This is a genomic window from Brevibacillus choshinensis (assembly GCF_001420695.1).
Classification (GTDB): Bacteria; Bacillota; Bacilli; order Brevibacillales; family Brevibacillaceae; genus Brevibacillus; species Brevibacillus choshinensis.
Genome location: NZ_LJJB01000007.1, coordinates 1,396,358 through 1,447,630, shown reverse-complemented (window position 1 = coordinate 1,447,630; position 51,273 = coordinate 1,396,358). Strand labels below are relative to the sequence as shown.

Below are 51,273 nucleotides of genomic sequence, written 5' to 3'. Positions count from 1 at the left end.
TCGACCTCTCTGATCCAATAAGCCGAATTCACCCAACTGCTTGAACTTCTTTGTCCATGTAGTGACTCGGCCTCTGTCTGGGATCCCTAGATGTTCCATTATCTTTCGATTAGACCATCCTTCCTCCATGTACAAGCGAATTGCTTCCATCTTGATTTCATGACTATAATTCGTAAACTTTTGCCCCATTTTTGCCATAACGAAAAACACCCCCTATAGGAATCATCGGTTTAAAACACTCGTGTTTTTTCCAATGTCCACTATAAGGGGTGCACTTCACCGCCACGCTCGTTGGTTTTTATTCCTTTTCCGCAATTCCTTGATCTTTTCCTGCTGGAAATGGGAAGATCATCTGCTCAAAGCGTACTTCCACCATCTACGCTTAATATTTGTCCCGTCACAAAATCACTGGCAGGTGAGCTGAGATAGACGGCTGCGCCTTTTAGCATCGTTTCATCACCGATTTTTCCGAGCGGTATTCTAGCTGCAATGGCATCTCCCCGTTTTTCGAGCAAGGCCTTCGTCATTTTGGTAGCAAAAAATCCGGGTGCGATTGCATTGACATAGATCCCGTGCCGCGCCCATTTTCGTGCCAGATCCTTGGTGAAGTGAATGACTGCTGCTTTGCTCGTACTGTACCCAATGGCATTCAAGCCCTCTGGTGGATCTGCGCGAAGCCCAGCTGAAGAAGCGATGTTGATGATTTTTCCGTAGCCTCTTTCAATCATATGTCTTCCTGCAGCCTGACTCATGAGAAACGTCCCTGTTACGTTGACATCCATCACTTTATTCCAGGCTTCCAATGGCATATCGACGACCGGTGCCCCCCAAGTTGCTCCACTATTGTTCACTAGGATGTCGATGGCACCAAACTGTTCGATCACTTCCGCCACCGTCCTGTTGATGTCTTCCTGCTTGGTCACATCACATTCCAGTGCCAAGCTCCTGACTCCCATTTCCTCTAGCTCCGTGGCGATCTGTTGGCAGTTATCCAGCTTGCGTGAACAGACGACGACATCGGCACCTGCTTCGGCCAATGCTTTTGCGATCTGCTCGCCTAGCCCTCTTCCCCCGCCCGTAACCAACGCTACCTTTCCTTTCAGGTCAAACAATTGATGGATATGCATCGTGAAACCTCCTCATGAAACAATGATTTGGGTAAAGGTTTTACATGCGATTCCAGACTTGTTGTCCATTCCTTTTTATTCTATTATCATTGGCTGAATTTTTGCACTACAAACCAGAAGAATATACTCTAGAAGAGGCATATTCTATAAATCTGTTTGGTCCTCATCGCTCTTTTTCAACAAGACTTTGACACACAAGCCTTGTTGCGAAGAAGGAATGATTGTGATGCTTCCGTCGTGGTCTTCAACAATCGCTTGTGCAATCGCTAAACCGATTCCATTTCCTCCCCTTTTTCGAGTACGCGATTTGTCTACTCGATAAAATCGTTTGAATAGATGGGGAATCTCCTTTTCTGAGATACCAATCCCTGTATCCTCTACATGAATGTGAACCCATTCTCCATCGCGGTAGGCACGGACCCTTACTTGCCCTTCATCTGTGTATTTACGTGCATTGTCCAATAATATGTCTAATAGCTGCCGAATGCGCTCTCGATCCATGAACAAGGAAAGGGATTCTTCCCACTCAAAAGACAGCTTAATTTGATCAGGAAAGATCGGGAGCCAGGCTTGTTTTACTTCGAGAAGGAGTGGCGTTAGTGGCTGCACTACTTTCACTGAACCAAGATACGAGGCGTCCTGCAATTTGGCAAGAGACAGCAGGTCATCAATTAGTTTAAAAAGTCGTTTACACTCCTGCCTTAAAGCAACAAGCGCTTCTTCTCTTACCTCAGGCTTGTTCTTCCCCCACCTCTGCAGAAGACTCACATATCCTTCGATGATAGACAGCGGGGTACGCAACTCGTGGGAGGCATCTGTCACGAACCGCTGCTGGGATACTAAAGCTTCTTCCATGCGATCCAACAACAGATTAAAAGCGTTGATTAACTCATAGATCTCGGTCTCCACATGTTGATGATGAATTCTCTGTGTTAATTGCTTCGGGAAAATGGTATGGATTTGTTGGATCAGTTGATCGAGAGGCTTCAGTCCCCACTTGCTTAACAGATAACCACCAATCCCTGATAGGAGCAGCGTAAAAAAGGAAGAGAGAAGAATGATCGTAAGCAAAATAGAAAAATACCACTCAAGCGCTTCAGTCGTTGTGGTAATTTGTACAAACAAAAGCTCGGACGAGAAAGGTAACTGAACGGGTTCTTTGGCAATCAGAGTTCTTTCATAAAAATCTTGGGGTTCTTTATTCCAATTGGCCCCTTGTATGGAAGCGAGCTGCTTACCATTTTGATCGATAAGGATAATGGATTGATTGATATCAGCGTAATTGGTCAATAAACGAGTCAAATAAGTAACCCTGAGTGATGCTTCCTCGTTTATTTCCGTTTTTAAATCGGATGCGATTGCAGTGGCTTTTTGATTTAGTAATTTCTGCTCATGTTGGTAAACCAGATTGGAAGTGCTAAAAAATATAAAAATGGACAAAAAGAGAAGCAATATCAGCATAGCGGCGCTAAATAACAACGTGAGTCTCCACTTGAGCGAGTGTCTGCGATGTTTGAGCACTGCGATCACCTAACTATCAGATTTTTTATTCTCGTAGCGTATATCCAATTCCCCGAACGGTATGAATCAGTTTGATCGATGCATCGCTTTCAATTTTATTGCGCAAATACCGAATATACACGTCCACTATGTTTGTGTTCCCCATAAAGTCAAATCCCCAAACGGAGGTTAAGATTTGTTCCCGTGAAAGGGCCTGCTCCTTGTGCTGCACCAGGTAATCAAGCAAATCAAATTCGCGTGGTGTTAACATGATTTCCTCTTCTGCGAGGAACACGCGCCGAGCGTTTGGCTGGATGCGCAAATTGCCAACCAGAATCTCTTGATTCGCTTTTGATTCCCGATGTCTCAATAATACCCTGATACGGGCAAACAGCTCTTCGATAGCAAAGGGCTTTGCGAGATAATCGTTAGCACCACTATCTAATCCCGTAACAATGTCAGGAACCTCGCCACGAGCGGTGATCATAATAATGGGCACATCCTTGACTTCCCGGAGCCGTCGGCATAACTCTATCCCCGATAATTCGGGCAGCATGACATCCAAGAGGATTAGGTCATATTCATTCGCTAGGGCTTTTTCTAGTCCCGACGGCCCATCATACTCCACATCCATAGAAAACCCTTCGTTCTCTAGCTCCAGCTGTAAGTATCTTGCCAAGTTCCTCTCATCTTCGACTAGTAACAAGTAGCCTTTGCTAGCCTGTAGCGACATGTGAATCATCTCCGTCAGAATATCTTACCAACAGTCTTCTCATGAAACTCTCATGAAATTCTACTGGGACTCTTAGTTTTCTTCTATACGATAAAAAACGTGGATGAGGTACACACACAACTAGACCACACATAAGAAGGAGGAACAACATGACAAAGCGAAACTGGAAAGGTAAAACTGGCACGGTAGTAGCCCTGCTAATGGGTACTTCTCTTCTAATGGGCGGACAAGCCTATGCGGCTTCCGAGAAAAGTTACACTTCCGCTACGCATCACAGTCAGCATAAACATTACAAAAAGCATCAGAAGAACCACGTTAAGAAGGACGTCAAACAATCAAATAACCAAGCTGATCAGAACGTGGATGAAGGTCAAGAAAACGACCAGGTTAACAATCAGGCAAGTGATATCAACCATATCGAGAATAGTCAGAATGACAAGCCTACAAACGATATCAGCAATACCGAGATTGGTCAGAATGACAATCCAACAAACAATATCAGCAATACCGAGAATAGTCAGAATGACAAGCCTACAAACGATATCAGCAATACCGAGATTGGTCAGAATGACAATCCAACAAACAATATCAGCAATACCGAGAATAGTCAGAATGACAAGCCTACAAACGATATCAGCAATACCGAGATTGGTCAGAATGACAATCCAACAAACAATATCAGCAATACCGAGAATAGTCAGAATGACAAGCCTACAAACGACAACAAAAATACACAGAATAATCAGAGCAAAAAAGATGCAGCTCCTTTGAATCTGAACACCAGCATCGCAAAAAATGCAGATCAAGCGACAGGTGCAATCGCAGAAACTTCGATTCCACAGACTACAAAGAGCCTTGCTACGACTACTTCCGGCTCCTCTTCCAAAACCGCCGATCAGGTGATCGCGGACGGACTGAAATATAAGGGCGTTCCGTATAAGTTTGGTTCTAGCAAAAACACAACGAATACATTCGATTGCTCTTCCTTTACACAACGTGTGTTTAAACAGGCTGGAGTGAATCTGCCACGAGATTCACGCCAACAGTCCAAAGTAGGCAAGCAAGTATCGAAGAATCAGCTGCAAAAGGGAGATCTTATTTTCTTCCGCAGCTATGGCAGTTCTTCTTCCCGAATTACTCACGTTGCGATCTACGCAGGAAATAATACATTGCTTCACACTTACGGCAAAGGGGGGGTCACTACCTCGAAATTCGCGGGTACTTCCTGGGAGAAACGATTTGAGATTGCAAGACGCGTCATTTAATGATCATGACATATACATGCAAAAAGGACAGCTGCGACGGCTGTCCTTTTGCGTATTTCGCTTCCTCACTCTTTCTTTTCGTCCGATACTTTTGCAATGGCTTTCGCCAGGAAGTCCGCGTAATACTCAGAGCCCTCTGGATTGAGATGAACTCCGTCTTTATAAAAGAATGAATCCTTGCCAGCGCTTGCCGCATACCAGTCCAGTAAAATGGTTTGCGGGTAAGTGGCAGCCACCTGTGCCAACGTCGTATTGACGACACTTTCCCAAGGCTTCGGAACTCTCGTATTCACCAGAATAATGTGATCAGCACTGTCCAGGGATTTCAACAGTTTCAGCAATTGCTTTTCACTGAAGGATCCGTTTGTTCCCAGCTCGATGACGACAATTTTACCGAGATGGCCTTTTGCCTTGAGGTTGGCAATGACATCTGGCGCTTGGGACATTTGTCTCCCGATCTTGGCATCGATCATGATCCCGGGCAACAGCTTCTCCAGATAGGGAGCTACATCCAGCATGACGGAGTCCCCTAGGGCTGTAATTCCTTTTCCGGATTGCACGGGCTGATCCTGCTTATCATTTGCAGCATCCTGTTGCCCTGCCTGATCTTTCGCAGTCGTCTCAGATGGATTCGTATTATCGTTTTCAGGTTCTGTAGACGTAGTCGGTACAGTCGCTGGAGTCGTCTCTTTTGGAGGAGCCGGTTTTTTTCCTGGTTTTGTTTGACTGGCCGAGTCCGTCTTTTTCGTCGCTTCGCTCGGCTTTGTTGTCGGTTTTCCTTGTTCACTCACCGAGCCAGCTGGGAGTGTCGCTCCTACCTGTTTCGGTAGTACAACGGTATGTGGAGCAACCGGTTTAGGGACCTCTGTTTTCTTTTCTTCTACGGATGTTTGGCTAGCTGTCGCGTCCGAAGTCAACGAAGCTACCCCATAGTAAGTAACGCAGAGAACAAGTGCGCATGTGGAAGCAACTAGACGCGTATACCGTTTTTTCTGTCCGTTTCGTTGCAGACGAAGGCTGGACCAGATCCGCCCCAACGCTCCATGTCTGATCGGTTCCTCGATGTATTTCCACGAGAGTGCTGCGAGTACGATGCAAGCTGTCACTTGAAGAATGGCACGCGGAATCGAAAATGCATCGGCTTGTTCCGCACCCACAGGATTTGTTAACACAATAACCGGATAATGCCAGAGATATATCCCGTACGATCTGACACCTAGCCATTTCAGTGGCTTGCAGCCCATCCATCTGGCAAATCTGCTCGCCGGGTGAGCCAAGGTCGCTACGACCACTGCACTCACAACGGACAACAAGACCAGACCACCACGATATAAAAAGTCATCGTACTGATTCGTTTTCCATATCGCAAAAAGCAAGATAGAGAGACCTGCTACTCCAGCCAGATCAAGCGAGAGTCGGGCTGAACGAGAGATGTTGGCAGACAGTTTACGACTCGGCCAGACCATCGCAAGTGCCGCACCGATCAACAAGGCAAATACACGTGTATCGGTTCCATAGTAAACTCGGCTGGGATCTAGACCTGGCTCATACATCCACGCCATAGAAATTGCAGACAGAGCAGCCGCCGCTAATGTCATGCATACGAGAGGGCCACGTCGTTTTACGAAACGAAGACCGATAGCGAGTAAAAGTGGCCAGAACAAGTAAAACTGTTCTTCTACAGCCAACGACCATAAGTGACCGAATGGCGAGGCAGGGCCAAACTTCTCGAAATAGGAGACATCCTGAAAAATGAGCCACCAGTTACTGACGTACAGGATCGCTGCCGGTACGTCACCTTTCATGCTAGGGAGATGAGCTGGCTTGAAAAGCATGACCCAAGCCACAACGAGCACGAGAAGAATCAGGAGAGCTGGTAACAGTCGTCTTGCACGACGTAACCAAAAATCTTTCATATCGAGGCGTTCATGTTTGCTCCATTGGGCGATGAGCAAATCCGTAATCAGGTAACCCGAGAGGACGAAAAAGATGCCGACACCCAACAATCCTCCGGGTGCCCAGTTGTAATTCAGGTGGTACAAAATGACAGCAAGTACAGCCAAGGCTCTTAGCCCGTCGATTCCAGCCATGTATCGGCTGGTGCCTTTTAATGGTTCAGGCATGTTGACGGCCTCCCTTGCTTGCTGATTGGAATGACGATTTTCCGTCTACTCGACCGTTTGTTTGCTTTACAAACAAACGATCTTTTGGAAGAGTCTTTTTCTCGTTCGTACTCGACATGCAGCTCATCTGCATTCTCCCCTTTTTGGTTCCATTCTGTTTGTTGACTAAAGTTGACGGGGTCAGCCATTTCACATCGGGAAATAAGTGCTGTATGAATGCAAAACCCCCTGTTTTTCTAAGTGACTAATGGAAAACGGGGGTTGGTATCCTATTCATGGTTCCAATCATATTTGCCCGTATTCAGGATGTGTGTAGCGACTCACTGTGGTGAGAAGTCCTCTCCTCTTATTTATGTATGCTTCATCGCCTCTTTCCTGTATCCATTACAGGAAATTACCTTCCATTCGCTATTAGCCAGCTGTAGTGCAAGCCGGCTATTTCCTTATGTATGCTCCTAGCAGAGGTAACCTCGTGTACTTCGATTATAAGACGGTCCGGACGGGGAACGCGTTACAAAATGTTAACAATGTTCAGGAGGAAATATTCCCGGAAATTCAATCAAACAAAAAGAAGCTGCTGGCGTCATAACCTGCCAACAGCTTCCATATGTAAGCGTTGCTCCGTCCCGGAAATGATCAAACAATCTATGATCATTTTCCACCATTAAATGTGATGTGTAAACAAGTAATTCAAGAAAAGTCCGCCGCTAATCACTGCAATGACCATGTAAATAATTCCACTTCGAATTCGTTGCGAAAGCAGTCGCATAAAACCTAGACAGAAAAACACACCCGTCACCAAAAAATACGCAATCCCGACCCAAAACAAACTCCAAGGCAAACTCGCCAAATCTACATTACCCAACTTTTACACCTACCCCATTCCATTCTACTTTCCATTTTTTCATCGTTGATATTCCATTATAACAGGGAAGCACCCTATCATTTGATATTTCAATCACACCGTAACAGAAGTGTCATACATCGCCATCTTCATGCTTTCTCCACAATGTTTTGTTACCTTCGACTCACCCACAGAAAAGGAGTAAACTCTAGGGCAAGGCACGGTTTTCGAAGTAAAATACGAAGGCTTTCAACCAGATTTCGTACCCGATCCTACAGTTCGGAACATGCCAGAGAATCTCATCGAAATCGAAATCGAACAGGAAAAGGCAGGAACGCATCAGTTCCTGCCTCTTTTCTATCCTCAGTTCTACAAGGACTCCTTCCACTCCACACCGGAAGGGAAGACATCCTGCACGTGTTTTCTTAGTTTTTCGTTCTGATAAAGCTCTGCATGGAAGACTGCAACGATCCCGCTATCCTCTCTCGAACGAATTAATCGGCCGATCCCTTGGCGCAACCGCAGTAGCATGTAAGGGAGATCCACCTCATCATACGGCGATGCGGCCCCTTTTCTTTTCGCAGCAAATACAGGGTCATTCGGCGGGAACGGTAAAGACCAGATCACCACGTTTGACAAGGACGCGCCAGGTACATCTAGCCCCTCCCACAAAGACACTGCGCAAAGGCAGCTATATACATCCTCTTGAAAACAGGAAATGAGATGAGTGATTTCCTGATCGCCCTCGTAGTAAAAGCGCATATCATTGCATTCCTGGTACTGGGAAATAGCATGCTTGAACTGTTTCATCTCCTCCATAGACGAGAACAACAGTAACGCTCTGCCTTCCGTACGTTTCAAGAGCTGGACAGCCGCAGCAATTTTCTCGGTAAAGGCATCCTCCGAAGTGAACCTCGGAACGACCACTTCCATTTGCTCGGGGTAATCGTAGGGAGAAGGTACGGAAAAGGACAAATACTGGCTAATACCCAGACTATCTGCCACAAACTGGAACGAACTATCTACGGACAATGTTGCCGAGGAAAAGATGATCGGCATCTGTTCGGAGAAGACGCGTTCCTTCAACACTTCCTGCACCATTTTCGGCATCACGATCAACGTAGGGCCTGTCCCTTCTTCCGTCATCCACGAAATGACATGGTCCGGTTGTCGGAACAAGCTCAGTGCCAACTGCATCATTTCCAAATGTTCTTCGACGATGCGCAATTGAAACTCATCGAGCGTGTAGAGACCGCTTTCCAATGCCAGCTCTTCTTCAATCCAACTAATGAGCTCAGTAAATTTCTTGATCGACTGCAGCAGTTGGGCGTCAAACTGAATTTCCTTCCGTTTTGAGCCAACGACTGCATGACTATGCTTGTCGAGCTGATAGAACATCTCTTCACTCTGGGTAATCGCATCTTCTACCGCCACGGCAAGAGATTCACGGATTTCCCCTTTGAGCAGACGTGTAATGATTTCTTCAAAGACGCTATGGTTCAGCTTGTACGTCAACGCTTTTTGCGCAGCAGGTTCCAGCAGGTGACCTTCATCAAAGATCACCGAGCTATGGCTAGGCAGCAGTGGCAGTTGACCACCACGTTTTCTGGCCTCATACGTCCATACGTGCTCCATGTAAAAGTCGTGGGAGCAAATAATCAGGTCCGCTGACTTGCGATAATGGTTTCTGGACAGTGTCTGTCCGCAGCGATGCTGCTTCTCACAGGCAAAGCAATCCTGAAACGAATCCCAATTGATCATTCCCCACTTCTCATCATCGAGATCGGGATAATCACTGCGATCTCCGTACGGATAAAACGATTGCAACGCTTCATACGCATTGACAAACGGAGGCAGCTCTTGATAGATCCACTGGAAGCTTTCGCCGTGCTCTGGTTGATATCTCGCTTCGTCCAGCTTGCGCAAGCACAAGTATTGATCGGGGGATTTCCCCAGTCTCGCATCTATGGTCAATTCGAGATGCTTTGCCAGCTTGGCGATATCACCCTGAGGTTTGACCAGCTGTTCGATCAACGATTCATTTGCACAGGCGATGATCGCCGGTTTTCTCGTATAGCGAGCGTAACAGATGGCATAGAGCAAATAAGCCAGCGTCTTACCCGTCCCTACTCCTGCCTCCGCAAAGATCGTCTGCTTTTCTGCAAAAGCACGTTCAAGCTGAAAAGCCATGTAAATCTGTTCGTCTCGAACTTCAAAGCCTGCATCCGGCAATATTTCATAAAAAACATCAGCAACCCAATCGCTGACCTGTGAGATAAACGAATGGGTTGGATCGTATGCAAAAGGATACCGTTCCACTTCTGTCTTGCCTCCATTAATGAAAAAGTCCATCGAGCGTAATTGTACCAAAATGTAATCATGACACGACTTGACCATAAAAACAATAAGCTTGGCACAAAAAGATCAGATCGGAGGCAAAAGCTGATAGCTTCGAAATTTCATCCTTTATTCCAATGGAAAATGACAGGCGACAGAACGATCATCGATCTGCTGGATTTGTGGTTCCTGACTCTTGCAAATGTCCTGCACATACGGACATCTCGTATGAAAACGGCAGCCGGATGGCGGACGCAAGGGACTCGGGATATCTCCCTCCAAAATGAGCTTCTCCTGATTACGGGCATGCGGGTCAGGAACGGGTGCTGCAGCGATCAAAAACTTCGTGTATGGATGCAAGGGACGACGGTACACTTCCTCCGTTGGCCCCAGTTCCATCATCTTCCCGAGGAACATCACGCCAATACGATCTGAAAAATAACGGACGACACTCAAGTCATGGGAGATAAACAGGTACGTCAGATTGTTTTGCTCTTGAAGCTTTTGCAGTAAATTAATAATCTGCGATTGGATGGATACATCCAGTGCCGAAACGGGCTCATCACACACAATGAACTTGGGATGCAGGGCAAGGGCACGAGCAATTCCTATGCGCTGCCTCTGTCCTCCGCTGAACATATGAGGATAACGGGAGCTGTATGCTTTTCTCAGCCCGACCAGTTCCATCAGCTCTGCGACGCGGTCTTCCCTCTCTTTTCGTCCAATCGTCTCATGGGTAACCAGTGGCTCCGCAATGATATCCGACACTTTCATGCGAGGGTTCAGGGAAGCAAAAGGGTCCTGGAAAATGATTTGCATTTGTTTTCTCAGCTGGCGTAGCTCGGATTGGGACATGGCGAAAATGTCCTGACCTTCAAAGTGTGCCGATCCTTCTGTCGCGTCGAGCAGCCGAATCAATGTTCTTCCCAACGTACTTTTCCCACATCCTGATTCCCCTACGATTGCCAATGTCTCTTTTTCATAGATATCAAAGCTGACATTATCCACCGCATGTACCGTACCTGTTTTTTTCCCAAAGAGTCCCTTCTCCACCGGGAAGTATTTCTTTATATTCCTCACTTGCATAAGTGGTTGATCCATACCTTCACCTCCCCCCTACTTGTTGTATTTGATACATCTAACCAGATGATCGTTGCCCAGGTCCACCAGTTCTGGCTCTCCTTCGCGGCATGCGTCTACGGCGTACTCGCAGCGCGGATGGAAACGGCAGCCACGTGGCAATTGCAGCATGTTGGGCACCATTCCTTCAATGCTATACAGTCCCTTCGACTTGTTTTGCTGAACGTCCCTTCTCGGGATGGACTTTAACAAGCCTTCTGTGTACGGGTGCTTGGGATTGTCAAACAGTTCAAAGACATCCGCTTGTTCCATGATTTTGCCTGCATACATGACATACACGTAATCGCACATCTCGGCTACAATCCCCAGATTATGCGTAATCATGATAATGGACGTATCGATCTCAGCTTGAAGGTTTTTCATCAGCTTCAAGATTTGGGCTTCAATCGTCACATCGAGTGCGGTCGTAGGCTCATCGGCAATCAGCAGCTTGGAACGGCAGATGAGAGCCATGGCGATCATTACCCTTTGCCGCAAGCCTCCAGACAATTGGTGCGGGAAGACGTTGTATCTTTTCTCAGGCTCGGGTATCCCGACCATTGCAAACATCTCGATCACTTTTTGCTTTGCTTCCGCTTTGGACATCTTTTCGTTGTGCAGGAGTAATGTTTCCGCGACTTGCTTTCCTACGGTATATACGGGATTGAGGGAAGTCATCGGCTCCTGGAAAATCATCGAGATTTCATTCCCGCGGATCGAGCGCATTTCTTGTTTGGAGATTCCTACTAAATTTCTTTGATCAAAATGGATCTCCCCACCCGCTATCTTTCCGGGAGGTGCGATTAATTGCATGATCGACAAGGACGTCATGCTCTTTCCACACCCTGACTCTCCTACGATACCGACGATCTGTCCTTTTTTTACCTTCAGGCTGACATCATCAACCGCCGGCACGACTCCTTTATCTGTGTAGAAATAGGTCTTCAGATTGTTGATTTCCAATATGGTATTTGCCTCACTCATGCCGCTCTCCCCCTTATTGCTTCAAGTATGGATCCAGTGCATCGCGCAGACCGTCTCCCAAGAAATTGAACGCCAAGACGATCACTAAAATGGCGATCCCTGGTGCAATCGCTACCCAAGGGGCGTTAAATAAAAACTCTTTTCCATTTGATACCATGAGTCCCCAGCTGGATGCAGGTGGCTGTGCCCCTACTCCCAAAAAGCTAAGGCTCGCTTCAGACAGGATGGAGCCTGGGATTTCCAACGTAAACAGGACGAGAAGCTGAGGAATACAGTTCGGTAAAATATGTCGCAGCATGATGATACGCGGCTTGACCCCCACTGCTCTCGCTGCTTCCACAAACTCTTTGTTTTTCAAGGATAAAGTCTGGGCACGTACGACCCTGGCTGTCCCTGCCCAGCCAACGATGCTGAGTGCGATAAAGATGTTAAGCAGACTTGCCCCGAGCGTATACATGACGACCATAGCCAGCAGCAGAGATGGAAAGGAGAGCACCATGTCGGAGATCGTCATGATGATAAAATCCGTTCTCCGTCCAAAATAGCCTGCGACGATTCCCAACACGATCCCGATCGACATTGTGATCAGACTGGGGACGATCCCGATTAACAAAGAGATTTGTGATCCGTAAATAATTCGCGAAAACACGTCCCTACCGAACATATCCGTACCCAGCCAGTACTGCAGGCTCGGCTTTTGAAATTGGTTGTCCAGGTTGACTTCATACGGATCGTGCGGAGCGATGAGGGGAGCAAGGATCGCCATCAGGATAAACAACACGATGACAATACCACCTGTAATCGCCATTCGATCCTTTCGCAGAGAACGAAAGACGTCTTGCCAAAAGGTCTCTTTGACCAGCTCGTCACTGGCTTCGATCACTTCTTTTTTGAGCATGAGATTTCTCGCTAGATTCATTGATCAGGACCTCCTTTAGTCATATTTGATCCTCGGATCGATCAGGGAATAGAGAATGTCTGCGATCAGATTCCCCATGATGACCAAGACGGTCGTGAACATGACAGCTCCCTGGAGTAGCGGCATATCTCTGCTCTGAATGGCGTTTACCGCGATCCTCCCGATACCCGGAATCCCAAAGACGCTCTCCGTGATGACCGCTCCTGACAAAAGTCCGGCAACCTGCAGGGCCATGACGGTGACGACAGGCAACATCGAGTTTTTCAAGGCATGATTGATAATCACCTTGAGCTCAAAGTTCCCCTTTGCCCTCGCTGTCCGTATATAATCGTTTCGCATGACCTCCAGCAAGCTCGATCTCGTAAGCCGCGCAATCGTACCGGCTGAGCTCCAACCAAGCACAATCGCTGGCATGATCAAATATTCGGGTCCACTAAAGCCGGAAACCGGCAAGATTCCCAAGACCATCGAAAAAATGTATTGAAAGAGAAGTCCCGCCCAGAATACCGGGATGGATACCCCAAACAGAGAGAATCCCATGATGGCGTTGTCCAGAAAGGAACGCTTTTTGACTGCAGATAGCACACCGGCCGGGATTCCAATGATCCACGACACGAGCGCTCCAGACATAGCCAGCACTAATGTATTGGGGAAAGCGTCCATCAACAAAGTTGTAACCGATCGGTTTAATTTGTAAGAAGTTCCGAAGTCACCATGAAGCGCATCCCAGATAAAGCGGAAAAATCGAACATAAGCTGGATCGTCCAGATGCATTTGTGCACGTACCCGCTCGACCACATCGGTACTTATATGTTCTTTCATCATCAATGCAATGGGATCTCCGGGAATCACATTCAACAAGATAAACGTAATTAATGAGATTCCGAATATAACTGGTATGGATATGAGCAATCGTTTCGCAATGTACGCTCCCATCAGGCCCCTCCTTTTCCTAACTGTCTCCTATGTAAAAATAACTACCAAGCAGCAGTAGTTATTTTTACAGGAAACATGTTCATTTCAATATGCAACCCAATAGCTTTCGCCTATTTTTGTTCCACAATGTCAATGTCGTAGAAGCTCATGGCGGACCATCCATTCCAAGACACCTGGAAGTTTTTCACACGTGGCTGTACGACAAACAGGTGATTCAGAGCAAACAGTGGGAGCCATGCTGCATCATCCTGAACGATTTTCTTTTCCAGCTCCTGATAAAGCTTGAGTCGTTCTCCTTGATCGACCATGGTTCTCGCCTTCTCCAAATCGTCCTGGACGGCCTTGTTCGTGTAGTTGAAGGAACGTGCCTTGGCATTTTTGGTAGAGAAGAACGTGTAGAAGAAGTTATCAGGATCGTTGTAGTCCGCTGACCAGTTGTTATGAGCGGAAGGAAGCTTGCCTTCTTTTCTTGTCGCAAAATACGTAGACTCATCCATTTGGTTGATTTTGACCTTGACCCCTACTTTGGACAGCATCGCTTGTACTGCTTCGTTCATTTTCAGTGTGTTGGGGCTATCCGTCACCTGAGCAATATCCATGTCAAACCCGTTCGGATATCCTGCTTCGGCCAGCAGTGCTTTCGCCTTTTCCGGATTGTACTCAAGCGCTGGCAAATCAGGATTGTAGCCCAATAGCCCTGGTGGCGAAATCCCATGTACGAGTTTACCTTCACCGTAATACAGTTTGTCTAGAAGCGTTTGGCGGTCAATGGCCATTTGCAGAGCTTTCCGCACTCTCACATCGCCCAACGCTTCCATACCCTCATTGAAGGCATAATAATACACGCCTACGATTGGTCCACTGACCACTTGATTTTTCCACTTATCGTTGCCTTTGAACTGTGGAATTTGCGAAGCGGAATCTTCGAGATCAAGAATATCCAGCTTACCGGTTTCAAACATCATGCGGTTCGTCTCGGCATCTGGCACAATTTTCATAATGATTCCATCGAATTTCGGTGCACCGCGCCAATAATCAGCAAACGATGCCATCTCCACACTGTCATTCAACGACCACTTGGATAGCTTGAATGGACCAGTACCAACTGTTTTTGCCGGATCGAGTCCAAACTGATCTCCTGCTTCTGTCGTCGCTTTCCGATTGTAAATAGAACCTGGAGGAGTCGCGAGGTTGGCTACGAAAGGGGCAAATGCCTCTGACAATGTAATTTCAATCGTATTGTCATCGACAACCTTCATCCCGCTTACGCTATCCGCCTTTCCATCCATCCGCTCCTGTGCACCTGCGATCATGTCCAGAAAGTCCGTGTTCAGTGCCTTTGTTTTCGGGTCCAGCATGCGATCAAACGTAAACAACACATCGTCCGCCTTGAATACTTCCCCATTGTGGAATTTCACATTTTTTCTGAGGTGAAATGTGTATTTCAATCCATCTGGGGAGACATCCCAGCTCTCAGCAAGCCCGGGAACCAACTCTGACTTCCCTGGTGCTACTGTTTTCGCTTCGACGAGTCGATCGTAAATATTCAGCGGAATCGTGTAATCGTCAGTAGTCAATTGAACATCGGCGGTGCCAGGGTCCTTCTGTTGAGAGATCGTTAGCATCCGTCCAGAACTAGCACCTTTTCCACAACCACTTAACACACCGGATGACAGAATAATCAGAATAAAAATAAATAAAAACAGCGCGCGTGAAGATCTTTTCATACCATTTCTCCTTTCGATCTGCAAGATCTGTCGCCTCTAGCCCATACTTACTTGTCCTTTCCTTGTTCGTGGATATTTTGAGTGAATTCACCTCCCATAAAATTGAATATTTATAAAAATGTTACCCTGCTAAACGATGGAGAGTCATTGCACATTTTGTACAAACATTCTGCAAATTTTGACTATTATTTTATTCAGTCTGTCTATTTTTCAATTGCTTTCATTGCTATCGATTACATATATTCCTATTTTTGTGTTAAAAGGGATATGCAAGTTCGTTTTCCCTCGCACATCCCTTATCTGCTAGTTCGTACTGATGAGCTTCTTTTTGTTGATATCAGTTTTCTCTGCAATCTTTCTCAGCCCTGCGGAATACCTGATCGGCCTTGCAGCATGATGACCGTCGCTGTCATCGTCGCAATGAGCTTGTTGTCCTCGCCTGGCGCATAGACTTCCCCATTGCAAACGGTGATCGTCCTTCCTGGCTTGATCACCTCACCTCTCGCAATGAATCCATCGCCTTTGGCGGGGGCCAACAGATTCACCTTGAATTCTATCGACAAGACGGAGGCATCAGCAGGCATCAGGCTATAGGCTGCAAATCCACAGGCATTATCTACGATTGTGGTCACGATACCTGCATGAACAAAACCATGCTGTTGGGTCAAATCCTCACGATATGGCAAGTAAATCTCTACTTCACCGGGAGCTACTTTCGCAAGCGTTGCTCCGATTAACTTCATGGCACCTTGCCGTTCAAAGCTCTCGCGGACTCGCTCGGCATATTCGGGATCGTGTGGCGTTAAGATGGGCTTAGTAGCTTTCATCGTTTTCTTCCTTTCTGACGGTTTCCTCGTTTGGATTCGTGAAAATAGCTGCGTGTTGCTAGAATCGTGGTAAGATAACAAGGTAACAAAGGCGTACATAGGAGTGAATCGACAATGGAAAAAGTCATGTTTATCGAAATCGGGATGGGAATCGACTTGCACGGACAAAATGTCACGAAAGCAGCCGTCCGCGCTGTTCAAAATGCGATTCACCACAACTCGATGCCGGGCTTGCGCATGGTGCTCCCGGAAAATAATATCCACAACATGAAAGTCAACGTCCGTCTGGCTATTCCAGCTGATCAGGACAAGCTGGACCTCGAAACCGTGCGCGCAGAGTTGCCTTACGGTGAAGTTACTTTTGAAGTGGTCGAGGGTGGCATGCTCACCAGTAGCGGCGTCGTCATCGCTGAAAAAGATGATAGAAACGACCTGGCGTATGTAGTCATTGCCTCGGTAGAAGTTGGATACTAAGAGCAAGGGCTTGCATTTGCAGGCCTTTTTTAATCCATCTCCCAATCCTCGAATCTCAACTCTGGCAGTCGAGCTGGAGCGTATTGAAATCTCACCAAGTCAATGGCTCCCTCTTCACTAACCTGCACGCCTTCTGCCTCGAGGTGCATTTTTTGCAAGGTAAAGGAGACATCATCCTGCAGACCAATTTTGCCCTTTCCATTGATCACACGATGCCATGGCAATTTGTACTTTTTGCTCATGGAATGGAGAATCCGTACAATCTGTCTCGCTCCCCGAGGACTCCCCGCCAATGCGGCGATCTGTCCATAGGTCATGACCCTCCCCTCTGGAATATAACTGATAATCGCCAAAGCTCGCTGGGTGAATGCTCTCATCCTCTTCACCTCTCCTTAGTCGAAAGAAACAGGCTTGTGCGGCTTTCGCCAAACACAAGCCCATTCACGCTATTTCTCACAGCTCCTATTTATGCTTCAAACAGATGCTCCAATTCGGTTACCAGGTTGCCCACGTAAGCGACTGCATCGCGAATTGGCTGAGGATCGGACATGTCCAGTCCTGCCAGCTTCATCAGCTCCAGCGGCTTGAGTGTTCCTCCTGCTTTCAAAACGTCCAACCAACGGTCAACAGCCGCTTGTCCTTCTTCACGGATCTTTGCCGCCATTGCGGTCGATGCCGTCAAACCAGCTGCGTACGTGTATGGATAGAGCCCCATGTAGTAATGTGGTTGACGCATCCATGTCAGGCTCGCTGCTTCGTCCAATTCTACCGCATCTCCCCAGAAGTTCGCGAGGACATCGCCTTTCCACTCCGCCATCTTTTTCGCTGTGATCGGCACATCTGATTGGGCAGCCTCGTATACTTTGCGTTGCAGCTGGGCTTCTAGCTGATGGGTAACAAAATTGTGATAGTAGGTGTTCAAAAGCTGTAGGATGACCCAACGCTTCAACCGCGGATCATCGGACTGCTCCACAATATGTTGCGCCAATAGCAGCTCGTTCAACGTGGATGGAGCTTCGATGCAATACATGGATGGACGGAAATTGGCATAAGCCTGATTACGCCCTGCCAGCATGAAGTGCCCGGCATGTCCAAGCTCATGTGCCAGTGTAAACGCACTCCGCATATTCCCTGACCACGTAATCAAGATGTAGGAATGGTTGCTGTAAGGCGTGGAGCAAAATGCACCTGTTGATTTCCCCACGTTATCCACGTAGTCAATCCATCGGTTGTCTAGTGCCGTTTCCATGATTTCTGCGTATTCAGGGCCCATTACCGCTAGCGCTGCCTTAATCGTCTTTCCTGCTTCCTCGATCGTGATAGGCGGGCTAAATTCCGGGTCAAGCGGCGCCTTCAAATCGCAGAACTTCAGCTTTTCTAGCCCAAGCTCTTTGGCCTTTAGCTTAGCATAACGCCGCATGTGCGGTGCGAGCTCTGTGCCTATAATATCGAGGATGTTGTGGTACATTTCCAGTGATACTTGTTGTGGCTGCAGCAACATTTGCGTCACAGATTCGTACCCACGCAGGCGGGACAGCACCGTTTGCTTTTTTACCTCTGTCGCGTATACGGCAGCAAAGGAATTTTGGTAGGTAGCGAGCGTCTTGGAAAAAGATTGGTAGGATGCACGACGAAGCTCAGTATCCTCAGACATTTCATAATCCGTCTCAAAGAGGGCGAATGAAACAGGATGTTCTACGCCATTAGAATCTTGCACCGGCGAAAACGACATGTCCGAAAGCTTGCCCCGTTGATAAATGGTATAAGGAGCGGAAAAGACCTCACCCAATGAAGCCAGAGCTGCTTCGGTATCGGCACTGAGACGATGTGGCTTTGTTTCCAACAGATCTTCCAGATTTTTGCGGAACCGCTCCAGACCTGGCTCTTCTTGCAAATACTGTTCGATAGAACCATCTGGCAATTCCAATATTTCCGATGGAATGAATGAAAGTGCCGCATTCAGTGCAGAGATCGCATCTCCGACCCGTGCAGAATTTGCCTGATTTTGCGGATTGGTCCCGTCTTCTGAGGAGCGCAAACTGGCATAACTCGCCAAGAGACTCGCTTTTACGACGATCGCTTCCTTTGCTTCCAAGCATGCAAGTAAATTTTCCGCACCAGTATGTAACGACCCTTTAAACTCGGTAAGCAGTGGAAGGTGATGTAGAATTTCTCGCAATTCATTTTCCCATGCTTCTTGATTAGGAAATAAGTCATCCAGATTCCAGGTTTGTTCCACTGCTACGTGTTCACGTGTCTGTCTCACTTTCACCGCTCACGCCTCCCTCAATTTTCAATAAAATGTTTTCTACTTATTAAAGTTGGATTCTCTAGCGAATATTCCTCTAATTTTAAAAAATTAAAACTCCCCCTTTACGTGAGGCTCGAATGCAGAGAGATTCTGTCTGTTTCTGCGCTTTCCTAGGAAATTCATTTGAAAAATAATAGCAAAGAAATCCAGTTGGGCAGATATAATAAAGAGAAGAACTACGTCATAGGAGGTTTTCCCAATGGATTTTACATCCTTGATTGATCGATATGCAGAACTAGCTGTAAAAGTCGGCGTTAACGTGCAACCGATGCAGACTTTAGTCGTGACTGCTCCCATCTCCGCAGCCTCATTTGTTCGCCAGGTGGCAAGAAAAGCTTACGAAGCGGGTGCCAAAAACGTACAGATCGAATGGACCGACGATGAATTGACTCGGATGAAGTACGATTTGGCTCCAGATGCAGCATTTTCCGAATACCCGATGTGGCGAGCAAAAGGTCTGGAGGAGCTCGCAGAAAACGGCGCCGCTTTTCTCTACATCAACGCATCCAACCCCGATCTGTTAAAAGGTGTAGACCCCGAGCGGATCTCCACTGCGAATCGTACAGCTGGACAAGCATTGAACACATTTCGTAGCTACTCTATGGCAGACAAAGTTAGCTGGAGCGTAATTGCCGTTCCTTCCCCTGCATGGGCTGCAGTTGTGTTTCCCGATTTACCAGAAGAAGAGCGAGTCAGCGCTTTGTGGGATGCCATTTTCCGGGCTACTCGCACAGATCAGAGTGATCCCGTACAAGCTTGGCATGATCATCATGCTGCCCTCAATGAAAAGGTCGAAGCCCTCAATGCAAAGCAATATCGCTACTTGCATTACAGCGCGCCAGGTACGGAACTGACCATCGAGCTGCCTACCCGTCACGTCTGGATCGGTGGTGGTAGTGTAAATAAAGACGGCACCTCTTTTATGGCAAATATGCCTACAGAGGAAGTATTTACAGCCCCCCTGAAGCAAGGAGCAAACGGGACTGTCCGCAGTACCAAGCCGTTGAGCTACCAAGGTAATTTGATCGAAAATTTCTCGCTGACCTTTGAAAGCGGTCGGATCGTCTCAGCTACGGCGGAAAAAGGGGAAGCAGCACTGACCAAGCTGCTCGAAACAGACGAAGGCTCTCATTACTTGGGTGAAGTCGCGTTAGTCCCACATATCTCCCCCATATCTGAATCGAACATTATCTTTTATAACACCTTGTTCGATGAAAATGCCTCTAACCATTTGGCGATCGGAAACCCTTACCCGGTCAACATCGAGAATGGTGCGGACATGACCAAAGAAGAGCTGGAGGCATACGGTCTCAATAGCAGTATCTCGCATGTCGATTTCATGATTGGTACGGCCGAGATGAATATCGACGGGGAAACAACAGATGGCAAGCGGGAGCCTATTTTCCGGAATGGGAACTGGGCGTAGATAGGACACGTGAAGATCGTAAAAAGACACCCTTTTCAAATTGAATAGGGTGTCTTTTGCTTTGAGATATTTTCAGAGGTAACCCAGTACAGTCCCTCCAAGTGCACCCACCAAAACAATCATCCAGGGAGGCAATTTCCAAAAGACGAGCATACCAAACAATATTACCGCGAGAATAAAGTCCTTTGGTTGTAAAACGGCAGATGTCCATAGGGGATCGTATAGAGATGCCAACAGGATACCCACTACAGCTGCGTTTACCCCCATTAACCCCCCTTGCATTTTTGAACTGTTTCTGAGCAGGCTCCAAAAAGGCAGCGCCCCCATGACGAGCAAAAAGGCTGGCAAGAAAATAGCAATGGTTGCGATAATTGCGCCTCTTACTCCTCCAGCTAATGCACCCAAATAGCTACTGAATGTAAATAAAGGCCCCGGAACTGCCTGTGCCGCCCCATATCCAGCCAAAAATTCCTCCTTGGTGATCCAACCTGCCGGAACCAGTTCTCGTTCCAAAAGCGGCAGCACGACGTGACCTCCACCGAACACCAGAGCGCCTGAACGGTAAAAACCATCGAACAGTACAATCCATTCGTGCTTACTCCACTCTCTAAGGAGGGGAAGTGCGAGAAGTAGTCCAAAAAACAAAGCCACGCACACGATTGCTACAGAGCGACTTATGGGTATGTGCAGATCAGACGAATTCTCCTGTGATTTTCCTCCAAATAACGCGACCCCCAGTAGCCCTGCAAGCATGATGATAATAATCTGACTGAAGGCAGTTTGCCACAACAAGGTAACAGCTGCTGCGACGATTGCGATTGTGGCTCTTGTCCGGTCTGGTATAAGCTTCTGTCCCATTCCTAGAACGGCATGGGCTACAATCGCTACTGCAACAAGCTTCAAACCATGAATCCACCCTGTATTTCCGATATCGTAACCTTGAAGTAGAAAGGCAAAAGCCACCAGGGCAAGGACGGATGGTAGCGTAAAACCTAGCCACGCCACTAATCCGCCTAACCATCCAGCGCGTACAATGCCAATGCCTATCCCTACCTGACTGCTAGCAGGTCCAGGTAGAAATTGGCAAAGAGCTACCAATTCCGTGTAGCTTCGCTCATCCATCCATTTGCGCCGACGGATGTACTCCTCATGAAAGTATCCCAGATGGGCAATTGGTCCGCCGAAAGATGTCACTCCCAGTTTTGTGGAGACACACAAAATTTCTAAAAGAGTTCCGAGCTTGCCTTTTCCCTTGCTTTTCTTTCGCCTATTTCCATCCATTCAGTGACTTTACTCCCCATCTATTTTTCGTTACTAACAATCTTTCTTGGTTTTTATATTGTAAGACGTTGGACAGTTTGCATTCTACTCATTTACGCAAACTTCATAATCGTTTATTACGGTCTCATCCCCTTTCCTCGATCCATGGAAAGTTCCACAGGTATTTCCCCCCGTTTTAACAAAGCGTGTATTGTGTTGCCTCCTTAATTAGAGTAGGATTCAAATACTATGGATTAAATTACAATAATTCCGAAATGAGGGAATGTATGAATTCAAGGAAATCGTCATTGCGGTTCGGAAATGACGGAAAATTCTATACCGAAGTAGAACCATTTGTGAATGAAAATGAGATTTATGGAGCTCAGATTTTCAGCATCATCGTCACTAAACTTCGTGCAGCTGGGTGTGTTTTCGCAGAAGATGAGGCTCGGTTACTCATCGCCTCGGCACGGACACCGGCCGACCTTTCGAGTATGGTAGAGCAACGAACCACTGGTCTGCCTCTCGAACACATAATCGGCTGGGCGGAGTTCTGTGGACTGCGGATTGCTGTAGATCATGGCGTTTTTGTCCCCCGACAACGTACTGCATTTCTTGTCCAAGAGGCTACCACCCTCGTTCGACCAGGGTCGATCGTTGTTGACCTTTGTTGCGGTTCGGGGGCGGTCGGTGCCGTGCTGGCATCAGCCATGGAACAGATCGAGTTATATGCGACAGACATTGACCCCGCGGCCGTGCAGTGCGCCCGTCGCAATGTCACAACCGCGGGTGGTCTAGTATTCGAGGGAGACCTATACGAGCCACTCCCCAGTGCGATTAGGGGGCGCGTCAACGTCCTCGTAGCCAACGCACCCTACGTCCCCACCAAGGCGATCGAACTCCTCCCCCCTGAAGCCCGTATACATGAGGCAAGGTTGGCGCTAGACGGGGGCACGGACGGCCTTGACGTTCAGAGACGAATTGCGGCAGCAGCCCCACTCTGGCTGGCCCCTGGCGGACACTTGCTGATTGAGACAAGTGAGCGGCAGTCATCGAAGACAGTCGAGATCATCACTCTTTACGGGTTGATCCCACACGTGACCAGTTCCGACGAGCTTGACGCTACTGTCGTTATCGGAACCAAGCCAGTCCCCTAAATCGTTTTAGGAGGTTATCCAAAGGGTCATCATTCCCCTTAGGGATTACATTTCACAATCCATTTTCCATCATTACCGTTTTGTAAAATCGCTGTCGCAATCCCCATATGTTAGGTTGACGCGTCATTCGCTCAAGACCGAAAGATCAAGCTGGCGGAGGCGCGATGGGTCGGATACTAATTCTATCTCGGTGATCTGGCTGTTCTTGACCGTAAAATCGAGTACAAATAACAGTCGTCCGTTCGGTGCTACGACGACGCCTACTGTTCCATTCACGAGCACCGGCCGAGCAGCTTGAGCTCGCCCTGCGACCTGCTTTGCCACGGCCTGCGCACCACGAAGCTCCTTTACTGTGCCGTCAATAGCGACTTCTCTGTCATCCCAAAGCACGACATTCGGGTCGAGTACCGAGAGCAGAGCCTCGAAGTTACCAGCGCGTGACGCAGCGAGGAAGGCGTCAACAAGCTCCCGTTGACGAGTGATATCAGGGTGAGTGACCGAATTCACCCCTTGCACCCTGCGGCGTGCACGGCTGGCGAGCTGCCTTGTAGCATCCTGGGAACGACCTACGATGGGAGCAATTTCTTGGAAGGGAAGATCGAATATGTCATGCAGTACAAACGAAATACGTTCAGCTGGATTCAAGTTGCCTAGAACCACGAGCAATGCGAGACCAACTGAGTCGGCAAGCAGCGCTTCATACTCAGGGTCGCTTTCCTCGCCCTGATTTATGTTTTGATTGGGCAAGAATGCTTCCCAGGGCTCCTCTCGCCTTGATTTGCGTGAGCGCAGCATATCAAGGCATATTCTGGAGACTACCGTCGTCAGCCAGCCGCCTATATTTTCAATATGACTCGTACCGGAGCGACTGAGGCGGAACCAAGACTCCTGCACAGCATCGTCCGCCTCACTCAAGGAACCAAGCATTCGATAGGCAACCGCCTGGAGGTGACTGCGGTGTTCCTCGAATAGCTCCCCCAACCGTTTTTGATCTTCCATCTGTCACATTCCTTTCATGTAAGCCTTTCATTGTATTGACGAACGAAAAAGGTCCCATGTGACAATAAGTAATGTATCCGTTGAGATTTCGCCTTGGATTTTACGCCTTGCCATGATTAATTTTCTAATCCGTCACATTCCCTCTTCGGGTTCCGTCAGTGTAGTGACGAGCGAAATCGATCGATCGCGATTGGGAGAACGGCCGACTCCCACGTGCACAAATCGACGGACTCTTCACTAAGCGAGACCTTGCCAAGTGGCAAATGGAGAACAAAGGAGATGACGGATCATGACAATACGAGTAAACCCATACCTAACGATGAACGGAAATGCAAAGGAAGCCATTCATTTTTACGAGAAAGCATTGGATGCAAAAGTTCTTTTTATCTCGACGTTTGCCAATCAACCGGAAAACCCGCAAAATCCTGTACCAGCTTCAGTAAAGGATCAAGTTGCGCACGCCAGGATTAAAATTGGTGAAATTGAACTTATGTTTTCCGATAACTTTCCTGTCCAGCCTCATCAAAGTGGAAACCAAGTCGCCGTCTGCCTTTCAACAAACGATGTGGATACGTCAAAGCAATTTTATGAAGCCTTGCAGCAAGATGGTCAAGTGAATATGCCGCTGCAAACAACCTCTTTTAGCCCTGCATACGCGATGGTAACTGACAAGTTCGGTGTCACCTTTAAAATTTATACGGAAGCACAGCAATAGTCATTGTTACGCAGAACAAAGGCCAGGAATCCCAAGAAAGAATGGGACCCTGGCCTTGTTGATGTTACTTCCAGTCTTTCTGTAAAAGCGAAAAACAACGCTGGTCGACGTATTCACCATGGAAGCAGGCATATCCTCGTAAGATTCCGTCTTCCTGGAAACCGTTTTTCTTCAGGAGTTGTATAGATGGGGTCGCATCTACATTGGTGAAGGCTTCGATACGGTTTAAACCCATTGACTCAAAGCCAAACGTGATCAAGCTTTGTATGACTTCAGTCATGTAGCCTTTTCGCCAATACGGTTTCCCGAGATCGTAGGCGATTTCCCCCCTCGATCCCCGATTCGTTTCCCAACCATTGTACCCACACGTTCCGATCAAGTTATTCTCTTCTTTCAAAATGATTCCCCAGCGGATGGCACGGTCTTCTTCAAACAGACCGTTCATGAATTCAATGAGCAGCTCTGCCTGTTTGACTTGAGTAAATGGTGCTTCCCCCATATCTTTGGTTACATCAGGATCTGAAAAAATAGAAAAAACAGCAGGAGCGTCTGCCTTCGTCATTTGGCGCAATAAAAAACGTTCTGTTTCGATGATGGGAAAAGTCTCAAACTTCATGTTCAAGCTACCTCTTATCCTCTTTTTTATGCCCTACCGATTTACCAAATTCCATCACACAAGCACAAAGTATAGGATAATCCTCCTTCTCTTTAGTGCCTTTTTTATGGCGTTAGATCTACTTGTACATGGTGCTTTTTGATCAATTATTTATTATTCCACGTTTTTTTCCATATTCCCCCTCCTGACATGTAAAAATTCTCTCCCACTTTTCCGATAACCCTATTAACCATACCTGAAATGAGTGGTTGATATGTCCTACATCATAGCTACTATACTTTGGTTACTCTCCTTGCTGTTTCTAGCCTTTCTTTCATACATAAATCAGGATGATCTACTCGGCATTGGCGTTGTTTTTGCAAACGCTGCTTTAGCTGCCGTTTTCACTTCTGTCTATTTGTTCTTTATGTTCCTCGTCTGGCTATTTCAGCGTAGAGTGAACCTATGATATCGCGAGCGACATAAAAAGGCACCGTCTCCCATGACGGTGTCTTTTGTTTTAATGGGTGATAATTGGATACATGTGCCCTTTTAACGCAAACGAAGCTTTTCCCGTTTCCTCAGAGACGACGATGACCAATGCATCACACTGCTCACTTAATCCCAAGGCTGCCCGATGCCGCGTTCCCAGCTTTTGCTCTCCAACTTCTACATGGGACAAAGGCAACACATTTGCTGCGGAAACGATATGACTTTCTCGAATCACGACTGCCCCATCATGCAGCGGGCTTCCCGGGTAAAAGATCGATTCTAGCAAGGAATGGGTCATCCAAGCACCAATCGGAATACCCGCTTGCAAAAGGGCTCCGATGGGCTCGTCCCGTTCCACTACAATCAAGGCTCCTTGTCTACGCGAAGACAGATTTTGTACAGCCAGCGATAGATCTGCGTATTTGTCCGTATAAGGCCCTAAATAGCATTGCAAATAAAAAGAAGCCGCAACAGTCTCCAAATGACTAAATCGGGATCTTATCTGATCGAATGTTCCAAGGAGACATCCGTTTTCGTTTTCAAGGGCAAGTATGCTCTGTTCAATCGCGCTTGAGATGTCTTTTAATTGCTCCTTCATCTCCGCTTTCAAAGGTGACACGTCGCAGTTCACTTGTTCCATGGAAACCCCTCGATTTTATTTTCTACCTCGTATGGATGATTGTTCCCCTCCGATTGAAGAAACATTCTATTTGAAGAATGAGAATCCAATTTCTAACAGACCCTAGTAACGAAATGAACAGAACAGCATGGCTTATGAGGCGAAGAGGATACATGGACAAATGGACTGAGTTTCTCGCACTTGCACAAGACTCTCATGATTTCAGGAGACATTCACTCCTTGAAGCAGATGGGAAGTTTATCATTTCGTGTTACCAAACCTTGATCAAAAGTGAACGGCTTCAAAGCAATATTTTGCAGCCTTTGCAAGAATTCATACGGACACAAGATCTGCCAAATGACCTTCATGATCTGGCAGAATTGATTTCGATCGAGAATATTACATTTACTGATGATGTATCAACCATCGCCTCCAAGATCATGAGCGGATATGCGGCTGTACAAATACGTGGAGATGATTGTTATTCCGCGTTGATTGACCTATCCGATGCCACGCGAGGATTGCGGACGGACAATGATACCGAAAATGAATTCAGCGTCGTCGGTCCAAAGGTAGGTTTTGTAGAGGATCTGGACATTAATCTTCATTTGATCAGACAACAAATACGCACGCCTAACCTCATCATCAAAGAAATCACGATCGGCACGATGTCCCATACGCGCGTCGCTGTTGTATACATCCAGGACGTGACCAATCCCAAGCATGTGCAGACAGTCGAACAACGATTGCAAAACATTGATTTTGATATCATCTTTGACTCTTCCCAGTTGGACCAGATCATGAGTGATAACTCCCATACTCCGTTTCCTTTATTTCTCTCCACGGAAAGAATTGATCGGGTCATTTACGGGCTGACTCTCGGACAAGTCGCGATTATATCAAGCGCATCACCTTATGTACTTACTGGACCCACGACCATTTTTGATTTCTTTATATCACCGGAAGATTACTACCTTCCCTGGGTTCTTGGGTCATTGTTTCGCTTGATTCGGATCTTTGGTGTGTGCTTTTCCGTTTTGATGACACCTGCTTACACGGCGGTTCTAACGTTTCATTTGGAGATGATACCCAAGGACATGCTTGGACCGATTATCATCTCTCGAAATTACGTTCCTTTCCCGCCAGTATTAGAAGTGCTCTTTCTCGAACTAACCATTGAACTATTGCGTGAAGCCGGAGCACGTCTACCAACAAAGGTGGGTCAAACGCTCGGAATCGTGGGAGGCATCGTCATCGGACAAGCTTCAGTAGCGGCCGCATTGACGAGTAATATCTTGTTAATTATCGTCGCCCTATCCGCGCTGGCTTCGTTCACGACACCGATCTATAAAATGTCGAACACGATACGCTTTCTTCGGTTTCCATTAATCATTCTCTCTGGTATCTGGGGTGGTTTTGGCATTGTAGTCGGATTATGCTTTATCCTTACTCACTTAATCCGGCTAAAATCTCTGGGAACACCCTACCTGGCACCACTCTATCCGTTTCGGCACAAAGGCTATGCCGACAGCTTCATCCGAGCTTCGTACAGTAAAACGGCTAGACGTTCCCCTATCTTACAAACCATTTCAGAATGGAGATATAATGCTCGCACAGCCAATGAGCAAAAGGATATCGATGACTAATTTCATTCACCATCGCGTAACACTCCTATCCCTATCAGCTATGTGGATTGCTCTGGGACTGTTGTGTCTTGTTCTCACAGCATGTTCATCATCGCGCATCATTAATGATGTGCAATTGATCCATACCCTCGGCTATGACCAGGTCGATAACCAGATCAAAGGCACAGCGATCACGCATCGGTATGAAAAAGATCAAGCGAATGTCGAAATGCTCGAAACCAGTGCGATCAACCTCTACTCGATCTTTCCCGAGTTTAATGCCACTACTCCCTCTCAGCTCGAATTGGGTCAGCTTCGCTCCGTAGTGATTGGGAAGGATTTTGCGGCAAAGGGAATCGGTACATTGGTTCACTCGCTTTGTCGTGATCCGAACATTGGATTTCGCTTACAATTGGCTATCGCGGATCCAAAAGCTGAATCGATTCTGCAGGTAAATCGAAAGGTAAACGTCCCCTTTTTCCTGTCCAACACGATCGAACAAAACATAAAAACGCTGAATACGCCAAAGTCCAATCTGCATGTGTTTCTCTTCAATCTTTATGGAGAAGGGCGCGATCCGTACCTGCCGTATTTTGTCTTGTATCAGGATCGAATCAAGCTTGACGGTTTGGCCCTTTTTCATAAGGATAAATTCGTGGATCACATCCACGCTAATGAAGCCTTCTTGTTGAAAGTCCTCTTGGAAAAATCAAAAAGTGGACAGTACCCTGTAGAAATTGAGATTGCGGGTCGAAAAGGAAAAGGCATGCTACGAAACTTAGGTTCTGATGTCGCTTTCGAAGTAAACACAAGTAAAAACATCCCTGCATTGAAGATCCAGATCAATATGCGTGCACAAATCAAGGACTACCCTAGTTGGCTAAAACTATCGCAGCCTGATACGCTTCAGGCTACTGAAAAGGAACTTTCACTCTATCTTCAAAAGCAAATGAAGCAGTTCCTCGCCCATCTGCAGAAGATAAAGGTAGATCCCGTAGGAATTGGTGATCTCATCAGAGGGAGAAGTTCTACATGGAATTACACGCAATTCCAAGAGCAATATCCTGATATGGACCTAAGCGTAAGCATCGCTCTCAAACTGGAGCAAACGGGTGTCGGGGATTAACAGCGAGAAGTGGAGAGGATATGGATGAAGACTTCTATACAGGAAAGATACCTAGTCTCACCCTTTTTTGTCTTTTTTCTCGTACATGCTAATATGGTGGGCATTGGAATCTTGGGATATCAACGGAAATTGATCCAATCAGCTGGATATGACGCATGGATCTCGGTGATTATTACGGGTATCAGTACACACCTCCTCATGTGGATGATGTATGCCATGTTAAAAACGGGGGCATCCGATATTATAGAACTGCACATTCGATGCTTTGGAAGATGGCTAGGCAAGCTTTTGAGTCTACTCGTCCTCGTCTATGTTTTAGTCGCAGCCTTTATCATTTTCCGTTCGTATGTAGAAATCGTGAAAATAATCATTTTTCCATTGATGCAAACGTGGAGCATGAGTATCTTGATGCTGCTCTTACTGTACTATGTCGTTTCTGGTGGCTTTCGGACTGTTACTGGTATTTGTTTAGTTGGGGTTACCCTACCTCTGCTATTGATGGTGCCTCTATTTGTCTTTCCCTTTGAATACGTTCACCCTAACAACTTATTGCCGGTCTTTTCCCACACTGTGCATGAGTTGTTCCTGTCGGCGAAAGAGGTCATCTTCAACTTTGCCGGCTTCGAATTACTCTTTTTTTACTATCCTTTTATTAAGAATCCCCAGCAATCTCAGAAATGGGCACACGCGGCCTTATTGTTTACGACAGTTCTATACCTTGCCCTAACCATGATTACATTCATGTTTTTCACCGAAGGAGAATTGGAAAAGATTATCTGGCCAACATTGACCATGATAAAGATCATCGAGATTCCCATCATTCAGCGGATTGAATTTATCATCGTGTCCTTGTGGCTATTTGTCGTGCTACCCAATCTTTGTCTGAATGTCTGGGCTATCACGAGAGGAATGAAACAAATGTTCCAGATGAATCAACGTAGAACATTGCTAGCTATCCTATTGGTATTGATGCTCACCTCGTTGGGAATGGAAAGCAGAGCTGATCTCATGATGCTATCAAACATGTTTGGTACAGCTGCTATGTATTTCCTCTATGGCTATATTCCCTTCTTATTCTTGGTCTACCATCTGTGGGGAAAGAGGCGTGGGAGTAACGCACTCTTATCGTCTAATCATGAAATAAATGAAGCCTGATAGATCTACCAGGCTTCTAACTTCTTCCGAATACGTTTTTTTGTTGATTGTCTTTTCAAGCAGTTGTCTGGAAGGATCGGAGTATGATCCCAGCTTCCTTACACGCAGTATGGATGCTTCGAGCAAATTCCAGCGCGTGCGCTCCATCTCCGTGAATGCAGATCGTGTCAGCCTTGATCGATACGTCTACCCCTTGTCGAGATAGCACGCGGCCTTCCATGACCATGCGTACAACTTGTTGCAACGACTGAGATTGCTCCGTAATCATGGCATCCGATTGGCTGCGGGGTGTGAGCGTGCCATCTTGCTGATAAGTTCGGTCCGCAAACACTTCGTTTGCCGTTCGCAGCCCGATTCTTTCTCCCGCACGAGTCAATTCGCTACCTGCGAGCCCAAACAGGATGAGAGTGGGATTTACTTTGTAAATCGCTTCAGCGATGGCTTCGGCGAGAGGTGCACGTGTGACAGCCATGTTGTACAGCGCTCCATGAGGTTTCACGTGTTGCATGGAGCCTCCCTCTGCCTGGACAAATGCCTGCAGCGCCCCGATTTGGTACACGACCATGTCATATGCTTCCTGTGGAGATAGATCCATGTTGCGTCTACCAAAACCGACTAAATCAGGCAGACCTGGGTGTGCACCGATCGCTACTTCCTTTGCCAAGGCCATGCGTACCGTCTTTCTCATCGTCGCCGGGTCCCCTGCATGAAAACCGCATGCGATATTCGCCGAACTGATGTAGTCGAGAATTTCACGGTCATTCCCTATTTGATAGGCGCCAAAGCTTTCTCCCATATCACAATTGATATCTACGTATTTCATCGGCTACCTCCATCCACTAGTGAGTTCCATCGCTACTCTCAGCTGTCTAAGTTCCATTTCTCTGTCAAACAGCGCTTTTTGCGCCTCACCTACGGAGACTTCCTGAAAATGCACGACATTACCTGGTTTTAGCTGAGCAAAAATCGGTAAATCAACACTGGCAACATATCCAATCTTGGGATATCCGCCTATTGTCTGACGGTCTGCCAACAAAACGATCGGTTGGCCACTGGGCGGTACCTGGATGGTTCCAGTGGTTACCCCCTCTGAGGTCAGCTCCATTGGCGAAGACAAGCTCAACTGCGGCCCAGCTAGTCGATAGCCCATACGATCCGATTGCGGTGAGACATGAAAAGACTGCTCCCAAAATTGACGACAGCTTTGGGCAGTAAAATCATCGTATTGCTCCCCACGAATGACTCGAACCATTTCATTCCTCAGGTATGTAAACATCGCTTTCGGCACATACCAGTCTGCTTGGACAAACGAATCCGAGCCTGCCTGTTTGGCCAACTTGGAAGCGAGAAAGCGGCTGTACTCCCCAGGAGCATTCGTTTTCAGAAGATCTTTTGCCCGCAGCATTCTCCCTTCGAAGCCACCAAATCCGGCGCGGAAGTTCGTACTCCTGCTTTCCATCACCACAGGTACATCCCATCCTCCCGCGGCTGCGAGATAAGCGCGACATCCTTGTTTAACATGGGAGAACTGCAGTGTACTGCCACGTTTTATCCATACTGCACGGTTTGATGCAACACGTTTACCATCGATGACAGGAGCAAAATCTCCCCCGCATACCGCTATTAGCAAGTCTTCATGGAACAAGAGACTTGGCCCTTTTAACGTCAGCTCAAGTACAGCATCCTTTGGTTGATTGCCAACAAGCATATTCGCCATGCGCATTGCAAACGAATCCATCGCACCTCCGACAATGACTCCATGCTGTTGATAGCCGTATCTCCCCATATCTTGTACGGTCGTGCAGACACCTGGCTGAATGATTTCTACACTCATGAAGTCACCTCCCTTTGTGCTTCAAATGCTTCTGGCGAAATAGGCCGAAAGCGAACGACATCCCCCGAGCGAAGTAGGCTGGGTGGTTGGTCCTCAGGACGAAATAAAGGGTGAGCTGTTCGACCAATGATATTCCATCCGCCTGGGCTGACGATCGGATACACCCCCGTCTGAGAACCACCGATCCCCACACTTCCTTTCGGGATCGCGGTACGTGGTGTGGAACGACGCGGTGTCGCTATACGTTCATCCAATCCCCCCAAATAAGGAAAGCCTGGTGCAAAACCGATCATGTACACCAAATACTGTTGTTCAGAGTGAATGCGGATCACCTCGTCTGGATCAAGACCATTGTGCCTCGCTACTTCTTCCAGATCAGGTCCGTACTCGCCTCCATAGCAAACTGGGATTTCCACGAGCCTTGGGTCCCCAGCATTCCCATCATGCGCTCGAGAAATGATCTCACTTAGATACTCGATGACCCTCTCATGAGAGCTTTGATCTCTGTTCGGATCGTACAAAACGACAGGATCATAATAAACGGACACTGTGGTATATCCCGGCACAAGCTCTACCATCCCGGGAAAGGGATCATCTTGTAAATAAGCAGATAGCTTTTTTACCTTTTCGTGCGTGCTGAGATCGATGACTTCCCCCAGCTTGACAACGACACCTGAATCGCCTAGAGGAAAGAACTCATAGTTTTGCAACTCCCCACCCCTATTCCGATTATCGGGACAGCTGTTCCGAATAGATAAAGGAAAAGAGGAGATTCCCTCCTCTTGATCAACTGATTTGTCCACCAGTCAACACGATATCTTGTTCATGAGCAAGTGCAGCTTCGATAGCCACACGTAATCCTTGCACAATCGTCTCCACTGCCATACTCGGCTGACCAACCAACCGCGCTGCCTGTTCCGGCAAATAAGGAATATGGATGAATCCCCCCCGGATGGATGGATTCAAGGTGGAGATCGTATGCATCAAACCGTAAAAAATATGGTTGCAGACAAACGTTCCGGCAGTTTGTGATACGGAAGCAGGGACTCCTTTTTCCCGTAGTTCCTTGACGATCGCTTTGATCGGAAGGGTCGACCAGTAAGCGACTGGCCCTCCTTCCACGACCTCTGTATCAATAGGCTGACTGCCTTCATTGTCAGGGATGCGAGCATCATTTACGTTGATCGCCACGCGCTCGATCGTGATGTCTGGTCGACCTCCAGCTTGTCCAATACAGAACACGATGTCGGGACTCGTTTCCTTAATCGCTTCTTTTAGATATTTCAGTGATTTGTCAAAGACAGTAGGAATCTGTCTGACTTCCACTTTGTAGTCAGTTGATGAACCTTCCTTGAGCCGCTTGACCGATTCCCAGGCAGGATTCAGGGTTTCTCCTCCAAATGGGTCGAATCCAGTTACAAGTATCGTTTTCAAGTTTCATCCTCCTTCCAGATGTTCAAGCGTTCTATCTGAAATACTTTCCCTTCTAATCATAATTTCATAAATCTTACTAATCAATGAGGGAATAACATTTTTCCGATAACAGAATGAATACGTACCCTTTCAAACAGACTCACGAGCCTCTTTCAAGGGTACTGTTATCCTTTCTATTCTAGTGGATATTTTTCTTTTTGAAACGACCGCCAGACACGTCATGAATATGGCCAATCGCTAAAAAGGCAGAGGGGTCGATTTCCTCTACGATAGACTTTAATTTGGCTTCCTCTAAACGAGTGATGACGCAGAAAATGACCTTCTTGTCTTCGCCTGAATATCCACCTTCTCCGCTTAGATAGGTAATCCCACGTCCCAGTCCTGCTGCCAAGGCATCTCCAATCTCGTCAGGATTATCGCTGATGATATAGACGGAACGAGATTGGTCGAGTCCAACCATAGTCAAGTCAATCATTTTGTACGCGATATAGTACGCGATCAACGAGTACATCGCCCGGTCCCACCCAAAAATAAACCCTGCACTACCCAGGATAAAGATGTTGAAGAACATCACCACTTCGCCCACTGAAAACGGACTCTTTTTCGTTAATAAAATAGCGACAATCTCTGTCCCGTCCAGAGAACCTCCTGCCCGGATGACTAAGCCAACACCGATCCCCACGATAATTCCTCCGAACACCGCAGATAGCAGTAAATCGTGAGTGAGACTAGGGACCGGCAGCAGTAATGAAGTCCCTACAGACATAACTGCTACACCGAATAAGGTAGAAATGGCAAAGGTTTTGCCTATCTGTTTGTAGCCGACAATTAAAAAAGGAAGGTTCAAAACGAAGAGAAACAGGCCGAGCTTGAGTCCTGTCAGGTGAGACAACATGATCGAAAGCCCTGTTACTCCACCGTCGATGATGTTATTGGGTACGAGGAAAATTTCCAGTCCTACTGATACGAGTATGGCGCCGATAATAATGGTCAGCGCCCTAGTGACGATTCGCCTTTTTTTCGCTTTTCTGCGGGACGTGCTGGTTACTGCTCCTTCCATTTGTACCATCCTTCCCCTTTATCTATAGCTACATCATTCCCCGCCCAAGCAAAAAAAATAGCCAGCCCGTACATAGACTGGCTGTCTAGGCTGTTTCATTGCAGCTGTCTTCGCATGCGGAATGGCGATGGTGTCGGCTTTCAAGCGGTCTGCGAACCGAATTTGATTGCCCATCGGTGAAGTCCCTCTCTCTTACAACTCTGTTATCGTGATGTGCGGTAAAAACGCCTCGATTTTCTCCGGTGTGCAAAACCCTTCTGAAATGGCTGTCGTACTGCCCGCCGCGACAGCAAGCTGAAAGGCTTCCTTTACTTGCTGACCACGTGTATACGCATACAGGAATCCAGCTACCATCGAATCCCCCGCACCAATCGAATTAACTGCCTGTTGTTTGGGGAACTGAGCAGCGAACGCTTTCTCACGATTGACAAACACAGCCCCCTGCCCAGCCATTGAAACGATGACGTTGGTCGCTCCCAAATCCAATGCTCGTCTTCCATAGTGAACAGCTTCTTCCGTCGTCTCCACGCTAGCTCCAAATAGTTCCCCAAGCTCATAGTGGTTGGGTTTGATCAAAAATGGTCTCTCAGCTAGAGCGTTGTCCAACGCAGCTCCTTTCGCATCGAGAATGACGCGGACACCCAATTGGTTCATCCGCTGCATAATGATACGGTAAATATCTGCTGGCACACTTGCGGGAACACTCCCCGCCAACACGAGAAAATCATCGCTCGTCAGATGATCCAACTGATCCATGAGCTCATTTATCGCTACTTTTGGAATGAGAGGAGAAACGCCGCTCAGATCTGTCTCACGCTCTGCCTTAATCTTGATATTCATACGCGAATCTTGCGTAACAGGGATGAAACGATGCTCGATTCCGTCCTGATCGAGCTGTTGTCGAATAAATGAGCCTGTGAAACCTCCTACGAAACCGAGTGCGACGCTGACGCTCCCCAAATTGCGCAATACTTTGGAGACATTGATCCCTTTTCCTCCAGCAGTCTTCCACTCTTTTTGCGCTTGGTGGATGGTACCCTCTACCATTGTCTTGATCCAAACGTGATAGTCGATAGAAGGGTTCATGGTTACTGTGTATATCATGATTTCACCACTTTTATGGTCGTTAATTTGCTGTAGATGAGCTGGTCTTCCTCATTCAGTCCTTCATCAGTGACGATCGTTACATCCGAGAGATCTCCCATTTTTGCGAAAGTCACGCGATTGAATTTGTGCGAGTCAGACAAAACATAACGGAGGTTGGAACATTGCAAGGCCAATTGTTTGACATACGCCTCATCTGGGTCCGGTGTCGTCAGACCATGCGTTGGATCAATCCCATTCGTACCGATGAAGCATTTATCAAAACGATACTGTCCAATTGTTTTGATCGCATCACGTCCCACCAACGACCATGTAGCCGCTTTCAATTCACCACCAATGAGAAACGTTTTGATGTTTCGCTTGATCAATTGAATTCCGATGTCCGGGCTATTCGTGACCACCACGATATTCTCGTAGGGCAAAAATGGAACCATACGCGAGGTTGTTGAGCCTGCATCGATAAAAATCGAGTCGCGTTCGTTCACCAGGCTCGCCGCATATTTAGCGATCGCCGATTTTTCCCGTTCGTATTTGACCGATTTTTCTAGCATGGTTGGTTTTTCGATCTTATGTTGCAAGGAGGACGCTCCCCCATGTACTCGTTTCAGAAAAGATTGCTCTTCTAGCTCGCTCAAGTCCCGACGTATGGTGGACTCTGACGCTCCCGTTACTTCTACCAGTTCGTTGATGCGAACCGTATCTTTCTCTTTTAGCATGGATAAAATGAGTTGATGCCGTTCAGGAGTAAGCATGAGTGCCTCCTTTTTGAGAAAAATGCTGCTTCCTGTCAATGATAATAACCCAGGAATCATTCACAAACAATCATTATCATCCATAAACTATCAAAATCATTCAAAACAAATCGTTTATAGCAACAAACAAAGAGCTCAACCTTCTGCCCTTTTCAAAAGAACAGCTAGCTGAGCTCGATCTCATGCTCTTTCTATCTGATAAAATGGATCAATTCGCGATTGAATTTATCCTTTTCACAGTAAAGCAATCCATGTCCACTGAGCGGAAATGGCTCCAGGAGCCAGCTTCACAGCAAACAAACGTTCCTTTCATATCCTCTCCACGGATAGCCCAAGCTACTGCCTCATATACATAGAGGATCATTTGTGAATCTAATTCACTGGGAAAGCGGTGGTGACCATTGTCTCCTTATCCTTCTCTGGAAAAAGGGCAGGTGGACCAACTGTTCCTCGCTTATACAGGCTATAGCATCGGATCTGATGGCACACCTCACTATCAATTTTGGGAAATGACTGACTTTCTCCCCCTCCTGACCCATACGGATTCGAAGACAGGCTGCGTCGACGGAACCATGTTCAGCGATTTTCTTTTTCTCGCTCTCGGAATTCTCAATGAATCTGGCGAAGGCCGACACTTGACACGGAATGAAAAAGCACCTGCGAACTGGAACGAATGGGTTCGTTACCTCGATGAACTATTTCTGTGCAATAGAAATCTGGATGCACTCTGTCAAGCGGTACAACGCTCCTGCCTTTCCACTACAAATGTATGGATCGCTCTCCCCTACCCCAATCCGCAAATCTTTTCGAATGATCTTCGCCGCGTACAAGCCGTCGTAGACTGGATGTGTCTATTCCTTGCGACTTGGTCGAACAGTCATCTGAAATGCTGCTTGCGTTTGCAAGGCTTCTATTGGCTACAAGAGAGCCTATATGAGCACGGCGGTAATTACGATGACCGTTTTGTCATCGCGGAGGTGAATCAGCAGATTCATACATGCAAGATGGATGGCACGCTATTCAAATCGATCTGGATTCCTTACCAACAAGCTCGGGGTTGGAGCGAATGGCGTTCTTTAGGCTTTGATCTAGCCTTTCTCCAGCCAAATGCCTACTTCAATCCGCAACGCAGTATTCGTGAATCGGCAGCGTCCGCCTACACATACGGGATGGGTGTAGAAATCGAGTTTGATTTGGCTGTCACCTACGATCAAGCAAAACGGGAGCGATTACTTGCGTATTTACGTAAAGGGACAACTGGCGGGACAGATGCGCAGGGACGATACTTTGGCCCCTACCAATTTGAATCTCCACTCGCCTGGTATACCGGTGGCTGGTTCTTCGGAAAAAATGGCAGAAAGCAAGCGATGGTGAGCTTGTATCAGTCAAACGACCCACTTTATGACATCATTTTTCGTTATCTAAATGGAATCAACGAATTGTAGTTGTTCTTCCTTTTTCCATTCCCCACTCTTTGGGTTATAATGGAGGGATGACACTTCGTGCGGAGGATCTAACCAGATGTTGCAAAGAGAACTGACACGGGAACAAGCGGTGCAGACAGGAGAGCAGCTCCTCGTTTTTGCCGAGGGATCGATTATCGAACGAGGCTACTCCTACTTTTCAGATGGAGTGGTCTTTAACACCCGTGTAGAAAAGGGGAAGTTGCTGACAAGTGATGTACAAGGCTCGCAGGTGTATCATGTCGAGTTGGATCTGGAGGACATCCAGAACAGCACGTGTACATGTCCTTACACTCGACTGTGCAAACATATGGCTGCTACATTCTTTCAGATGTACAGCGTCTTTGAGAACCCTCGTCACTATCTGACCCGTGCCCAACAGCCGAGACGAGCGAAGTTCTCTCCTGCCATGCTCGTACCTGCCTATAAAAATTTGTCTCTACCAAGTCCGCAGGAAGGCACAGCCGTGCAATCACCACTGAAACCAGACAGCCCTGTTCATGAATGGTGGACGTTCCTGGAAAACTGGACACGGAATCTCCCCTCTGCGATGGAGACGTATCGGGCATCATCAGAGTTATTATCCAGCTATCAAAATATCCTCGGAGTTGCGGCTGCATGGCCGCCTGCGCGCGCGCAGCTCTTTACGGTATATGCCAATGTATTCCACCTGTTAAAGCTGCAGGATTTTGTAAAAACAAATCGCCAGTCCTACTGGTTCCAAGACTTGTCCCAAACCGCAGAGCGTCTTTTAGAGCAGCTGGAAGGGACACTCTTCTACATGGACATCGATGATCTGCGAGAACACCATCATGAGCTATTGGAACAGACGATGCTTACGGTCAAAAAGATGAAGGACACGGAATCGACCGCCCTCTATTGGACGTTTGCCTACCAGCTCCTCTGGTGGAATCTGTTACAGGTATCCGACTGGATTCAAGCAGAGATCAAGGACCTCGACCAAAGAATACAGGATCCATCGACAGCTACTTCTGCGAAAGAAGTATACAGGCTGCTACGTGCACATTTTTATGTGATGGAGGGTGCTGATGATGCTGCCATTCATACCTGGCGCTCAAACAGCCGTCTGTCTCTCTCCTTCTACTTGCCTTATTTGAAAATGTTCGCTCGCAACGAAGACTGGCCGCGCTTTCTAGCTTGGACGGAAGCTCTACAGTCGCTAATTGGCAGCGCTGATCCGCAAAACTACCAGCTTGTCGCAGCCATCTGGCAAGAAGCGATGGAAAGAGTCGGACGAGGGGAAGAATGTGGAGCGATGCTGAAACAGTTTTTACCTAGCAGCTTTCACGAATACGCTGCGTATTTGTATGAGCAAAAACAGTTTCGCCAATGGATTGATCTGCAAATGTCTTATCAAGTGCCCATTACAGAAGTACTCACGGTTCAGTTTAAAGAAATGGAAGATACTCATCCTACCCTGCTATTCCCGCTCTATTTACGTGAAGTGAATCGCCTGATCGCTGAACGCAATCGATCTGCGTACAAAGAAGCGATCAAATTGTTAAAGAAAATACGTACCGCCTATAGCAAAGCGAACCAAGAAGCTCGTTGGGAACGCTACGTGGATCAATTGGGTGCAAAGCATAACCGATTGCGCGCTTTCCAGGAGGAGCTAAAGAGAGGAAATCTGAATCTATGACCACTGTCACTACGCTGGTTCTCGCCGCGGAAATTTTGGCAGACGGGCGTTTTTTGATCACCGGAACGGGCTCCCATGGAGAAGCGATCGACCCTGAGCATTTGGCAGGAGTCCTGTTTGCCTGGGATGAAAAATCGTATTTTGGAACGTTCCTGGAGAAATCTGAACAAGGATTGCTCCTGAGTCCGTCTGAGGCTCTTTCCTTTTTTGCCACTCCTACCTGGCTCGAGCACATGGTTTACAAGCCCGATCATGCGTTTTCAAGCTACCAGGAGACTGCGCTCGCGATTCACGAGGCTCTCGCAGCAGGGCTCATTACCCCTGACTTTGCGCAATGGAAAGCGGGCCATTATGGCTGGAAGCTGCTCAACTCTCCGGCCGACTATCCCGTGTTTGGCAACAAATGGCTTTCACTCGCACTAGAGGATCTGCTGTTCTCCAGGAGCGAAGTGGGTCTCGCATGGGATCAGTTGTTGACTCAGTATCCAGCACTGACGATCACAGGCTCTGATCTGTCCCCTCACTTGGAAGAGCGCGAATGGCTACAAACAATCGGATGGCTCCCAGACCTCACCCCGTTTCGTACCTGTCTGCGGTTAGTTGAGGCCGAAGACAGCTTTGGTGAATGGTTGCTCTCTGTCTATTTGCAAGATCGTGAAGAACCAGACCGCCTCTTCCTTATCGAGGAGGATCTGGATTCTCCTGAAGGTTATACGCCTGTTGGCATTCCATCAGACTGGCTGGAGCATTGGGAGCGCTTCTTGCACGATATTCACAAATGTCGGGACATCTTGCCTTGGGAGACCCAGCCATCGGACCAACCTATCTTGAACTCTCGACTCTCAAACGAGCAAGCTTGGACGTTTTTGACAGCCAGCAGCTTATTGCTTGTCCAAGCCGGGATTCATGTCTTTTTACCTGCCTGGTGGGAACAAGTCCGACGTGTCAGACCGAAGCTAAAAGCAAAGGTCACCTCTTCTGTCGGCTCGAGCAGGCAGTCGTTTCTGGGTATTTCGCAAGTGATGGATTTTGAATGGAAGCTCGCGTTAGGACCCGTCGAACTCAGTGAAGACGAATTTGAACAACTGATCAAACAGAAGCAAAGACTCTTGAAAATACGCGGACATTGGGTGCAGCTGACTCCTGATTTGTTTATGCAACTACAGGAAACGTTGAAAAAGTCAAAGGGGAAAAACGCCCTTACATTCCGCGATGTTATGAAAATGCATTTGACAGCACCTGTTGAACTGGAAGAGGACTCAGAAGATGATGAGGAAGTCGATTCCTATCCCCTTTCTGTAGAAGTAGAGTTAAATCAGCACTTGCTGCAACTCATGCATCAGCTACAAGAAACCAAAGAAATCCCGATATTGGAGCAGCCTCCTACGTTCCGAGGGACACTTCGTAAATACCAGCTGGAAGGCAGCTCGTGGCTGTTATTCCTGCGTAGATTTGGGTTGGGTGCTTGTCTGGCAGACGATATGGGGCTAGGGAAAACGGTTCAGTACATCACGTATTTACTCCATTTGCAGCAAGATGGCAGCTCAGGTACTCCCTCGTTGTTGATCTGCCCTACTTCTGTTATCGGCAACTGGCAAAAAGAACTGGAACGATTCGCGCCTTCACTAAAGGTGTTTATTCATTACGGAAACGCGAGGCAAAAGAAGGAAGATTTCTTGCCTGCGATTGCTGACGCGGATTTGGTCATTACATCCTATGCCTTGTCCCATTTGGATGAGAAAGAGCTATCGATGGTCACGTGGAATACGATCTGTCTGGATGAAGCCCAAAACATAAAAAACGCCTATACCAAACAGGCGTCAGCTGTACGCGATTTGAATGCGTGGCATCGGATCGCCCTGACGGGTACCCCGATTGAAAACCGCCTGAGCGAGCTATGGTCCATCTTTGACTTTTTAAACCCTGGATATTTAGGAAGTCTAGGCGAATTCGCGAGACGATTTGTGCACCCCATCGAACGAGATCAGGATCAGAGTCTCATTCAGCAGGTCCAACGTTTGATTCAGCCCTTTTTACTTCGTCGCGTAAAGACCGACCCGCATATCCAGCTCGACCTGCCCGAAAAGAATGAGGGCAAAGAGTACGTGCCACTAACGGCCGAGCAAGGTGCTTTGTACGAGACGGCCATTCAAGAGATGTTTGCACGAATGGAAAACACCAGCCCGATGGAACGGCGAGGACTTATCCTTACTACCCTTTCGCGTCTCAAGCAGCTCTGTGATCATCCCGCGCTGATTCTGGGTGAGATCGTCACGAGGGATGAGGCGAGTCGTTCTCACAAGCTGGAGCGTCTGTTGGAGCTGATCGGAGATATCCGGCAAAAAGGGGAACGTTGTCTAATCTTCACTCAATATATCGAGATGGGCAACATGCTGCAGCGCGTGCTCACTCGTGAAGGCTACGGTCCGGTCTTCTTTTTGAACGGATCTACCAAAAAGGAAGCTCGTGACGACATGATCGCACGTTTCCAAGACGAAACTTTGCCTGATCAAGAACGTGGCGCCATCTTTATCCTGTCTCTGCGGGCTGGCGGTACCGGATTGAACCTGACCGAAGCGAATCACGTCGTTCACTATGATCGCTGGTGGAATCCTGCAGTCGAGAATCAGGCGACCGACCGCGCCCACAGGATCGGGCAAAGCAAGAATGTGCAAGTGTATAAATTCATCTCACTCGGAACGATCGAGGAACGAATCGATGAGATGATGGAAAGAAAACTGACGCTCAGTCAGCAAATCGTGGGAAGTGGTGAGTCGTGGATTACAGAGCTCTCAACCACGGAGTTACGTGAACTGTTCGCCCTCCGCCATGATTGGCTTGATACGAAAGGATAGATGGACCTCTTGAATGTGAATGAGAAAAAAGAAAGTCGTCCCTCCCCTGAACAAGGCACCGAACTTCCACAAAAACTACCAGAAGCATGGCTTCGATTGCTTGTGGCCATCCGGCAACAGTACGGGAACCCTCCAACCAAATATGGTGGTAAATAAAAGTAAGGTCCGATCAAGTAGCTGATCGGACCTTGTCTAATGGAAAAACGACTTCTACTGTTGTCCCTTGTTGTGGCTCACTGGAAAAATGAATATAGCCTTGGTGATACTCCATAATTTTATAACTGATCATGAGGCCGAGGCCAGTTCCTTTTTCCTTTGTGCTGTAAAAGGGTTCACCCAGCCGCTTTAACCGTTCCTCACTCATACCACAGCCTTCATCCACAATTCGAATCATCACCTTGTCATGACCTTCCGGGAGGACACTGACCTGGATCATTCCCCCATTGGGCATGGCTTCGATTGAATTGGACAGGATGTTGATAAAGAGTTGACGAATTTGGGTTGGGTCACACCAGATTATTATTTCCTGCTCTCCCGTTAGATCGATCTTAATTTTATGATGCAGAGACTTTTCTTGTAAATGAGCCATCACGTTATCCAGAATAGTCCCCACCGATACCTGCTCATAGGAAGACGAGCGCTCCTGTGTCAGAAACACAAATTCGCGCAGGATGTTCTCTAATTGCTGAAACTCCGCAAGCATAATGTCAAAATACTCTTGCTTCCCGTGATCTTGTTTCAATAGCTGGACGAAGCCTTTGATGGATGTAACTGGATTGCGAATCTCGTGGGCAACTCCTGCGGCGAGGTGACCTACAGCAGCGAGCCTATCTATTTTCCGCAAAAACTCTTCCGCGTGGACTTGCGCTGTGATGTTTCGGATAATCAGGATGATTTGCTGAACCTCGCCTTGACTATCGAGCACGGGGGTTCCTTTCGCTTCGAGAATGACTTTGGAGCCATTACGGTGTGTACTAGAAAAAGAGAGTTGCTTGGGAAGCTTCCACTCTATCATTTCCTCAACTGCTTGATGCACCTTTTCTTTCTCTTTTGGCAAGATGAAATTCAGAATGTGTTGATCTTGCAATTCCTCAGGTGTAACACCCAAAACCGATGAAACTGCTGGAGACATGTATGTAATGATCCCACCTTGATCGAGAACCACAATGATATCCGACATGTTTTCCGCGATCAAACGGTATTTTGCTTCGCTCGCCCGCAGAGCTTCTTCTGTTTTTTTCAATTCGGTAATATCGACGCAGGATGCAATGACTTCTTTTACTTTTCCACTTTGATAAATCGGACGCAAGGCAGCAATATAATTGACTCCGTTTATATAGCCTTCGTAATTGACGTATTGCTCTCCATTCCACGCTCGCTCGTAGTAATTCGTTTTCCTAGCTGCTTCAGCTGGATCTAAGATTTCTATTAATTCTTTTCCAACGATCTGCTCAGAGAGAATCCCCATCCGATTCATGAGTTCTCCTTCGCAAAGGGTATGTATGTACCGGTTTTCTAGTTTAACGAATTTGAATGTCATTCCTTGCTGATTTTTCAATGCCTCACTCAGCTCTAATCGCGCCTGAGAAAAAGCCTCCCTCTTCCGTAGCTGTTCAATTTGATCAGGTCCGATTCCTTTGTCTGGAACAATCTCCTGTACTCGTGTATAAATCTCAACCAGCCTTTCAGCAGAAACCGGCTTGCTGATCAAGTGACCTTGTGCCGCATCACATAAATTTTGTTGCAAAAAAACCAGTTGCTCCTGAGTCTCTACTCCCTCTGCTACGACCTGAAGTCGGAGGTTTTTGGCCATTCCGATAATCGTCTTCACGACCGATTCTTCTGTCTCGTCTTCCATGCTGTGCTGCACAAATGGTTGGTCAATTTTTAACTTATCGATAGGGAATCGCTTGAGGTAGTTCAACGAGCTGTATCCTCTTCCGAAATCATCGATACTGATCGAAACTCCAAGCCGCTTTAGCTGGAACAAAATATCTAGTGTTCGATCCGCATCCATCGCCATTTTTTCTGTAATTTCCAGCTCCAAATATTTTGGTTCGAGCTTGCTGTCCAGTAACGCATTTTCAACTGCCTGTACAAGATCAGCCTGAATCAAAGGAAATGCCGAAATATTGACAGAGACGATGAATGGACAAAGCCCCTCTTCTTGCCATTTCTTATTTTGCTTGCATGCAGTATGCAAAATCCATTCCTCGATCGAGGGGATGGCTCCCCCTTTTTCCGCGATCGTAAGAAAGTCTTTCGGCAATTGGACACCCCCCTCCGGGTGATTCCAGCGAAGCAGCGCCTCTACACCAATGATTTTTCCTGATTTCAAGTCGACTACCGGCTGATAATGGAGGAATAGCTCCTGCCGAACCAAAGCGCGCAGTAGGTCGCTTTCACTATCATCTGACTCAGATGCTTCGTCCCTTTGGTACCAAGTCTGCAATGCGGACCACTTCCCTCCTCATAAATTTGCAAATACCTGTACCCACAACGAAAAATCCCTTTATAAAATAGTATTAATTTTGGTAAATGAGTTCTCCTTTTTACTTTATAGGATGAATATACAGCCTGTCTAGTTTTTCGGTCCCTCAAACCTATGGCAAAGAAAAACGGCTCGACCAGAGATCGAGCCGAACCTCATGAAACGATTAATGAAACATCTTAACTGGAGAAAGCTGTTTGCGACTGTTCGACGTATGTACCAAACTGAGCCTGATACAGTCGATTGTAGATGCCTTCTTGCCTCAACAATTGATCGTGGCTACCTTGTTCGGAGATACCTTCTTCCGTGACCACCATGATTCGGTCAGCATTTTTGATTGTCGCCAAACGATGGGCAATAACCAGTGTGGTTCGTCCAATGGACAATTCCGCCAAAGACTGCTGGATGGCCAATTCCGTTTCTGTATCCAAGGCAGAAGTCGCTTCATCCAGGATGAGGATCGGTGGGTTTTTCAAAAACATGCGCGCGATCGCCAGACGTTGTTTTTGTCCACCAGAAAGTTTCACTCCGCGCTCCCCAATGATTGTCTCCAATCCATCCTGCTGAGAACGAATAAACTCATCCAGCCTTGCCCGTCGTGCTGCATCCCAGATTTCTTCTTCCGTCGCAGACTGGTTACCGTAGATAATATTCTCCCGGATCGTTCCGGAAAACAGAAAGACATCCTGTTGAACAATTCCGATCTGGCTACGCAAGGAAGACAATTTCATTTGGCGTATATCGATCCCGTCAATGGTGATACTGCCACCATCGATTTCATAGAAGCGCGGAAGTAAACTGCAAAGTGTGGTCTTCCCTGCTCCCGAAGGACCTACGAAAGCAATCGTTTCTCCAGCGTGAATCTTTAAATCGATATTCTGTAAAATGTTTGATTCGCGATCGTAGCTGAACGACACACCTTTATACTGAATGTCTCCACGCAGCTTTTCTACTTCAACAGCATCTGGAGCATCTGTGATATCTGGCTCCGTGTCCATAATTTCAACGTACCGACGAAAGCCCGCAATCCCTTTTGGATAACTCTCAATAATGGCATTAATTTTTTCCATCGGCCGGAAAAATACGTTCGTCAAGAGCAAGAAGGCGACGAACTCCCCGTAGGTCAGCTGATTTTGCAAGACGAACCAGCTACCACAAATCAGGACAAACAAGGTAACCAGTCGCATCATCATGTAACTGACCGAAGCGTTTTGCGCCATGATCTTATATGACAAAAGCTTGGTCAAGCGGAAACGCAGATTATTTTCGGCAAAGCGACCATTTTCATAAGCTTCGTTCGCAAAAGCCTGAACGACACGAATACCGCCCACATTGTCTTCCACACGAGCATTAAAATCTGCCATATCGCCGTACATGCGATGAAAGGCAGATGTCATTTTCCGGTTAAAGTGGATGACGAGCCAGATCATGATCGGGATGACGAGGAATGTCATAAGCGCCATTTCCTCATTGATGCTAAACATCAGGCAGAATGCACCAATCAGTGTCATGACTGCGATAAACAAATCCTCAGGTCCATGGTGAGCAACCTCACCGATTTCCATCAAATCGTTCGTCAACCTGGATAAGAGATGTCCCGTCTTGGTATTGTCAAAGAAACGAAATGAGAGCTTTTGGATGTGGTCGTACAGTTTTTTACGCATGTCGGTCTCGATGTTGATCCCGAGCATGTGTCCCCAATACGTAACTACGTAATTCATACCCGCATTGAGAATGTACATCACGAGCAGTCCAAGGCATGCCCATATGATCAACGGCCAATCTTTACTTGGCAGCAGTTGATCGACTACCATGTTTACCGCGAGTGGAAAGCCTAGCTCGAGCAATCCGGCTAGGATCGCACACGTAAAATCAAGAAGAAATAATCCTCTATAGGGCCGATAATAGGAAAAAAAACGGCGAAGCATGTGAGCAACTCCTCTCTTATCATTCACCTTTGATAATCATTTTCATTATAAAGGCAATTTTGTTAGAGAGCGACTCTTTTCTTGGAATTTATTGTATTCGTATACCTTTCATTTTACATTTGGAAGTGAACCAGTAGTGATTCCGAAAACGAACGCAGATTCTGGGAAATTCAAGCGTTTGGAAAAATAGCATGCGGTGGGGCACATCTCAGAAGGACGAGGGAAATCGGAGAAATTTCGTTCAAGCGTAATCATATCGGAAAAGACAAGGAACCAATTGAAATCTATGTATCCTGAATGCAGATAGGCTTGTTTCACGGATGCCAGAGGTAAGACCTGAGAGACTCAGGTCATTGTAGCAAACATTAGCGGCTACTTTCGCTTTTTGTATGCGCGTGCCAGCCTTCTAATGTTGTGAAAGTAGGATTTGTCTTTTAGCCTCAAGAAGAGCACATGCGAAGGAAACTCATGGTTGACCTCAATCAAATAAATGCGCCCTGATTCGTCGACTGCAAAATCAATACCTAGCTGGGAACGACTTTTAAAGTGATTAAAGTGGTTGCTGATCTGATAGCCGAGACGGATGAGTCTCTGTTTTACCTCGGCACTTTTTTTCTTTGACAGAGAGTGGGCAAGTGCTGACTCGACCTTTAACGCATATCCTCCCCCTCTGCGGACGTTGGAAATGATGCTGCCTTTTCCTGCGACCTTTGCCAGCATCGCTGCATACTCCCAGTTTCCCGAAGCATTTCGCATCATCATGACACGAATATCAAAGCGTCTTCCGTTCACTTTTGCCAATGGGATGGTTTTTTGGATGATATGTCGTCCACTTCCATTGCTTTGCCTGATCCGTTTATAGAGTCCTATTACGGAACGACTATACTTTTCCTTCCCTTTGACTTTCACAAACGAATAGCGTCCACCTTTTTTCCAGGCACGAATGATGCCTGTTCCTGTGTGCTCCCTGTCAGGTTTGATATAAACGGAGGAATAACGGCTTAAGAATGAAGATAGGGTCTTTTTCGACAAAATGGCTGTAGGCGGGAGGTAATTACGCAGATTGGACGAACGAGAGTAGTACTTGTGTAGCGCCCATTTTGATGAATTATACGGCACTGGCATTCCCCTTTCTCCTCTTCAGGTTAACCACGTCTCTGCTAGTCAATATATCCATCCACGCCTCTCGTGGAACGGCATGCACCCGATGAATAGGCACATGCCTGCGCCGCTTTTTCAGCAATCATTCCACGAGATGTTTTTGTGCAAAAGAAGCCCTCAGGAGGTGTTCCTGAGGGTTTCGGACCTTCTCGTATTCGGTTACCGTTTGACCTGCAAGTCCTGATATGCAGGAACGCCACCTGCTCCTTTTGCCGACAAGATCGCATTGACGACAGCCTCTGCCAGCACCTCCACACACAGGGCTCCTACCAGATTCACCGATGCATCGACTCCACCCGTTGCTACGGCAAAAACCGTGTCGCCATCACTCATGGTATGTACAGGATGTATCGTTTTCGCCAACCCGTTATGAGCCATTTGTGCGATTTTATTCGCTTGGACTTTGTTCAGATTGGCATTACTAGCTACGACAGCAATGGTTGTGTTGGTTCCTGACGGCGCCGGCGGAGTACTAGCGTCGATCATCCAAGACATGCTATCGCGGATGTTCCCAGCGTCGTCTCTGGCACCTGCCAGAATTTCGCCTGTGAGAGGAGAGCGGACCTCGCCTACTGCATTTACCGCTACAATAGCTCCCACGACTAGTCCATTCGGAAGGCGGCGTGAGGCTGACCCCAGCCCGCCTTTCATCGCTCGTTTCATTCCCGCCAATTTGCCTACGGTCGCCCCTGTTCCCGCTCCTACATTCCCTTGCTGGACCTGCTGCTTACTTGCGCTCCGTGCTGCCTCGTAGCCCATCTGCTGGTCTGGACGGATTTTGGAACTACCTATCGACAGGTCAAAGATGACGGCTGCCGGTACAATGGGGACGACGCCAACACCTACGTTGTACCCTTGTCCCTGTTCTTCCAAATAGCGCATAACCCCGCTCGCAGCATCCAATCCGTAGGCACTACCACCAGTCAATACGACCGCATTGACCTCCTGTACTGAATTAATGGGATTGAGCAAGTCCGTTTCGCGCGTTCCTGGAGCTGAGCCTCGGACATCGACGCCGCATGCTGCCCCTTTTTCCAAAACGATTACCGTACATCCTGTCAGAGCCTTTTCATCCGATACTTGTCCAACTTTCACACCTGGCACATCCACGATACTTCCCTCTGCGAGTTTCACTGCTGCAGAGACTAGGCCAGTACTTGCTACCGCTTTGTTCTCCGGTTTCTCCTCAGCCATCGCAGACAGCGTCAGCAACGAACCTGGAACTGCCGCTGCCAAACCGAGCATAGCGGTCTTCTGCAAAAATGTACGACGAGAAACACTCTCCGTGACATGCTCTACGGGACTTTCCCCTCTCATGGATGCCGATTCTTCCCAATCATTCGCCATGTCGAACCCACCTTTTCCTAAAATGGAGGATAGCTCGTAATTGTCTGAAAGTTATGTCTATTGACTATCATAACTCGGTTTGAGCGCTTGCTCAATCGAATCGGCAATTTTTGAGAGGAAAGACTCAGTGCTTTTGACCTGTTATTCTTGATCTCCTACCTGGAAGATGATCTTTCCGATGTTTTCATCGGCTTCCATCCGCCTATGGGCGTTGTGAATCTCTTCCAAAGGAAACACCTTATCGATAATAGGCTTTATCGCTCCGGACGCGAACAACGGTAGAATGCGATCAGCTAATTCCTGACTTAATGACGCCTTGTACTCGTCGCTCCGTGGAGTCAGCAAGGTCCCTGTGATTTGAAGTCTTTTGCCCATCAGCTCAAACAGGTCGATCGGTCCCGTTTCTTTGCCCCCGAGTGTTCCAATCAAGACCACTCTACCATCCATACTCGCGCTTTGAATGTTCTTGTTCCAGTAAGGAGCGCCGATTAAATCGAGAATCAGATTGGCTCCCTTTCCTTTTGTGAGCCTCGTTACTTCCTCGTCAAAAGAAACCTGCTTGTAATGAATGGCGTGATCGGCCCCCAATTGTTTACAATAAGACAATTTTTCATCGGTTCCTGCCGTCACGATTACGGTAGCTTTACTCACCTGCTTCGCCAATTGGATCGCAGCTGTACCGACACCACTTGCCCCCGCGTGAATGAGCACGGTTTCCCCTTCTTGCAGCTTGCCGATCCAGTACAGTGTTTGGTACGCCGTAAGAAATACTTCCGGAATTGCCGCTGCTTCGATGAAACTCAGATTATCTGGAATGGGCATGGCACGATCGGCTGGAATAACGGCGTACTCGGCATAGCCTCCACTAACCAGGCCCATCACTTTATCGCCTGCTTGCCATCCTCCGACATTTGCACCTACTGTTTCTACAACTCCTGCCATTTCCACCCCCAGACGGGATGTTGCTTTTTTATAGGCAGACCCTACTCCCTTTCTCGCCAAAATATCCGTTCGGTTAATTGCCCCTGCCTTTACCCGGACTAACAATTCTCCCTCTCCCGGAGTAGGAGTCGGAACTTCCACTAGCTTCAGTGCTTCTGGACCACCTGGTCTTTCTACTACAATCGCCCTCATCGATTCGTCCTCCTTTTTGGTAAAACGGGTTGCGTCCGATGATACTAAAACTAGTTTCCAATACCCGAAATCGACCGTCAAGTTTTTCACCCAGTTTTTGCTTATTTCACTTTGGCATAAGAATGATCGCATTTCTTTATTAGTCAGGGGGTATTAGCAGTGCTAGAATAATCAATGCGAGTATCCTGCTTTTTTACTGCAAAGGTTGTGACAGAAAGATGGATTTTTCCTGGAAACGAAACTTATATGTACTGTGGGTTGGCGTCTTTTTTTGCAGCACAGCCTATTCCATCGCGATACCGTTTTTGCCCATCTTCCTTCACACTTCTCTCGGAGTCAATGAACATCTGGAAGCTTGGTCTGGTATCTCATTCGGCATTACTTTTCTAGCGAGTGCCTTGATTTCCCCATATTGGGGTTCGCTCGCAGATAAATATGGCCGTAAGCCCATGCTGATCCGGTCTGGTTTCAGTTTATCTGTGTTGTATTTTGTCACCTACTTCATTACCGACCCTTATTCGTTTCTCGTCCTGCGCATTTTCCAAGGCCTCCTGGCAGGGTTTGTACCTGCTTCCATCGCGCTGGTCGCTACGAATACTCCTGAAAAACACGTTGGATATGCGCTGGGTGTCATGGCGACGGCAGGGGCAACCGG

General features: G+C 47.3%; 42 protein-coding genes and 1 pseudogene (1 of these 43 running past the window's edge). 12 read left to right on the top strand and 31 right to left on the bottom strand.

Translation table 11 applies throughout. The features are described 5' to 3' along the window. The 4 genes from AN963_RS07000 to AN963_RS06985 form a co-directional block, all read right to left on the bottom strand. Positions 1 to 198: helix-turn-helix domain-containing protein (locus AN963_RS07000; RefSeq protein ID WP_152985643.1), on the bottom strand; the 198-nt coding region annotated here is incomplete at its 3' end. 158 nt (positions 199 to 356) lie between these two features. After that, positions 357 to 1,127 (bottom strand): SDR family oxidoreductase, encoded by a 771-nt coding sequence (locus AN963_RS06995; RefSeq protein WP_055743786.1) that lies wholly within the window; start codon positions 1,125 to 1,127, stop codon positions 357 to 359. Between the two features lie 144 nt (positions 1,128 to 1,271). Further along, positions 1,272 to 2,648 carry a sensor histidine kinase gene (locus tag AN963_RS06990; protein ID WP_055743785.1) on the bottom strand — a complete coding sequence of 459 codons (1,377 nt, stop codon included), beginning with the start codon at positions 2,646 to 2,648 and terminating at the stop codon, positions 1,272 to 1,274. A gap of 25 nt (positions 2,649 to 2,673) precedes the next feature. After that, the gene (locus AN963_RS06985; RefSeq protein WP_055743784.1) at positions 2,674 to 3,360 is read right to left on the bottom strand and encodes a response regulator transcription factor; all 687 of its coding nucleotides are present in this window, start codon (positions 3,358 to 3,360) and stop codon (positions 2,674 to 2,676) included. Between the two features lie 878 nt (positions 3,361 to 4,238). Here AN963_RS06985 and AN963_RS32335 point away from each other — a divergent pair. Next, a pseudogene (locus tag AN963_RS32335) lies at positions 4,239 to 4,625 on the top strand (C40 family peptidase); the annotation flags it as partial. A 65-nt stretch (positions 4,626 to 4,690) separates the two neighbouring features. Here AN963_RS32335 and AN963_RS06975 read toward each other — a convergent pair. The 8 genes from AN963_RS06975 to AN963_RS06935 form a co-directional block, all read right to left on the bottom strand. After that, the gene (locus tag AN963_RS06975) at positions 4,691 to 6,748 is read right to left on the bottom strand and encodes an acyltransferase family protein (protein ID WP_055743783.1); all 2,058 of its coding nucleotides are present in this window, start codon (positions 6,746 to 6,748) and stop codon (positions 4,691 to 4,693) included. 1,213 nt (positions 6,749 to 7,961) lie between these two features. Continuing rightward, on the bottom strand, positions 7,962 to 9,911 hold the full coding sequence (locus AN963_RS06965; RefSeq protein WP_055743781.1) for an ATP-dependent DNA helicase: 1,950 nt from the start codon (positions 9,909 to 9,911) through the stop codon (positions 7,962 to 7,964). A 147-nt stretch (positions 9,912 to 10,058) separates the two neighbouring features. Further along, on the bottom strand, positions 10,059 to 11,030 hold the full coding sequence (locus AN963_RS06960; RefSeq protein WP_055743780.1) for an ABC transporter ATP-binding protein: 972 nt from the start codon (positions 11,028 to 11,030) through the stop codon (positions 10,059 to 10,061). A 15-nt stretch (positions 11,031 to 11,045) separates the two neighbouring features. Then, complete coding sequence (locus AN963_RS06955) at positions 11,046 to 12,032, bottom strand: ABC transporter ATP-binding protein (protein ID WP_055743779.1); 987 nt, start codon at positions 12,030 to 12,032, stop codon at positions 11,046 to 11,048. 13 nt (positions 12,033 to 12,045) lie between these two features. Continuing rightward, on the bottom strand, positions 12,046 to 12,951 hold the full coding sequence (locus AN963_RS06950; RefSeq protein WP_083496802.1) for an ABC transporter permease: 906 nt from the start codon (positions 12,949 to 12,951) through the stop codon (positions 12,046 to 12,048). Positions 12,952 to 12,966: 15 nt separating this feature from the next. After that, positions 12,967 to 13,887: an ABC transporter permease gene (locus AN963_RS06945; protein ID WP_055743778.1), complete on the bottom strand. Its 921-nt coding sequence runs from the start codon at positions 13,885 to 13,887 to the stop codon at positions 12,967 to 12,969. Between the two features lie 110 nt (positions 13,888 to 13,997). Continuing rightward, a complete protein-coding gene (locus AN963_RS06940) occupies positions 13,998 to 15,614 on the bottom strand; it encodes an ABC transporter substrate-binding protein (protein WP_083496801.1) in 1,617 nt (538 codons plus the stop codon). A 359-nt stretch (positions 15,615 to 15,973) separates the two neighbouring features. Next, a complete protein-coding gene (locus tag AN963_RS06935) occupies positions 15,974 to 16,441 on the bottom strand; it encodes a PaaI family thioesterase (protein WP_055743777.1) in 468 nt (155 codons plus the stop codon). A 114-nt stretch (positions 16,442 to 16,555) separates the two neighbouring features. Between AN963_RS06935 and AN963_RS06930 the strand changes: the two genes are divergently transcribed. Next, on the top strand, positions 16,556 to 16,915 hold the full coding sequence (locus AN963_RS06930; RefSeq protein WP_055743776.1) for a Lin0512 family protein: 360 nt from the start codon (positions 16,556 to 16,558) through the stop codon (positions 16,913 to 16,915). Positions 16,916 to 16,944: 29 nt separating this feature from the next. Here AN963_RS06930 and AN963_RS06925 read toward each other — a convergent pair whose 3' ends face one another. Both AN963_RS06925 and pepF read right to left on the bottom strand, forming a co-directional pair. Next, positions 16,945 to 17,292, bottom strand: a complete 348-nt coding sequence (locus AN963_RS06925) for an MGMT family protein (RefSeq protein ID WP_055743775.1) — start codon at positions 17,290 to 17,292, stop codon at positions 16,945 to 16,947. 89 nt (positions 17,293 to 17,381) lie between these two features. Then, positions 17,382 to 19,187, bottom strand: coding sequence for an oligoendopeptidase F (pepF, locus tag AN963_RS06920; RefSeq protein ID WP_055743774.1), 1,806 nt, complete (start codon positions 19,185 to 19,187; stop codon positions 17,382 to 17,384). Between the two features lie 238 nt (positions 19,188 to 19,425). Here pepF and AN963_RS06915 point away from each other — a divergent pair, with 238 nt between their 5' ends. Beyond that, a complete protein-coding gene (locus tag AN963_RS06915; RefSeq protein ID WP_055743773.1) occupies positions 19,426 to 20,652 on the top strand; it encodes an aminopeptidase in 1,227 nt (408 codons plus the stop codon). Positions 20,653 to 20,724: 72 nt separating this feature from the next. Here the strand turns inward: AN963_RS06915 and AN963_RS06910 are convergent, their stop codons facing one another. Further along, positions 20,725 to 21,933: a chromate transporter gene (locus tag AN963_RS06910; RefSeq protein WP_055743772.1), complete on the bottom strand. Its 1,209-nt coding sequence runs from the start codon at positions 21,931 to 21,933 to the stop codon at positions 20,725 to 20,727. Between the two features lie 335 nt (positions 21,934 to 22,268). Between AN963_RS06910 and AN963_RS06905 the strand changes: the two genes are divergently transcribed. Further along, complete coding sequence (locus AN963_RS06905) at positions 22,269 to 23,069, top strand: putative protein N(5)-glutamine methyltransferase (protein WP_055744482.1); 801 nt, start codon at positions 22,269 to 22,271, stop codon at positions 23,067 to 23,069. A gap of 123 nt (positions 23,070 to 23,192) precedes the next feature. Here the strand turns inward: AN963_RS06905 and AN963_RS06900 are convergent, their stop codons facing one another. Then, positions 23,193 to 24,068 (bottom strand): sigma-70 family RNA polymerase sigma factor, encoded by an 876-nt coding sequence (locus AN963_RS06900; RefSeq protein WP_055743771.1) that lies wholly within the window; start codon positions 24,066 to 24,068, stop codon positions 23,193 to 23,195. A gap of 289 nt (positions 24,069 to 24,357) precedes the next feature. Between AN963_RS06900 and AN963_RS06895 the strand changes: the two genes are divergently transcribed. Further along, the gene (locus AN963_RS06895) at positions 24,358 to 24,783 is read left to right on the top strand and encodes a VOC family protein (RefSeq protein ID WP_055743770.1); all 426 of its coding nucleotides are present in this window, start codon (positions 24,358 to 24,360) and stop codon (positions 24,781 to 24,783) included. A gap of 64 nt (positions 24,784 to 24,847) precedes the next feature. Here the strand turns inward: AN963_RS06895 and AN963_RS06890 are convergent, their stop codons facing one another. Further along, positions 24,848 to 25,399, bottom strand: a complete 552-nt coding sequence (locus AN963_RS06890) for a GNAT family N-acetyltransferase (protein WP_055743769.1) — start codon at positions 25,397 to 25,399, stop codon at positions 24,848 to 24,850. A 499-nt stretch (positions 25,400 to 25,898) separates the two neighbouring features. Further along, positions 25,899 to 26,510: a sporulation-specific diadenylate cyclase CdaS gene (gene cdaS / locus AN963_RS06880; protein WP_055743767.1), complete on the bottom strand. Its 612-nt coding sequence runs from the start codon at positions 26,508 to 26,510 to the stop codon at positions 25,899 to 25,901. 152 nt (positions 26,511 to 26,662) lie between these two features. Between cdaS and AN963_RS06875 the strand changes: the two genes are divergently transcribed. Genes AN963_RS06875 through AN963_RS06865 form a run of 3 tightly spaced genes read left to right on the top strand, consistent with a single transcriptional unit; the run spans position 26,663 to position 30,395 of the window. Continuing rightward, on the top strand, positions 26,663 to 28,135 hold the full coding sequence (locus AN963_RS06875) for a spore germination protein (protein WP_055743766.1): 1,473 nt from the start codon (positions 26,663 to 26,665) through the stop codon (positions 28,133 to 28,135). Further along, on the top strand, positions 28,128 to 29,240 hold the full coding sequence (locus AN963_RS06870; RefSeq protein WP_236707883.1) for a Ger(x)C family spore germination protein: 1,113 nt from the start codon (positions 28,128 to 28,130) through the stop codon (positions 29,238 to 29,240). The genes AN963_RS06875 and AN963_RS06870 overlap by 8 nt, the downstream gene beginning before the upstream one ends. 24 nt (positions 29,241 to 29,264) lie before the next feature. Then, positions 29,265 to 30,395, top strand: coding sequence for a GerAB/ArcD/ProY family transporter (locus AN963_RS06865; RefSeq protein ID WP_055743765.1), 1,131 nt, complete (start codon positions 29,265 to 29,267; stop codon positions 30,393 to 30,395). A 55-nt stretch (positions 30,396 to 30,450) separates the two neighbouring features. On the opposite strand, the gene AN963_RS06860 is transcribed toward AN963_RS06865, so the two are convergent. From AN963_RS06860 to AN963_RS06830, 8 genes are all read right to left on the bottom strand, one after another. Further along, positions 30,451 to 31,218: a LamB/YcsF family protein gene (locus AN963_RS06860; protein WP_055743764.1), complete on the bottom strand. Its 768-nt coding sequence runs from the start codon at positions 31,216 to 31,218 to the stop codon at positions 30,451 to 30,453. A 3-nt stretch (positions 31,219 to 31,221) separates the two neighbouring features. Beyond that, positions 31,222 to 32,229 carry a 5-oxoprolinase subunit C family protein gene (locus AN963_RS06855; RefSeq protein ID WP_055743763.1) on the bottom strand — a complete coding sequence of 336 codons (1,008 nt, stop codon included), beginning with the start codon at positions 32,227 to 32,229 and terminating at the stop codon, positions 31,222 to 31,224. Continuing rightward, complete coding sequence (gene pxpB / locus AN963_RS06850) at positions 32,226 to 32,939, bottom strand: 5-oxoprolinase subunit PxpB (RefSeq protein WP_055743762.1); 714 nt, start codon at positions 32,937 to 32,939, stop codon at positions 32,226 to 32,228. Before pxpB ends, AN963_RS06855 begins: the two co-directional genes overlap by 4 nt. A 76-nt stretch (positions 32,940 to 33,015) precedes the next feature. Then, on the bottom strand, positions 33,016 to 33,663 hold the full coding sequence (pcp, locus tag AN963_RS06845; protein ID WP_055743761.1) for a pyroglutamyl-peptidase I: 648 nt from the start codon (positions 33,661 to 33,663) through the stop codon (positions 33,016 to 33,018). Positions 33,664 to 33,841: 178 nt separating this feature from the next. After that, positions 33,842 to 34,723, bottom strand: coding sequence for a YitT family protein (locus tag AN963_RS06840; RefSeq protein ID WP_055743760.1), 882 nt, complete (start codon positions 34,721 to 34,723; stop codon positions 33,842 to 33,844). 33 nt (positions 34,724 to 34,756) lie between these two features. Continuing rightward, entirely contained in the window at positions 34,757 to 34,897 is a 141-nt protein-coding gene (locus AN963_RS31105; RefSeq protein WP_161827253.1) for a hypothetical protein, read from the bottom strand. An 18-nt stretch (positions 34,898 to 34,915) separates the two neighbouring features. Beyond that, positions 34,916 to 35,827, bottom strand: a complete 912-nt coding sequence (gene pfkB / locus AN963_RS06835; protein ID WP_055743759.1) for a 1-phosphofructokinase — start codon at positions 35,825 to 35,827, stop codon at positions 34,916 to 34,918. After that, positions 35,824 to 36,579: a DeoR/GlpR family DNA-binding transcription regulator gene (locus AN963_RS06830; RefSeq protein ID WP_055743758.1), complete on the bottom strand. Its 756-nt coding sequence runs from the start codon at positions 36,577 to 36,579 to the stop codon at positions 35,824 to 35,826. Before AN963_RS06830 ends, pfkB begins: the two co-directional genes overlap by 4 nt. A gap of 401 nt (positions 36,580 to 36,980) precedes the next feature. On the opposite strand from AN963_RS06830, the gene AN963_RS06825 reads away from it, so the two are divergent. From AN963_RS06825 to AN963_RS06815, 3 genes are all read left to right on the top strand, one after another. Next, positions 36,981 to 38,024 (top strand): DUF4855 domain-containing protein, encoded by a 1,044-nt coding sequence (locus AN963_RS06825; protein ID WP_055743757.1) that lies wholly within the window; start codon positions 36,981 to 36,983, stop codon positions 38,022 to 38,024. 76 nt (positions 38,025 to 38,100) lie between these two features. After that, positions 38,101 to 39,702 (top strand): SWIM zinc finger family protein, encoded by a 1,602-nt coding sequence (locus AN963_RS06820; protein ID WP_055743756.1) that lies wholly within the window; start codon positions 38,101 to 38,103, stop codon positions 39,700 to 39,702. Continuing rightward, on the top strand, positions 39,699 to 42,557 hold the full coding sequence (locus AN963_RS06815; RefSeq protein ID WP_055743755.1) for a DEAD/DEAH box helicase: 2,859 nt from the start codon (positions 39,699 to 39,701) through the stop codon (positions 42,555 to 42,557). The genes AN963_RS06820 and AN963_RS06815 overlap by 4 nt, the downstream gene beginning before the upstream one ends. Before the next feature lie 169 nt (positions 42,558 to 42,726). On the opposite strand, the gene AN963_RS06810 is transcribed toward AN963_RS06815, so the two are convergent. From AN963_RS06810 to AN963_RS06790, 5 genes are all read right to left on the bottom strand, one after another. Next, positions 42,727 to 45,009, bottom strand: coding sequence for an EAL domain-containing protein (locus tag AN963_RS06810; protein ID WP_083496798.1), 2,283 nt, complete (start codon positions 45,007 to 45,009; stop codon positions 42,727 to 42,729). A gap of 218 nt (positions 45,010 to 45,227) precedes the next feature. After that, on the bottom strand, positions 45,228 to 46,976 hold the full coding sequence (locus AN963_RS06805; protein ID WP_055743754.1) for an ABC transporter ATP-binding protein: 1,749 nt from the start codon (positions 46,974 to 46,976) through the stop codon (positions 45,228 to 45,230). A 372-nt stretch (positions 46,977 to 47,348) separates the two neighbouring features. Continuing rightward, positions 47,349 to 48,101 carry a YheC/YheD family protein gene (locus tag AN963_RS06800; protein ID WP_055743753.1) on the bottom strand — a complete coding sequence of 251 codons (753 nt, stop codon included), beginning with the start codon at positions 48,099 to 48,101 and terminating at the stop codon, positions 47,349 to 47,351. A 195-nt stretch (positions 48,102 to 48,296) separates the two neighbouring features. Further along, positions 48,297 to 49,484 carry a P1 family peptidase gene (locus tag AN963_RS06795; RefSeq protein WP_152985608.1) on the bottom strand — a complete coding sequence of 396 codons (1,188 nt, stop codon included), beginning with the start codon at positions 49,482 to 49,484 and terminating at the stop codon, positions 48,297 to 48,299. A gap of 141 nt (positions 49,485 to 49,625) precedes the next feature. Beyond that, complete coding sequence (locus AN963_RS06790) at positions 49,626 to 50,618, bottom strand: NAD(P)H-quinone oxidoreductase (RefSeq protein WP_055743752.1); 993 nt, start codon at positions 50,616 to 50,618, stop codon at positions 49,626 to 49,628. Between the two features lie 218 nt (positions 50,619 to 50,836). Between AN963_RS06790 and AN963_RS06785 the strand changes: the two genes are divergently transcribed. Beyond that, positions 50,837 to 51,273: the start of an MFS transporter gene (locus AN963_RS06785; protein WP_055743751.1), read on the top strand. 793 nt of this gene lie beyond the right edge of the window; only the first 437 of its 1,230 coding nucleotides appear in the window; the start codon lies at positions 50,837 to 50,839; its stop codon lies off the right edge, out of view.

Bases quoted from the DNA above. Each gene is read 5' to 3' on its own strand.
- AN963_RS06855 (WP_055743763.1), bottom strand. From the start codon at position 32,229: ATGAGTGTAGAAATCATTCAGCCAGGTGTCTGCACGACCGTACAAGAT.
- pfkB (WP_055743759.1), bottom strand. From the start codon at position 35,827: ATGATATACACAGTAACCATGAACCCTTCTATCGACTATCACGTTTGG.
- AN963_RS06860 (WP_055743764.1), bottom strand. From the start codon at position 31,218: ATGAAATACGTAGATATCAATTGTGATATGGGAGAAAGCTTTGGCGCC.
- AN963_RS06820 (WP_055743756.1), top strand. From the start codon at position 38,101: ATGTTGCAAAGAGAACTGACACGGGAACAAGCGGTGCAGACAGGAGAG.
- AN963_RS06915 (WP_055743773.1), top strand. From the start codon at position 19,426: ATGGATTTTACATCCTTGATTGATCGATATGCAGAACTAGCTGTAAAA.
- AN963_RS06900 (WP_055743771.1), bottom strand. From the start codon at position 24,068: ATGGAAGATCAAAAACGGTTGGGGGAGCTATTCGAGGAACACCGCAGT.
- AN963_RS06950 (WP_083496802.1), bottom strand. From the start codon at position 12,951: ATGAATCTAGCGAGAAATCTCATGCTCAAAAAAGAAGTGATCGAAGCC.
- AN963_RS06995 (WP_055743786.1), bottom strand. From the start codon at position 1,127: ATGCATATCCATCAATTGTTTGACCTGAAAGGAAAGGTAGCGTTGGTT.
- AN963_RS06870 (WP_236707883.1), top strand. From the start codon at position 28,128: ATGACTAATTTCATTCACCATCGCGTAACACTCCTATCCCTATCAGCT.
- AN963_RS06800 (WP_055743753.1), bottom strand. From the start codon at position 48,101: ATGCCAGTGCCGTATAATTCATCAAAATGGGCGCTACACAAGTACTAC.
- AN963_RS06815 (WP_055743755.1), top strand. From the start codon at position 39,699: ATGACCACTGTCACTACGCTGGTTCTCGCCGCGGAAATTTTGGCAGAC.
- AN963_RS06925 (WP_055743775.1), bottom strand. From the start codon at position 17,292: ATGAGAGCATTCACCCAGCGAGCTTTGGCGATTATCAGTTATATTCCA.
- AN963_RS06890 (WP_055743769.1), bottom strand. From the start codon at position 25,399: ATGAAGTTTGAGACTTTTCCCATCATCGAAACAGAACGTTTTTTATTG.
- AN963_RS06910 (WP_055743772.1), bottom strand. From the start codon at position 21,933: ATGGATGGAAATAGGCGAAAGAAAAGCAAGGGAAAAGGCAAGCTCGGA.
- cdaS (WP_055743767.1), bottom strand. From the start codon at position 26,510: ATGGAACAAGTGAACTGCGACGTGTCACCTTTGAAAGCGGAGATGAAG.
- AN963_RS06865 (WP_055743765.1), top strand. From the start codon at position 29,265: ATGAAGACTTCTATACAGGAAAGATACCTAGTCTCACCCTTTTTTGTC.
- AN963_RS06895 (WP_055743770.1), top strand. From the start codon at position 24,358: ATGACAATACGAGTAAACCCATACCTAACGATGAACGGAAATGCAAAG.
- AN963_RS06790 (WP_055743752.1), bottom strand. From the start codon at position 50,618: ATGAGGGCGATTGTAGTAGAAAGACCAGGTGGTCCAGAAGCACTGAAG.
- AN963_RS06935 (WP_055743777.1), bottom strand. From the start codon at position 16,441: ATGAAAGCTACTAAGCCCATCTTAACGCCACACGATCCCGAATATGCC.
- AN963_RS31105 (WP_161827253.1), bottom strand. From the start codon at position 34,897: ATGGGCAATCAAATTCGGTTCGCAGACCGCTTGAAAGCCGACACCATC.
- AN963_RS06795 (WP_152985608.1), bottom strand. From the start codon at position 49,484: ATGGCGAATGATTGGGAAGAATCGGCATCCATGAGAGGGGAAAGTCCC.
- AN963_RS06830 (WP_055743758.1), bottom strand. From the start codon at position 36,579: ATGCTTACTCCTGAACGGCATCAACTCATTTTATCCATGCTAAAAGAG.
- AN963_RS06960 (WP_055743780.1), bottom strand. From the start codon at position 11,030: ATGGATCAACCACTTATGCAAGTGAGGAATATAAAGAAATACTTCCCG.
- AN963_RS06940 (WP_083496801.1), bottom strand. From the start codon at position 15,614: ATGAAAAGATCTTCACGCGCGCTGTTTTTATTTATTTTTATTCTGATT.
- AN963_RS06805 (WP_055743754.1), bottom strand. From the start codon at position 46,976: ATGCTTCGCCGTTTTTTTTCCTATTATCGGCCCTATAGAGGATTATTT.
- AN963_RS06840 (WP_055743760.1), bottom strand. From the start codon at position 34,723: ATGGAAGGAGCAGTAACCAGCACGTCCCGCAGAAAAGCGAAAAAAAGG.
- AN963_RS06975 (WP_055743783.1), bottom strand. From the start codon at position 6,748: ATGCCTGAACCATTAAAAGGCACCAGCCGATACATGGCTGGAATCGAC.
- AN963_RS06985 (WP_055743784.1), bottom strand. From the start codon at position 3,360: ATGTCGCTACAGGCTAGCAAAGGCTACTTGTTACTAGTCGAAGATGAG.
- AN963_RS06945 (WP_055743778.1), bottom strand. From the start codon at position 13,887: ATGGGAGCGTACATTGCGAAACGATTGCTCATATCCATACCAGTTATA.
- AN963_RS06930 (WP_055743776.1), top strand. From the start codon at position 16,556: ATGGAAAAAGTCATGTTTATCGAAATCGGGATGGGAATCGACTTGCAC.
- AN963_RS06955 (WP_055743779.1), bottom strand. From the start codon at position 12,032: ATGAGTGAGGCAAATACCATATTGGAAATCAACAATCTGAAGACCTAT.
- AN963_RS06875 (WP_055743766.1), top strand. From the start codon at position 26,663: ATGGACAAATGGACTGAGTTTCTCGCACTTGCACAAGACTCTCATGAT.